At 56.7% G+C, this 57,671-nt stretch carries 48 protein-coding genes and 1 tRNA gene; 16 read left to right on the top strand and 33 right to left on the bottom strand.

What is annotated here, in order from left to right; all coding sequences use genetic code 11:
* Positions 1-382: 382 nt before the first annotated feature.
* The 6 genes from AC2FGC_RS19585 to AC2FGC_RS19560 form a co-directional block, all read right to left on the bottom strand.
* Positions 383-850, bottom strand: coding sequence for an Hsp20 family protein (locus AC2FGC_RS19585; RefSeq protein ID WP_170565179.1), 468 nt, complete (start codon positions 848-850; stop codon positions 383-385).
* Positions 851-972: 122 nt separating this feature from the next.
* A complete protein-coding gene (locus tag AC2FGC_RS19580) occupies positions 973-1,788 on the bottom strand; it encodes a trypsin-like serine peptidase (RefSeq protein WP_496726716.1) in 816 nt (271 codons plus the stop codon).
* Positions 1,785-2,579: a trypsin-like serine peptidase gene (locus tag AC2FGC_RS19575; RefSeq protein WP_496726717.1), complete on the bottom strand. Its 795-nt coding sequence runs from the start codon at positions 2,577-2,579 to the stop codon at positions 1,785-1,787. The genes AC2FGC_RS19580 and AC2FGC_RS19575 overlap by 4 nt, the downstream gene beginning before the upstream one ends.
* 118 nt (positions 2,580-2,697) lie before the next feature.
* A complete protein-coding gene (glcF, locus tag AC2FGC_RS19570; protein WP_496783219.1) occupies positions 2,698-4,014 on the bottom strand; it encodes a glycolate oxidase subunit GlcF in 1,317 nt (438 codons plus the stop codon).
* 4 nt (positions 4,015-4,018) lie between these two features.
* Positions 4,019-5,119, bottom strand: a complete 1,101-nt coding sequence (locus AC2FGC_RS19565) for an FAD-binding protein (protein ID WP_496783217.1) — start codon at positions 5,117-5,119, stop codon at positions 4,019-4,021.
* Between the two features lie 25 nt (positions 5,120-5,144).
* Positions 5,145-6,593 carry an FAD-linked oxidase C-terminal domain-containing protein gene (locus AC2FGC_RS19560; protein WP_496783215.1) on the bottom strand — a complete coding sequence of 483 codons (1,449 nt, stop codon included), beginning with the start codon at positions 6,591-6,593 and terminating at the stop codon, positions 5,145-5,147.
* Positions 6,594-6,673: 80 nt separating this feature from the next.
* On the opposite strand from AC2FGC_RS19560, the gene AC2FGC_RS19555 reads away from it, so the two are divergent.
* On the top strand, positions 6,674-7,384 hold the full coding sequence (locus AC2FGC_RS19555; RefSeq protein WP_496726721.1) for a DUF599 domain-containing protein: 711 nt from the start codon (positions 6,674-6,676) through the stop codon (positions 7,382-7,384).
* 35 nt (positions 7,385-7,419) lie between these two features.
* Entirely contained in the window at positions 7,420-7,767 is a 348-nt protein-coding gene (locus AC2FGC_RS19550; RefSeq protein WP_496726722.1) for a hypothetical protein, read from the top strand.
* Between the two features lie 3 nt (positions 7,768-7,770).
* On the opposite strand, the gene AC2FGC_RS19545 is transcribed toward AC2FGC_RS19550, so the two are convergent.
* The 4 genes from AC2FGC_RS19545 to AC2FGC_RS19530 form a co-directional block, all read right to left on the bottom strand.
* Positions 7,771-8,256: a flavodoxin family protein gene (locus AC2FGC_RS19545; protein WP_496726723.1), complete on the bottom strand. Its 486-nt coding sequence runs from the start codon at positions 8,254-8,256 to the stop codon at positions 7,771-7,773.
* 1 nt (position 8,257) lies between these two features.
* Positions 8,258-8,728 carry a 23S rRNA (pseudouridine(1915)-N(3))-methyltransferase RlmH gene (gene rlmH, locus AC2FGC_RS19540; protein WP_496726724.1) on the bottom strand — a complete coding sequence of 157 codons (471 nt, stop codon included), beginning with the start codon at positions 8,726-8,728 and terminating at the stop codon, positions 8,258-8,260.
* A gap of 44 nt (positions 8,729-8,772) precedes the next feature.
* A complete protein-coding gene (gene rsfS, locus AC2FGC_RS19535) occupies positions 8,773-9,132 on the bottom strand; it encodes a ribosome silencing factor (RefSeq protein ID WP_209599225.1) in 360 nt (119 codons plus the stop codon).
* 164 nt (positions 9,133-9,296) lie between these two features.
* On the bottom strand, positions 9,297-10,649 hold the full coding sequence (locus AC2FGC_RS19530) for a mechanosensitive ion channel family protein (RefSeq protein WP_496726725.1): 1,353 nt from the start codon (positions 10,647-10,649) through the stop codon (positions 9,297-9,299).
* A gap of 253 nt (positions 10,650-10,902) precedes the next feature.
* On the opposite strand from AC2FGC_RS19530, the gene leuC reads away from it, so the two are divergent.
* From leuC to leuB, 6 genes are all read left to right on the top strand, one after another.
* Complete coding sequence (gene leuC / locus AC2FGC_RS19525) at positions 10,903-12,306, top strand: 3-isopropylmalate dehydratase large subunit (RefSeq protein ID WP_496726726.1); 1,404 nt, start codon at positions 10,903-10,905, stop codon at positions 12,304-12,306.
* 37 nt (positions 12,307-12,343) lie between these two features.
* The gene (locus AC2FGC_RS19520; RefSeq protein WP_109311305.1) at positions 12,344-12,898 is read left to right on the top strand and encodes an HdeD family acid-resistance protein; all 555 of its coding nucleotides are present in this window, start codon (positions 12,344-12,346) and stop codon (positions 12,896-12,898) included.
* Positions 12,899-12,940: 42 nt separating this feature from the next.
* Entirely contained in the window at positions 12,941-13,546 is a 606-nt protein-coding gene (gene leuD, locus AC2FGC_RS19515; protein WP_496726727.1) for a 3-isopropylmalate dehydratase small subunit, read from the top strand.
* Positions 13,547-13,877: 331 nt separating this feature from the next.
* On the top strand, positions 13,878-14,708 hold the full coding sequence (locus AC2FGC_RS19510) for a hypothetical protein (protein WP_496726728.1): 831 nt from the start codon (positions 13,878-13,880) through the stop codon (positions 14,706-14,708).
* Complete coding sequence (locus AC2FGC_RS19505) at positions 14,705-15,736, top strand: endonuclease/exonuclease/phosphatase family protein (RefSeq protein ID WP_496783211.1); 1,032 nt, start codon at positions 14,705-14,707, stop codon at positions 15,734-15,736. The genes AC2FGC_RS19510 and AC2FGC_RS19505 overlap by 4 nt, the downstream gene beginning before the upstream one ends.
* 166 nt (positions 15,737-15,902) lie before the next feature.
* Complete coding sequence (gene leuB, locus AC2FGC_RS19500; protein WP_496726730.1) at positions 15,903-17,006, top strand: 3-isopropylmalate dehydrogenase; 1,104 nt, start codon at positions 15,903-15,905, stop codon at positions 17,004-17,006.
* A 48-nt stretch (positions 17,007-17,054) separates the two neighbouring features.
* Here the strand turns inward: leuB and AC2FGC_RS19495 are convergent, their stop codons facing one another.
* Positions 17,055-19,241 carry a transglycosylase domain-containing protein gene (locus AC2FGC_RS19495; RefSeq protein WP_496783209.1) on the bottom strand — a complete coding sequence of 729 codons (2,187 nt, stop codon included), beginning with the start codon at positions 19,239-19,241 and terminating at the stop codon, positions 17,055-17,057.
* A 259-nt stretch (positions 19,242-19,500) separates the two neighbouring features.
* On the opposite strand from AC2FGC_RS19495, the gene AC2FGC_RS19490 reads away from it, so the two are divergent.
* Together AC2FGC_RS19490 and AC2FGC_RS19485 are read left to right on the top strand one after the other, a co-directional pair.
* Positions 19,501-19,839, top strand: coding sequence for a P-II family nitrogen regulator (locus tag AC2FGC_RS19490; RefSeq protein ID WP_058273036.1), 339 nt, complete (start codon positions 19,501-19,503; stop codon positions 19,837-19,839).
* A gap of 33 nt (positions 19,840-19,872) precedes the next feature.
* Positions 19,873-21,183 (top strand): ammonium transporter, encoded by a 1,311-nt coding sequence (locus tag AC2FGC_RS19485; protein WP_496783207.1) that lies wholly within the window; start codon positions 19,873-19,875, stop codon positions 21,181-21,183.
* Between the two features lie 69 nt (positions 21,184-21,252).
* Here the strand turns inward: AC2FGC_RS19485 and AC2FGC_RS19480 are convergent, their stop codons facing one another.
* Together AC2FGC_RS19480 and sseA are read right to left on the bottom strand one after the other, a co-directional pair.
* The gene (locus AC2FGC_RS19480; RefSeq protein WP_496769563.1) at positions 21,253-22,437 is read right to left on the bottom strand and encodes an amino acid aminotransferase; all 1,185 of its coding nucleotides are present in this window, start codon (positions 22,435-22,437) and stop codon (positions 21,253-21,255) included.
* Entirely contained in the window at positions 22,437-23,291 is an 855-nt protein-coding gene (gene sseA, locus AC2FGC_RS19475) for a 3-mercaptopyruvate sulfurtransferase (RefSeq protein WP_496726734.1), read from the bottom strand. Before sseA ends, AC2FGC_RS19480 begins: the two co-directional genes overlap by 1 nt.
* Positions 23,292-23,899: 608 nt before the next feature.
* Here sseA and AC2FGC_RS19470 point away from each other — a divergent pair.
* Entirely contained in the window at positions 23,900-25,006 is a 1,107-nt protein-coding gene (locus AC2FGC_RS19470) for a peptidoglycan-binding protein LysM (RefSeq protein WP_496726735.1), read from the top strand.
* 130 nt (positions 25,007-25,136) lie between these two features.
* On the opposite strand, the gene AC2FGC_RS19465 is transcribed toward AC2FGC_RS19470, so the two are convergent.
* Positions 25,137-25,691, bottom strand: a complete 555-nt coding sequence (locus tag AC2FGC_RS19465) for a helix-turn-helix domain-containing protein (protein WP_108861682.1) — start codon at positions 25,689-25,691, stop codon at positions 25,137-25,139.
* A gap of 107 nt (positions 25,692-25,798) precedes the next feature.
* On the opposite strand from AC2FGC_RS19465, the gene ilvD reads away from it, so the two are divergent.
* On the top strand, positions 25,799-27,631 hold the full coding sequence (gene ilvD, locus AC2FGC_RS19460) for a dihydroxy-acid dehydratase (RefSeq protein WP_108861683.1): 1,833 nt from the start codon (positions 25,799-25,801) through the stop codon (positions 27,629-27,631).
* A 115-nt stretch (positions 27,632-27,746) separates the two neighbouring features.
* The gene (locus tag AC2FGC_RS19455) at positions 27,747-28,196 is read left to right on the top strand and encodes an NUDIX hydrolase (protein ID WP_496726736.1); all 450 of its coding nucleotides are present in this window, start codon (positions 27,747-27,749) and stop codon (positions 28,194-28,196) included.
* A 9-nt stretch (positions 28,197-28,205) separates the two neighbouring features.
* Here AC2FGC_RS19455 and AC2FGC_RS19450 read toward each other — a convergent pair whose 3' ends face one another.
* Positions 28,206-29,024, bottom strand: a complete 819-nt coding sequence (locus tag AC2FGC_RS19450; protein ID WP_282120959.1) for a sulfotransferase family protein — start codon at positions 29,022-29,024, stop codon at positions 28,206-28,208.
* Positions 29,025-29,168: 144 nt separating this feature from the next.
* Between AC2FGC_RS19450 and AC2FGC_RS19445 the strand changes: the two genes are divergently transcribed.
* The gene (locus tag AC2FGC_RS19445) at positions 29,169-30,746 is read left to right on the top strand and encodes a DUF5928 domain-containing protein (protein ID WP_496783205.1); all 1,578 of its coding nucleotides are present in this window, start codon (positions 29,169-29,171) and stop codon (positions 30,744-30,746) included.
* Between the two features lie 45 nt (positions 30,747-30,791).
* Here the strand turns inward: AC2FGC_RS19445 and amaB are convergent, their stop codons facing one another.
* Positions 30,792-32,303 (bottom strand): L-piperidine-6-carboxylate dehydrogenase, encoded by a 1,512-nt coding sequence (gene amaB, locus AC2FGC_RS19440; protein ID WP_496783203.1) that lies wholly within the window; start codon positions 32,301-32,303, stop codon positions 30,792-30,794.
* A gap of 3 nt (positions 32,304-32,306) precedes the next feature.
* On the bottom strand, positions 32,307-33,413 hold the full coding sequence (locus AC2FGC_RS19435; RefSeq protein WP_496783201.1) for a saccharopine dehydrogenase family protein: 1,107 nt from the start codon (positions 33,411-33,413) through the stop codon (positions 32,307-32,309).
* A 417-nt stretch (positions 33,414-33,830) separates the two neighbouring features.
* Between AC2FGC_RS19435 and AC2FGC_RS19430 the strand changes: the two genes are divergently transcribed.
* Positions 33,831-37,457 (top strand): flavoprotein, encoded by a 3,627-nt coding sequence (locus AC2FGC_RS19430; protein ID WP_496783199.1) that lies wholly within the window; start codon positions 33,831-33,833, stop codon positions 37,455-37,457.
* On the opposite strand, the gene AC2FGC_RS19425 is transcribed toward AC2FGC_RS19430, so the two are convergent.
* From AC2FGC_RS19425 to AC2FGC_RS19390, 8 genes are all read right to left on the bottom strand, one after another.
* Positions 37,454-38,617 carry a hypothetical protein gene (locus AC2FGC_RS19425; protein WP_496726742.1) on the bottom strand — a complete coding sequence of 388 codons (1,164 nt, stop codon included), beginning with the start codon at positions 38,615-38,617 and terminating at the stop codon, positions 37,454-37,456. The two genes, AC2FGC_RS19430 and AC2FGC_RS19425, sit on opposite strands and share 4 nt — an antisense overlap.
* A gap of 16 nt (positions 38,618-38,633) precedes the next feature.
* Positions 38,634-41,897: an adenylate/guanylate cyclase domain-containing protein gene (locus AC2FGC_RS19420; protein ID WP_496726743.1), complete on the bottom strand. Its 3,264-nt coding sequence runs from the start codon at positions 41,895-41,897 to the stop codon at positions 38,634-38,636.
* A 132-nt stretch (positions 41,898-42,029) separates the two neighbouring features.
* The gene (locus tag AC2FGC_RS19415; protein WP_496726744.1) at positions 42,030-43,739 is read right to left on the bottom strand and encodes an ABC transporter ATP-binding protein; all 1,710 of its coding nucleotides are present in this window, start codon (positions 43,737-43,739) and stop codon (positions 42,030-42,032) included.
* 4 nt (positions 43,740-43,743) lie between these two features.
* Complete coding sequence (locus tag AC2FGC_RS19410) at positions 43,744-44,694, bottom strand: ABC transporter permease (protein ID WP_058273051.1); 951 nt, start codon at positions 44,692-44,694, stop codon at positions 43,744-43,746.
* Positions 44,691-45,668 (bottom strand): ABC transporter permease, encoded by a 978-nt coding sequence (locus AC2FGC_RS19405; protein ID WP_496726745.1) that lies wholly within the window; start codon positions 45,666-45,668, stop codon positions 44,691-44,693. The genes AC2FGC_RS19410 and AC2FGC_RS19405 overlap by 4 nt, the downstream gene beginning before the upstream one ends.
* 173 nt (positions 45,669-45,841) lie before the next feature.
* A complete protein-coding gene (locus AC2FGC_RS19400; RefSeq protein WP_496726746.1) occupies positions 45,842-47,407 on the bottom strand; it encodes an ABC transporter substrate-binding protein in 1,566 nt (521 codons plus the stop codon).
* 126 nt (positions 47,408-47,533) lie between these two features.
* Complete coding sequence (locus tag AC2FGC_RS19395; RefSeq protein WP_496783197.1) at positions 47,534-49,114, bottom strand: ABC transporter substrate-binding protein; 1,581 nt, start codon at positions 49,112-49,114, stop codon at positions 47,534-47,536.
* A gap of 169 nt (positions 49,115-49,283) precedes the next feature.
* Positions 49,284-50,255 (bottom strand): alpha/beta hydrolase, encoded by a 972-nt coding sequence (locus AC2FGC_RS19390; RefSeq protein ID WP_496769531.1) that lies wholly within the window; start codon positions 50,253-50,255, stop codon positions 49,284-49,286.
* 412 nt (positions 50,256-50,667) lie between these two features.
* Between AC2FGC_RS19390 and AC2FGC_RS19385 the strand changes: the two genes are divergently transcribed.
* Positions 50,668-51,828 carry a nucleotide sugar dehydrogenase gene (locus AC2FGC_RS19385; RefSeq protein WP_496783193.1) on the top strand — a complete coding sequence of 387 codons (1,161 nt, stop codon included), beginning with the start codon at positions 50,668-50,670 and terminating at the stop codon, positions 51,826-51,828.
* 51 nt (positions 51,829-51,879) lie between these two features.
* Here the strand turns inward: AC2FGC_RS19385 and AC2FGC_RS19380 are convergent, their stop codons facing one another.
* The 8 genes from AC2FGC_RS19380 to AC2FGC_RS19345 all read right to left on the bottom strand — a co-directional run bounded on the left by AC2FGC_RS19380 (position 51,880) and on the right by AC2FGC_RS19345 (position 57,671).
* Positions 51,880-52,146 carry a spike base protein, RCAP_Rcc01079 family gene (locus AC2FGC_RS19380; RefSeq protein WP_496726750.1) on the bottom strand — a complete coding sequence of 89 codons (267 nt, stop codon included), beginning with the start codon at positions 52,144-52,146 and terminating at the stop codon, positions 51,880-51,882.
* A 184-nt stretch (positions 52,147-52,330) separates the two neighbouring features.
* Positions 52,331-53,779, bottom strand: coding sequence for a mannose-1-phosphate guanylyltransferase/mannose-6-phosphate isomerase (locus AC2FGC_RS19375; RefSeq protein WP_496726751.1), 1,449 nt, complete (start codon positions 53,777-53,779; stop codon positions 52,331-52,333).
* Between the two features lie 182 nt (positions 53,780-53,961).
* On the bottom strand, positions 53,962-54,693 hold the full coding sequence (locus AC2FGC_RS19370) for a metallophosphoesterase family protein (RefSeq protein ID WP_496726752.1): 732 nt from the start codon (positions 54,691-54,693) through the stop codon (positions 53,962-53,964).
* A 111-nt stretch (positions 54,694-54,804) separates the two neighbouring features.
* Positions 54,805-55,248 carry a hypothetical protein gene (locus AC2FGC_RS19365; protein ID WP_496726753.1) on the bottom strand — a complete coding sequence of 148 codons (444 nt, stop codon included), beginning with the start codon at positions 55,246-55,248 and terminating at the stop codon, positions 54,805-54,807.
* Positions 55,249-55,835: 587 nt separating this feature from the next.
* The gene (locus tag AC2FGC_RS19360) at positions 55,836-56,297 is read right to left on the bottom strand and encodes a Hint domain-containing protein (RefSeq protein ID WP_496783267.1); all 462 of its coding nucleotides are present in this window, start codon (positions 56,295-56,297) and stop codon (positions 55,836-55,838) included.
* Positions 56,298-56,668: 371 nt separating this feature from the next.
* Positions 56,669-56,791 (bottom strand): hypothetical protein, encoded by a 123-nt coding sequence (locus tag AC2FGC_RS19355; RefSeq protein ID WP_496783191.1) that lies wholly within the window; start codon positions 56,789-56,791, stop codon positions 56,669-56,671.
* Between the two features lie 53 nt (positions 56,792-56,844).
* Entirely contained in the window at positions 56,845-57,018 is a 174-nt protein-coding gene (locus AC2FGC_RS19350; protein ID WP_496783189.1) for a hypothetical protein, read from the bottom strand.
* A gap of 576 nt (positions 57,019-57,594) precedes the next feature.
* A tRNA-Met gene (locus AC2FGC_RS19345) sits at positions 57,595-57,671 on the bottom strand.

The following is a 57,671-nucleotide window of genomic DNA, read 5'->3' as shown; positions in this document are numbered from 1 at the left end:
CAAGGGAAGCTTATGAACCAAACTTCTTGGGTTTTCTTTTAATGTGTGCCGCGATTTACATCGCTGTGAGTCTGCTATCGCGATTTGAAAGTGTAGGAGTTGCTGAATCGTCAGAAACGGAAGTGGAACAACCGCGATCCACCCGTTAAACTTCGAGTAATCAAAGCTGCGACGCGGACATTTCTGAGTCCGAGAATACCCGTTACTCCAAGACGCTATACATCAATTGCAGACCTTGGGTCTGGCGCAGCGAATTCACACTTTGTCCCGCATTGCGGACCTTCTGGTACTACAAAAAAACAACGCCCCGCGTCTGGAGGAACGCGGGGCGTATGGTGCGACAATCCAGAGAGGAACGATTATCGCGGCGTTTTAGGTCGCCTTAGTTTACAGCTTTGGCGTCGACCACATCCTTTTCGATGGCATTGGCCGAAGAGATCTCGATCCGGCGCGGTTTCAAGGCCTCGGGCACTTCGCGCTTCAGGTCGATGTTCAGCATACCGTTTTCGTGGTTGGCGCCAGTGACACGCACGTGATCGGCCAGCGCAAAGCGGCGCTCGAACGCGCGGGTGGCAATGCCACGGTGCAGATAGCTGCGCTCTTTGTCTTCAGCGGCTTTCTTGCCGGCGACGATCAGGGCGTTTTCTTTTACTTCGACCGACAGGTCATTTTCCGAAAAACCGGCGACTGCAACCGAGATGCGATACGTGTCGGCATCGGTCTTTTCGATGTTGTAAGGCGGGTAGCTCGGCTGAGCCACATCATTGGTCAGCACGCGATCCATCATATCGGCGATCTGGTCGAAACCAACGGTGGCGCGGTGCAGGGGTGCAAAATCAAAACTACGCATGTGTCATATCCTCATATCAGAGCGATCTGTGTTCTGCCCTCCGTTCGGACGGGCATCTGGTTGATACGGGCCCCATTCGTGGCGACCCGATACAGTTCACATGGGTAGCATTTTGATCGAGTTCAACCCCCGCCCGAGCTGATGAATTTTGCGCCGGAATTCGACTTGTCGGACCCGACCTGCAACCGGCGGATCGTTGCCTGTGGGCGCGGGGCATCGCGCCGCAAGTCCGCCTTGAGTTCGGCAACAATTCCAGATAGTTCCATCCCGTATCCGGCCACGCGACCCCCGTAGGTTCCGATTGCTGAGACAACCGACAGGATCTGCCAGCGCGGGCCATTTCTGGCCAGCAATGCCGAACCGGACGAGCCAAAAGTGATGTCGCAGTTGAAGGTAATCAACCCTTGCTGGCGACCCAGGATACGGCAGGACCTTTCCCGCGTGATCGCCTCGGACCGGCCGCGCCCGTATGAGGCTAAGCTGACCTCGGTTCCGGCAACGCGCCCTGTGTGCAAGGCAAACGGATTGGCGATAGAATAAGGGATCGGCTGTTCCAAACGCATCAGCGCAACATCGGCGCGGACATTATTCGGTGACAGCGGGGCATTGCTGACATATTCCGGGTTCACGGCAATCTGCGTGACTTTGCGATCTGCCAGCGCCTCACCATGGCTCAAACCAGCGCGGAACGTCACCTTTCCCGGCTCGTAGGGTTTGCCGCTGGCCTTGTCCACCGCACAGTGCGCAGCAGTCAAAACCAGATCCTGCGCAATCAGCGTGCCGGTGCAAAACCCCTGATCGCCGATGTCCAGGCGTCCAACCGCCTCCCATCCGTAAAGGTCATCGCGATCCGTCAGCTTTCGCTTGGCGGTTTGGGCGTAAGTTGCGGTGGCGGAAATTGAGAGGAACAAAAGAAAATTCAGAAGTAAACGACTCATGGTTTTATGAACCTTGCTCCAATATTGCGGCGTGCCCCACCTTGAGAGGAAGACACGCCAAATCCGCGCCCGGCCGACAACTCTGCCTGCAACAGTTCGAGGGAATTCTCGACCGATGTACCAATCGCCACGCGCTGTCCGTTGAATTCGGCCTTGGCCGCGACGACCGACACGATGCGTGGCCGGTCCCCGTCAAAGGAAAAGACCGGAGCTCCTGACGACCCGAATTCGACATCACACGACAACACCAAAACGTCTGATGTGCGCGTCATGACCGAGCACACTTCTTGCAGCGAGGGGGCCTCGGCCCGGTCCTGCGCGTATGACACCACCCCAACTTCAGCCCCTCGATCCGGGCGCTCTCCGGTTTCGAATGGGATTACGCTGGTGTTGCGGATCGGCTGCCACAGTTCGATCAGCGCGATGTCATTGTACAGCCGAGAAGCCGTCGCCTCGGTGCTGAATTCATACTCGGGATGCACAACGGCCCGACGCGCAGCCCGATAAGCAGATGCGCGTCCGAGACGCCAGGCAGCCAAAAATTCAACCTCGGCCAGATCAACCCGCTGACCAGTCATTCTGTCGAACAAACAATGAGCGGCCGTCAAAACAAGCGTCGGAGAGATCAGTGTTCCAGTACAAAACCCGGCACCATCTTTGAAATCCAGGCGCCCGACCGCCATCCACGCGCGCCCGGCATCGGTGGTGTCCAGACTCTTCAACCCGGTATCCTGGGCTGCGGCGGACAACGGCATCAAAGCCAGCGCCAATGCTGTGATCCAATTTCGCAAATGGCACTCCGGCTTTGCTGTTGGCGTATTCTCCTACGCCTCCGGTGCGGCAAAAATAGGGCGATGACGCCAGCGTCCGTTTAACGTGACGAGTGGTGCGCAGTTGCATCAGCCTTATCTATTTGAGGATCGGAACCCCGGATCCACTCCGGTCGCCCAATGCCCGCGGCACAGGCCCGCCGGTCGCCCAATCCAAAAGCTCAACAGTGTGCAGCACGGGAAGGCCCGTGCCAGAGCCGATTTGCATCATGCATCCGATATTACCCGCCGCGATCATGTCCGGCTTTTTGGCTTCCAGCGTTTTGACCTTGCGGTCCTTCAGCTTGCCCGAAATCTCGGGCTGCATCAGGTTGTAAGTCCCCGCGCTGCCGCAGCACAGGTGGCTATCTGTAGGCTCTAACACGGCGAAACCAGCCTGTTTCAGCAGAGTTTTGGGATGAGCTTTGATCTTTTGACCGTGCTGCAGAGAACAAGCTGCATGATATGCAACGGTCAGGCCCTTGTCTTCGCCCTGCGGCAGCTCCAGCTGGATCAGCAGTTCGCTGATATCCATTGCAATCGACGACACCCGCGCCGCGTCTTCGATTATGGGATCGTTGCGAAACATATGGCCATAATCCTTGACCGTCGTGCCGCAGCCCGAGGTGTTGATGACAATGGCGTCCAGCCCGTTGCCGTTCATTTCTGTGGTCCAGGCCCTGATGTTGGCTTTTGCGGCCTCATGGCTTTCGCGGGTTTTGCCCATGTGATGGGTCAGCGCGCCGCAGCACCCTGCCCCTTCAGCCACGACGACCTCGCATCCCATCCTAGTCAAAAGTCGAATAGTTGCGTCGTTAATGTCAGTATTCAAAGCTTTTTGCGCACAACCCGTCATCAGCGCAACGCGCTTGCGCTGCGGTCCTTTGGCCGGAAATCTCTGCGGGTCGTCATTGCGACTGACGGGCGGGATATGTTTGGGCGCCATGTCCAGCATGGCACGCAACCGGGCGTCGGGCATCAGAAAGCGGAATGGCCGCCCCAGCTTCGCCCCGATCAAAGCCCAGCGAAACCGCATCGGATAAGGCAGGATCTGTGCCAGTACCCAACGCAGCGCACGATCCGAGAAGGGGCGTTTATAGTTCTCTTCGATGTATTCCCGCGCGTGATCGACCAGATGCATGTAGTGCACGCCAGATGGACACGTGGTCATACAGGCCAGGCATGACAGGCAGCGGTCGATATGCTTGACCGTTTTCTCATCCGGCACACGCTCGTTTTCCAGCATGTCCTTGATCAGGTAAATGCGCCCCCGTGGGCTATCCAACTCGTCCCCCAGCACCTGATATGTCGGGCACGTGGCTGTGCAAAACCCACAATGGACGCAGTTTCGCAGGATTTCATTTGATTTTTGGATCGCGGGATCTTGCAACTGCTTTTCGGTGAACATCGTCTGCATCGGCTTACCCCATCAACCCCGGATTAAACAAACCGCGGGGGTCGAATCTTTGACGAATACCCTTGGTTAGAGCCGCAATACCGGGCGCCTCCGGTTGAAAACGCGCCAGTTCGGCAAGTGTATCTTGTCCTGCCCGCACGATATTTGCGTGACCGTCAAACGCGCCTAACTGCGCCCGCAGATCAGTACCAACCGGCACCAAGGCCCAAATCAACCCGCCGCCCCAATCAAACAACGTCCGCTCTGCCCGGATGCGCGCAACGATGTCCGGCGCATCCGCTGGTTTTACTGAAATGCGCCAGACATCACCGCTTTGTTCTTGGAAACCGGCTGCATCACGCAAGTCGGCCCACAATGTGTTGGGCTGGTCAAGTTCGGCAACCTCGCCGAAACCAGACAGTAGGGATTTCAGTTGGTCCGACCGGTATGTCACCGAACCCGCAAATCCTTCGAAGCGCAGTAAGGCGCTTCCCATATCCGGGTCGTACGCCGCTCCGCTGACGTCAAACGGGGATTTTAATGCGGCGGACAGCGCCGCAATTGCGGTGGTCACATCGGGCACCTGAACGGACAGCGTAGCCGAGACTTCGGGCTTGGGTAGTACTTTCAACGACACTTCGGTCAAAACGCCCAGAGTGCCCCAGGATCCCGCCATTAGTTTGACCAGATCATAGCCGGTGACGTTCTTCATAACCCGGCCGCCATTCTTGACGACCTGCCCCATGCCATCGACATAGCGCACGCCCAAAAGGAAATCACGGCATGCCCCTGCCTGTATCCGCCGGGGCCCAGATATGTTGGCCGCCACAACACCGCCTATGGTCGGTGTGCCACTGGTGCCCAGCAATCCCCGGTGATCCATCGGCTCAAAGGCCAATTGCTGACCTTCTGCATCTAATGCGGCCTTGATCTCTGCCACCGGCGTGCCGGCTTTCGCCACCAGCGTTAGCGCACCGGGTTCGTAAAGTGTGATGCCGGTTAGTCCGCTTGTTTCAATCTCCGCATCCGGTCCCGCAACTCCGCGCGTACCGCCTCCCTTGATGCGGACCGGTTCGTCCAGCCCGGCCACCATCTCGGCCAGTTCGGCTTCTGTTTTTGGTTTCATGACAATTCTTCTTTGTTAGAGCCGATTATTCAGCGGCAATCTGCGCGATGCGTCGGGATTCAGACGTATTCAACGGAAAAACCTTGGCGGGGTTCAGCAACCACTTTGGATCGAACACATCCTTTACGGCCATCTGCGCCTCAAGGTCCGCAGGCGCGTATTGATGGTGCATCAGATCGCGCTTTTCGATCCCAACCCCGTGCTCACCTGTCAGGCAGCCACCCACATCAACGCAAAGCTTCAGGATATCGGCTCCGAACGCCTCACATTTCTCCAGATCACCCGGCTTGTTGGCATCAAACAGGATCAACGGGTGCATGTTGCCATCGCCTGCATGAAACACGTTGCCGACCGGCAGGCCGTATTCTTCGCTCATTTCACCAATCCGGCGCAGCACTTCCGGCAAGGACGATACCGGGATCGTGCCGTCCAGGCACATGTAGTCGTTCAACTGCCCCATCGCACCAAAGGCCGACTTGCGCCCCAGCCAGATTTTCGCGCTTTCCTCAGCCGATTGGCTTTCGCGCAGCTCCACCGGGTTATGGCGCTTGGCGATGTCGATGATTTTTGACAATTGATAGTCCATCTCGGCCTCGGACCCTTCGACCTCGACAATCAGCAAAGCGGTGCAGTCGGGGTAGCCTGCATGGGCGAAGTTTTCGCAGGCCTTAATGCACAGGGTATCCATGAATTCGATTGCAACCGGCAGGATGCCCGACTTGATAATGTCCGAGACGCATTGCCCGGCAACTTCGTTGTCATCAAATCCCATGAGCACGGGTCGTGCACCATCGGGTTTTCGCAATATCCGCAATGTGGCTTCGGTCACCACGCCCAACTGCCCTTCTGACCCGCAGATGACTCCCAACAGGTCCAAGCCGCCAGAGTCCAGGTGCGCGCCGCCAATCTCGACCACGCTGCCATCCATCAGCACCATCTTTACGCCCAACAGGTTGTTCGTGGTCACGCCGTATTTCAGACAATGCGCCCCGCCCGAGTTCATCGCGATGTTCCCGGCAATGGCACAGGCAAGCTGTGAGGACGGATCCGGCGCATAAAAGAAGTCGTCTTCCTCGACCGCTCCAGTCACACTCAGGTTGGTGCGGCCTGATTGAACGCGAATGAAACGGTTGTCATAATCGACCTCCAGCACCTCATTCATCCGGGCGACGCCAAGGATGACGCAATCCGCCGTTGGCAAGGCGCCACCGGCCAATGACGTACCCGAACCGCGCGGAACCACAGGAACACCTTCTTCATTACAGATGCGTAATACGTCCGAGACCTCTTGCGTAGTCGACGGCAGAACCGCCAGCATCGGAGGGCACCGATATGCCGTCAGCGCGTCACATTCATAAGCACGAGTCTCGGACGGTTCGTGAATCACCGCGTCCTCGGGCAACACTTGCAACAAACGTTGTAGAACCACGGTCTTGCGGCGCAGAATGTCAGGGTTTGGCGTTGGCATTTCCATGGCTGATCCTCTATTTGGTAAAATAATATTACCAATTTCCCCATCTGGCAAGTTCTCATGTCTGGCCCTAAGGTCGCAGCATGACTTGGATTGATCGCGCACAACTGTTTTCACCGCTGGATTATGCGGCCATTGCCGTGTTGCTGATCACTTGGCTGTGGATCGGATGGCGGATCGAAAACCCGTCACCCAACAAGCATTCCGTCACAGTGATGATGGATGACTATCGTCGAGAATGGATGCGGGAAATGGTCACCCGGCAACCCCGAATGTTTGACGCGCAGGTGGTCGCGGCAATGCGGCAGGGCAGCACATTTTTTGCCTCGACCACGATGATCGCCATCGGGGGCGGATTGGCCCTGCTGGGCAATACCGAAAGTCTTGCCGGCGTCGCCAATGATCTGGCCATCGGTAGCGCACCGGCCATGGTGTGGGAGATCAAGATCCTGATCATCATCCTGCTTCTGGCCAATGCATTCCTGAAATATGTGTGGGCGCACCGGTTGTTTGGCTATTGCGCGGTTCTGATGGCCTCGGTGCCCAATGAACCGTCGGACCCACAAGCCTATCCGCGCGCAGCACAAGCGGCCGAGATCTGCGTCACCGCGGCGCGCAGCTTTAACCGCGGTTTGCGCGTGACTTATTTTGCCCTGGCATCCGTTGCTTGGATACTTGGCCCCGTGGCGCTGATGCTGGGCACGGCGATCACATTTGGTGTCCTATACCGGCGCGAGTTTGCGTCGCATTCCCGGCTGGTCCTGCTGTCCCAACCGCGCGACACGGATTCGTGATCGCGAAGCCGACGGACACAGCCTAGGATCGCCTCATGCGGTATTTGATTCTCAGCCTTTTTCTCGCCAGCCCAGCGCTTGCCGACCCTTCTATGCTTGAAAACGTGGCGGCCAGCCAAAGCGGCGACACGTGGCGATTCGACGTGACGATCCGCCATCCCGATACCGGGTGGGATCACTATGCCGATGGCTGGCGTGTTCTGGACATGGACGGCAATGAACTGGGTATGCGCGTATTGCATCACCCGCATGAGAATGAGCAGCCCTTTACACGCTCACTATCCGGGGTGGCGATTCCAGATGGCGTGTCTCAGGTTCAGATTCAGGCGCGGTGCAGTGTCGATGGCTGGGGTGACGAGACGACGTTGGTCACACTGAACTGATCTTCAGAACACACCCAGCGCCAGACCCGCACCCAACGCAGCCCCAATATCACGGCACTCATCCAGTTGGTTTTGCGGGATGGTCTTTTCGGCCAGAATAGCCTCGGGCGTTTGCGCATGGGTGCAGATGATCAGCGGCGACTGAACCTCTTTCAAGCGCCACCCAATGGCAATCCGCGCGGTTTGGCGGGCCGCATTCTCGCCATCAGACCCGGCACAGATCATCTGGGCATAGGGCCGTCCTTCGATCTTGCCCAGAACAGGGTAGTAGCAGCGATCAAAGAACTCTTTCATTAAACCTGAAATCGCAGCCAGATTCTCGGGCGCGCAGAAGATAAACCCATCCGCGGCCAGCAAATCCTCAGGGGTCGCCTGATCTGCAGTTTTCAGAACCGTTTCCGCTTCGTCCCGCGCTCCTGCCGCGGCGGCTTGGGCCATTTGACGGGCGCCGCCGGTGCGCGAATGGTAGACGATCAAAAGCTGCGCCATGTCAGACCCGGTGATAGGGACCGCCCGACAGGATGGTCGCGGCCCGGTAAAGTTGCTCGGCCAGCATCACACGGACCAGCATATGCGGCCAGACCATCGACCCGAATGAGATGGAAAAATCAGCCTCAGCCCGCAGATCAGGGTCTATTCCGTCCGCACCGCCAATGATCAATGCCAGATCCTGCCGCCCGGCATCGCGCCAGCCACCCAGTTTTTTTGCAAAATCAGGCGAGGACATCACCCGCCCGCGTTCATCCAGTGTGCAGATCACCGCACCTTTGGGCATCGCCTTGCGCAGTAACGCGGCCTCGGCCCCCATCCCTGCGTTTTTTTTGTCCTCAACTTCGATCACCTGTGCAGGACCAAGGCCCAGGCTACGGCCGGTCCGGTCAAATCTGGTCAGATAGTCGTCAAGCAGGGACTTCTCCGGTCCGGCACGCAATCGCCCGACCGCACAAATGCTTATACGCATATTTCTCTCGCCTCCGGCCTGTTAATGCAGGCCGGGATAGCGCCTCAGTTGGCTGAGGCGCTGCCGCCCTGAGGCAGCCACATCTTTTCCAGCTGATAGAATTCACGCACTTCGGGGCGGAAGATATGGACGATCACGTCGCCCGTATCGATCAGCACCCAGTCGCCGGTATCCTTGCCTTCGACCTTCGAGGTGAAGCCGAATTCCTGCTTGATGCGATCCGTCAGCTTTTCCGCCATAGCCGAGACCTGACGTGTCGAACGCCCGGACGCAATGACCATGTGATCCGCGACAGACGACTTGCCTTGCAGGTTGATCTGCACGACATCTTCGGCCTTGTCATCGGAAAGTGAGGAAAGGATACGCTCAAGCAGCTTGTCGCTGATTGACTGAGAGTGGGCCATTACATTGGCCCCATCATCGGCGGGCAAACCCGCCTGTGTATGTAGAGACAGGACATAGTCCTCCATTGTTGCGCGCCGCCAAACCCCGGCGCAGGGGTACTAATAAGGTAACAAGGGGAATGCAACATTTCAATGAACGGGCGCTTTTGCGGCCGCACGGGTGCTCACTCTTTGGCGATCTGTTGCGAGTCTGCGCCGTCGGGCAGCAGCCGAACCTCGCGCTGGGGGAAAGGAATCGATATCCCCTCGGCCTTGAAAGCATCCCAAAGGGCGAGGTAAACATTGCCCCTGATATTGGTAAGCCCCTTGGTCGGATCGCTGATCCAGAACCGCAGCACATAGTCCACGCTGCTGTCGCCGAACCCGGTTATATGGCAGACCGGCTCATGTGAACCGCCGCTGAGAACACGTTTCACCGATTTAACTGCCTGGATCGCGGTTGCGCGCACCTGATGCGGGTCGTCGTCGTAACTGGTGCCAAAGTCCAGATCCAGACGCACATAACGGTCCGAATGCGACCAGTTCACCACCTGATTGGTGATCAAGTCTTCGTTCGGGATCAGGTATTCACGCCCATCCCGCGTGACCACCGATACATACCGCGCGCCCAGCGCGTTGATCCATCCGAATGTGTCACCCAACGAGATCACGTCGCCCGGTTTGATCGAGCGGTCCATCAGGATGATGATCCCGGAAATCAGGTTCGACACAACTTTTTGAAGACCAAAACCGATGCCCACGCCGATCGCGCCTGACAACAGCGCGATGCCAGTCAGATCAAACCCAAGCGTGCGGATGGCCGCCATAAAGACAGCTCCGTACAGCAGAACTTGAATGCCTTTGGCCAACAGAACCTGCATCGAAGGCGTGATGTCGTCGTTCCTCTGCAATCCCCGCTCGGCCGTGCGGGTCCCGATGCGGGCCAACGTCAGCAGCACGCCGATCAGCAATGCGGCCTTGAGAATTCCCAGTGCCGAGATGTGCAAATCACCGATGGAGATCGCTACGCCGTCCAGAAACTCGGCTACGTCATCGGTCAAATTCAGCGCAACCAGCGTTGCATAGACCCACATCGCCCATTTAAAGATCCGCCGCAGCGTACGGTTGCGGACAAGTCGCGCCACCAGCGCGATCGCCAGCCAAGCGGCGGCCAATGTCGCGATCACGCCGATAATGTAACTGTGCGACGGCCAGGTCACATTCTGCATGAACAGGTACAGCGTCCAGGACAACAAAACGAAATAGACCAGTGTTAGGCGCTGCATCAGCTGAACCAGAGTGCGCAGCCGCCATTTGGGCCAGCCGGTGCGGGCACGTGCCCAGGTTTCCCACCGGTTTTGCGTGACCAGCTTGAGCACATATGCCAAAGCCCACAGAGCGAGAATGATGATCAACTGGTGCCGCCGCCAACCCGGCGTGACGATCAGATCAACAAGTTTGCCGAACTGCACGGAAAACCCCGCGACCATGTTTTCATAGAGTTCCGACAGCGAGCTGGGGATCAGGTCTTGGTTCATACAGGTCTCCTGACACGCAGCTTGGACAGCAACTCGGGGTGATGCAAGCCCGAGGCCGGATTGAACCTTGATTGACGGGCACACGCGATATATCTGAGGCGCATGAGAGTCTATTTGGCCCCTGCTCCGACACTGCAAGACCGCACACGCCTGCGTGAACGGTTCTTTGGGGCCGCCCGCACGGTTCTGGCCCGCCTATAAGCGGCGTCCAGCCACTCGCCAGCTATTTCTCATTACATACGGGAGAGGACCGATGTCCCCCAAAACACTCTATGACAAGATCTGGGATGCCCATGTCGCGCACGAAGCCGATGATGGCACCTGCCTGCTTTATATCGACCGCCATCTGGTGCACGAAGTCACCAGCCCACAAGCCTTTGAAGGCCTGCGGATGGCGGGCCGTCCAGTACGCGCGCCGGAAAAGACCATCGCCGTGCCGGATCACAACGTTCCGACCACTGCGGATCGGGTGAACGGCATTGAAAACCCCGAATCGCGCATTCAGGTCGAAGCGCTGGACAAGAACGCCAAGGATTTCGGCATTCACTATTACCCGGTGAATGACGTTCGTCAGGGCATCGTGCACATCGTCGGCCCCGAACAGGGCTGGACCCTGCCCGGCATGACCGTTGTTTGTGGCGACAGCCACACCGCCACCCATGGCGCGTTTGGTGCTTTGGCCCACGGCATCGGCACGTCCGAGGTTGAACATGTTCTGGCCACGCAAACCCTGATCCAGAAGAAATCCAAGAACATGAAGGTGGAAATCACCGGCAAACTGCAGCCGGGTGTGACCGCCAAGGACATCACTCTGGCCGTGATTGGTGAGACTGGTACGGCTGGCGGCACCGGCTATGTCATCGAATATTGCGGCGAAGCGATCCGCGATCTGTCGATGGAAGGCCGAATGACCGTCTGCAACATGGCCATCGAAGGCGGTGCCCGCGCTGGCCTGATTGCGCCGGACGAGACCACCTATGAATATGTCAAAGGCCGCCCCCACGCGCCGAAAGGTGCCCAGTGGGAAGCCGCTCTGACCTGGTGGAAAACGCTGTTTACCGACGAAGACGCGCATTTTGACAAGGTCATTACCCTGCGCGGCGAAGACATCGCGCCGGTCGTCACATGGGGCACCAGCCCCGAGGACGTTCTGCCGATCACCGCAACCGTGCCGAACCCCGAAGATTTCGAAGGCGGCAAGGTCGACGCGGCCCGCCGGTCTATCGAATATATGGGTCTGGAAGCCGGTCAAAAGCTGAGCGACGTCGAGATTGACACCGTTTTCATCGGGTCCTGCACCAATGGTCGCATCGAAGACCTGCGCGCCGCTGCCGAGATCCTGAAGGGCAAAAAGGTCAAGGACGGCATGCGTGCCATGGTCGTACCCGGTTCAGGTCTGGTTCGTGCGCAGGCTGAAGAAGAAGGTCTGGCCGAGATTTTCAAAGAGGCCGGGTTCGAATGGCGGCTGGCAGGATGTTCAATGTGTCTGGCGATGAATCCGGATCAGCTGCAGCCCGGCGAACGCTGTGCCGCGACCTCGAACCGCAACTTCGAAGGCCGTCAGGGCCGGGGCGGACGCACCCATTTGCTGAGCCCGGCGATGGCTGCCGCAGCGGCAATCACAGGACGGCTGACAGACGTCCGTGAATTGATGTAAGGTCCCCTCATATCTAGATATTTGAGGGATTAAAAACATGAGTGACTGGGTCAAATGGCTCCTGCTGGGGCTTCTGTCCATAGCGTTCGGTATCTTTGTACTGGGCGCGCCAGTTGTGGCATCCGTCGCGGTGACGGTGGTAACCGGTGTGTTGCTGCTGATATCAGGCGCGCTGCAGGTTGTTGGCGGCTTTACGGTTGAAGGCACCGGCAACAAAATTCTGTCACTCATCATGGGTGCGGTGATGCTGTTTCTGGGCTGGTCCTTTCTGGACCACCCGCTGCAGGGAACCCTGACACTGGCAACCGTGATGCTGATCCTGTTCATGGCAGGCGGCATCGCGCGGGTCATTCTGTCGTTCCAGATGAAAGGAACACAGTTTTTCTGGCCCACGATGATCTCGGGCATCTTGTCGATCGTCCTTGCCGGTATCATCTGGACATATGTAGGAAGCGATCCTCAGGTGCTGTTGAGCATTTTGGGTATCTTCCTGGGCATTGAGATGCTGTTCAACGGGTTCGGCCTAGTCTTTATGGCGTTCTTCATCCGGAACGCACCCAACGACGCAACAACAGAAGCGAAACAAGCTTAAACGCGGGACACGGGCGCGGCCCTCTCCTGCAGGAGTGTAGACATGGAAAAGTTTGACAAAGTCCACGGGGTGGCCGCCCCAATGCCGCTGATCAATATCGACACCGATATGATCATTCCGAAAGTGCACCTGAAAACCATCAAACGGTCCGGCCTTGGCGTCGTGCTGTTTGATGAGATGCGTTATCATGATGACGGGGGCGAAAACGAAGAGTTCGTTCTGAACAAACCCGCCTATCGGCAGACCGAAATTCTGGTCGCGGGCGACAATTTTGGCTGTGGCTCGTCGCGCGAACACGCGCCCTGGGCGATCAAGGATTTCGGCATCAAGGTCGTGATCTCGACCAGCTTTGCCGACATCTTCTTTAACAACTGCTTCAAAAACGGCATTCTGCCCATCGTGGTCGAGGAAGAGCACCACGCGATCCTGATGGAAGATGCCCACAAAGGCGAAAACGCTCGCATGACCGTGCATCTGGAAGATCAGCAGATCACCACCTCAGATGGCGTTGTGATCGAGTTCAGTGTCGACCCACATCGCAAGCACTGCTTGCTGAATGGTTTGGACGATATCGGCCTGACGATGGAGAAAGATCATCACATCGACAAATTCGAAGATCACGCAAGCCAAGCCCGCCCCTGGGTGTGATTCCAAGAGCGAATCTGAGGATACTCAACCTATCGGGGTCGCCTAGGCGGCCCCTTTCGCGTTCTTGGGGTTGAAGTCCCGGCAATCACAACATGTAGCGGCCACCCTCCAATACACGCCTAATTTGCGGCGCGGATGATGCAAAGGTGCACCAGTTTTGCCATCATTTTGCCCAAAATCACATGTTTTCTACGCCTTGGCTTGAGCGGATTGTCGCTTATCGTCAATGTTGGCGGTAATGGTGGTCTCCGGCAAAAAATGTCGGATGCAAGATGGGACAAAGCCGTCAAAGAAATAGAAACGGTCAATCCGTTTTGAAAGGGTTTGGATAGTGATTGCGCGCACAACAGGGGCGGCGATTCGGGGAGTTTTGGTCGCACTACTGGTGCTGACACCTGCGTTGTACCTGCCAGTAACGTCTACGAATGGGACCGAGATTGTCGTCTTTCTCGCCATTCTCGCGTTTTTCCTGACATTCGCTGAATACAACTCTGCCTTTCCCAGCTTTATCGAGTTCCGCGACGCGCCGCCCGTGAACCGTTTGCGCTTTGTCGGGCTGATGTCGATGGTCACCTTCCTGACGTTGATCTGCAAAAATGCGTATACGCCGACCGGCCTGACGACGACCTTCTATTCCTTTGGCTTGGGCGTCGCAAATGTGGTCGACTTTCCCTATTCGCCAGTACGGCTGATCATCCTAATGCTGCCGACTGATGCAAGCGCACCCTTGATCGAACTTGTCCGTATTTCTGCCAGCGTCGCGTATGTCGCTGCTTTGGTGACGATCGCCAGCTTTGCCTACGCGGTGAAAGTGCGCGGCTGGCCGACCGGAAACGGCGCCTTCAATGTCTGGACCAACCTTCCGCTGTTCGACCCCACCAAAGGCGGTGATGTGGTAACGCGCCTGCAGCGCGACGGACGACTGAACATTTGCATCGGCATTCTGCTGCCGTTCCTGATCCCGGCCCTGATCAAACTGCTGACTGACTATGCCGATCCGATCTCTCTGAGCAATCCTCAGACGCTGATCTGGACGCTCAGTGCTTGGGCTTTCCTGCCCGCCAGCATGATCATGCGTGGAATGGCGACCCTGCGCATCGCCAACTTGATCGTCGAAAAACGGCGCGCTTATTCCACAGCTGAGTCTACCCAGACCGCATGATCCGCATCCTGATCTTGCTGCTGTTGCCCGTTATGGCGCAGGCAGAGACGATCCGTATTGCCACGTACAACACAGAGCTCAGCCGCGATGGCCCGGGGTTGCTGTTGCGCGATATTCGCCGCGGTGATGATCAGGTGATGGCGGTTGCTGCGGTTCTAGCGGAAACCCGCCCCGATATCATTGCTTTGCAGGGGATCGATTGGGATTTTGAGGGGCTGGCGCTGGCGGCACTGGCAAATCGGCTGCGCGAGGCCGGATTGGACTATCCCCACACATTCACAGCCCAACCAAATTCCGGCCTGGAAACGGATCTTGATCTGGACGGAGATGGTCGAACCCACGGCCCCGGCGACGCGCAGGGTTGGGGTCGGTTCACCGGACAAGGTGGGCTGGCCGTGATGTCTCGTTACCCCATCACTTCGGATCAGGTTCAGGACCTGTCCAACGTGCCATGGCTGAAACTGCCCGGCGCTGAACTGCCCCAACATGACGCAGGCCCCTACCCGTCAGAACCGGCGCAGAACGTCCAGCGGCTCTCATCCGTGGCGCATTGGATTGTGCCCATTCAAACTCCGGCGGGGCAGCTGGATTTGATGACTTTTCATGCCTCACCCCCCGTGTTTGACGGACCCGAGGATCGCAACGGCCTGCGAAACCGGGATGAAATTCGCCTTTGGTCCGCAGTCATGGACGGGGAAGTCGGGCGCAAACCCGGTCGTCTGTTTGTTATCGCGGGTGACGCCAATCTGGACCCCGTGCGGGGTGATGGACGTAAAGAGGCGATCCAAGAGTTTTTGAACGACCCCCGCCTTCAGGACCCTTCACCCGAAGACCCCTCAGGCGACTTGGCCACGGTGGTCTGGAAAACCGTTGGTCCAATGCGGGTCGATTACGTCTTGCCATCCGCCCAATGGCAAGTGTTGGATTCCGGGGTGCACTGGCCCGCCGCAGGCACTGAAGAACGCAAAACCGTCGAACGCGCAAGCCGTCACCGGCTGATCTGGGTCGACCTGACACTGCCTCGCTAATACGGCCTTTTGCGCCATGATCTGGCCCGCAAAACAGACCTGACGCAATTTTCAGACGCTAACGGAAACAAACCTGTATTTTCCTTGCCCTCTGGCGGGATCGTCTCATTGACCCGATGCCGCACAGGCGCTAGGGCCTGTGCTGTAAAACGCAAGGAGATCCTTCATGTCCAACCCCTCGCTCCTCATCCTGCCCGGAGACGGAATTGGCCCCGAAGTCATGGCCGAAGTGCGCAGAGTCATCGACTGGTTTGGTGCGAAACGCGGCCTGGAATTCGACGTGAGCGAGGATCTGGTCGGCGGTGCAGCCTACGACGCGCATGGCAAGCCCCTGTCGGACGAGACCATGGCCAAAGCGCAAGAGGTCGACGCGGTTCTTCTGGGTGCCGTTGGCGGCCCGAAATATGACGATCTGGACTTTTCACTGAAGCCCGAGCGCGGCTTGCTGCGCCTGCGCAAAGAGATGGACCTGTATTCCAACCTGCGCCCGGCACAGTGCTTTGACGCGCTGGCCGATTTCTCGTCGCTGAAGAAAGACATCGTTTCCGGTCTCGATATCATGATCGTGCGCGAGTTGACCTCGGGCGTCTATTTCGGTGAGCCGCGGGGCATTTTTGAGGAAGGCAATGAGCGTGTTGGCATCAACACCCAGCGCTATACCGAATCTGAGATCGAGCGCGCCGCGCGCTCGGCATTTGAGCTGGCAATGCGCCGGAACAAAAAGGTCTGCTCGATGGAGAAGGCCAACGTCATGGAATCGGGCATCCTATGGCGCGAGGTCGTGGATCGCGTATCCAAAGACTACCCCGAGGTCGAGCTGAGCCACATGTATGCCGACAATGGCGCGATGCAGTTGGTGCGTGCGCCCAAACAGTTCGACGTCATCCTGACAGACAACCTGTTCGGCGACATCCTGTCGGATTGCGCGGCGATGCTAACCGGCTCGCTGGGTATGCTGCCGTCGGCAAGCTTGGGTGCCCCGATGGCGAATGGTCGCCCCAAAGCGATGTACGAACCGGTCCACGGTTCGGCCCCGGATATCACCGGTCAGGGCAAGGCGAACCCAATCGCCTGTATCCTCAGCTTTGCCATGGCGCTGCGCTACAGCTTTGATCAGCTTGAAGAAGCAGATCGTCTTGAAGCCGCGATCGAGAAAGTGCTGGCCGACGGTGTTCGCACAGGCGACCTGCTGGCCGATGAAGGCGTTACGCCAGTTTCGACCACAGAAATGGGTGATGCGATTTTGGGCGCCCTTGACGACAGCCTCTGATCAGGCGCTCTTTCAATTCAAAAGGCGGTGCCCAGCGCACCGCCTTTTTTAATTTCCACCGAAAATATTGTTCAGCAGGTTGTTGATAGCCCGGTCCAACCCGGTTTGGTTCTTACGGCGCTGTTGCTGCGGTTGCGCTGTTCTGACCGGTGGGTCCGGGGCGAGCATCGGCAGCGGCGTCGGCGTCATGCCTTCGGTCACGCGCAGCATGGTTTCTTTCCAGATTTCAGCCGGCAATCCGCCTCCGGTCACACCGGATAATGGGGTGTTGTCGTCATACCCCATCCAGATGCCCGTGACGTAATCTGCCGTGAAGCCGATGAACCAGGCATCCCGCGCAGCCTGCGTCGTGCCGGTTTTACCCGCCACCTGCCAACCGGGCAGTTGTGCACGCGCACCGGTGCCTTCGGACACCACACGCTCCATCATCCACGTCAGCTGCTTGGCAGCTTTGTCGTTGATGACCCGCTCACCAATGCCCGTTGTCGTCACCATGACCGGGGTTTGATCGCCCAACAGCTTCAATTCGGTCAGACCATAGGGTTCCACCGCCGAGCCACCGTTCAGGATGCCCGCATAGGCCCCCGTCATCTCGATCAACGTGCTTTCCGACGCGCCCAGCGCCAATGCGGGGCCCTGCGCCAGATCGCTATCGATGCCAAACTCGCTGGTCACGGTACGGACATTGTCCAACCCGGCAATCTCAGCCACTTTCACCGCAGGGATGTTCAGCGAGTTCTTTAGCGCGTCCGCCAGCGTGACGCGCCCATAGAACTTGTTGGTGTAGTTCTTGGGGCACCACTGACCGGACCCCGGAATATTCACGCAGTAAGGTTCATCCACGACCGTATCCAGCGGTGAATACCCCAGTTCCAGCGCGGTGGCATAAACAAAGGGTTTGAATGATGACCCCGTTTGCCGCAGCGCTTGCGTGGCACGGTTGAAGGCACCGGACACGCGGGTCTTGCGCCCCCCAACCATGCCGCGCACAGCCCCATCCGCCGACATCACCACGATCGCGGCCTGAGCCTTGGAACCTTCGCGGACCTTCTCCTGAAAGATGAATTGCAGCGCCTCTTCGGCTGATTTCTGGATACGCTGATCCAGCGTGGTACGGATTACCACGTCTTCGGTCGTGTTGCGCGTAAAGAACTCGGGTCCACTCGCCATCACCCAATCGGCGAAATAGCCCCCCGCTCGCGCAGCAGCGGCTTCTGACAGTTGCGCGGGATTGCTGCGTGCACTGCTTGCTTGTGCCGAGGTCAGATACCCCTGTGCCTCCATCAGGCCAACCACCAGCCGCGCCCGATCCTGCGAACGTTGAAGGTTATTCGTCGGTGCATAGCGCGTCGGTGCCACCAGCAGACCAGCCAGCATAGCAGCCTGCGACGGGCTGACCTCAGCCGCCGAAATCCCGAAATAGCGTTGGCTTGCCGCCTCGAACCCGCGCGCACCCGCGCCCAGGAATGCCCGGTTCAGATAGATGGTCAGGATCTCGTCCTTGGAATACTTGACCTCCATCGCCATCGCATAGACCGCCTCTTTGGCCTTGCGCCAAAGCGAGCCTTGACGGCAATCGGACTCGTAAGCAGCTTCGGATTCCCATTCACTGGGCTCATAAGGCACACCCAGACACAACAGCTTGGCCGTCTGCTGCGTGATGGTCGACCCACCATGCCCCGACAGCGGTCCGCGCCCTTCGCTCAGGTTGATGCGCACAGCGCTTGCGACACCGCGCGGGCTGACGCCGAAATGGCGATAGAACCGCTTGTCCTCGGTCGCGACGACCGCGTTCTTCAGATGGGGCGATACGGTATCGGCCGTGATCACCCCACCAAATTGGTCCCCACGCCAGGCAAAGACCTTGCCGTCCCGATCCAACAGGGTCACCGACCCGCGCGCCCGACCGTCTAGCAAAGCATCGACGTCAGGCAGAGAGGAGTAGACAACCCCAACCGCCAAAGCCAACAGCATGGCAGCCACCGCGCCCACACGCCAGGTCACGCCCCAGATCAGTCGCCACAACCAACGGAAAAGACGTCGAAAGAAACCGCCGCCACCGCCGGACGTCTTGCGGGTTTTCTTCCGGGCGGTTTTGCGAGTCGACGTCTTGCGCGCCGTCGCCTTCTTGCCGGCGGGCTTTGTCGTCCGCTTTGTTGCAGCGGGTTTACGCCCCTTTGAAGGGTATCTTTTGTCTGCAACAAGCGATGTCTTGCGACGCCTGGACTCAGTCATGCTCAAACTCTGCCCGGTTATCATTTTGAGGCACCATACCCTGCCACCGGCGCGAAGTAGAGGTATGAAATTCCGCTAACCGGCCTCAATAGTTTGCCTGATTTTTGGGCATCAACGTTTTTTTGTGCAAAAATTGTGCACCTCACCCCCCTTTTCCCCTGCGTTCTCCCACCCTGACCGTTTCTTACTGCGGTCAGTCACGCTCTCTTTCTGCAGGTGCAAACAAACCGGTTCCGCCGGACAGGAAGAGGGGACAGACGTGAAACTGATCATTGCGACAATCAAGCCGTTCAAGCTGGAGGAGGTGCGCGAGGCACTGACCGAGGCCGGCGTGCGCGGCATGATGGTGACCGAGATCAAGGGCTTCGGCTCGCAATCGGGCCACACCGAAATCTATCGTGGCGCCGAATACGCGGTGAATTTCGTGCCCAAGATCAAGCTTGAAATCGTGGTGCCCGCCACGATGGCCGACCAAATCGTCGAGACAATCACCAAAACCGCCAAGACCGGCAAGATCGGTGACGGCAAGATTTTCGTCCTTGATGTCGAGCAGGCGCTGCGCGTGCGGACCGGGGAAACGAACGAAGAGGCGCTGTAAGCGCCGCCACTCACATACATTCGAGGAAGTCACATGAACCTGATGAAATCTCTCATCCCAGCCGCCGCGCTTATCGTGCTGCCGCAGATGGGTCTGGCGCAAGAGGCCGCCGAGGGCGAAGCTGCGCTGCACACCCAGTATATTTTTACGACCCTGCTGTTTCTTATGGCAGGCTTCCTTGTCTTCTTCATGGCTGCAGGATTTGCCATGCTCGAGGGCGGTCTGGTGCGTTCCAAGAACGTCGCCATGCAGATGATCAAGAACATCGCGCTGTTTTCTATTGCCGCGATCATGTACTGGCTGGTCGGCTTCAACACGATGTATCCGGGCGACTTTAATGGTTTCTTTGCCCTTGGCGGTCCGACCGTACTTGATGCCGTGGGTGTTGCGCCCGCAGACGCGGCGTTAGACTACGCGTCTATCGGCTCGGACTTCTTCTTCCAGCTGGTCTTTGTAGCGGCAACCGCGTCCATCGTGTCCGGCGCCGTGGCCGAGCGCATAAAGCTGTGGCCCTTCCTAATATTCGTGATCGTTCTGACTGGTATCATGTACCCGATCTCCGGTTCCTGGAAATGGGGCGGCGGCTGGCTGGATGCCATGGGCTTTTCCGACTTCGCTGGTTCGACAGTTGTGCATTCGGTCGGTGGCTGGGCCGCTCTGGCGGGCTGCCTGATCCTTGGCCCCCGCATTGGCAAGTACAAAGACGGCAAAGTTCACCCGATGCCCGGCTCGAATCTGGCGCTGGCAACCCTGGGTACGTTCATCCTGTGGCTGGGCTGGTTTGGCTTCAACGGCGGCTCGCAACTGGCGATGGGCACCGTAGGTGACGTATCCGACGTGTCCCGCATCTTTGCCAACACCAACATGGCCGCCGCATCTGGTGCTATCGCAGCCCTGATCATGACGCAGGTGTTGTACAAGAAACCTGACCTGACCATGGTGCTGAACGGCGCGCTGGCCGGTCTGGTCTCGATCACCGCAGAACCGCTTGCCCCGACCTTGTTCGGAGCGCTGTGGATCGGCGCAGTTGGCGGCATCATCGTGGTCTTCGCGGTTCCGATGCTGGACAAGTTCAAGATCGACGACGTTGTCGGTGCCATCCCGGTTCACCTGTTCGCAGGCATCTGGGGCACCATCGCCGTGATCTTCTACGGCGAAGCAAACCTGATCACACAGCTGACCGGTATCGTAGCTTATGGTGTGTTCACATTTGTTGGCGCGTTGATCCTGTGGACAATTCTGAAGGCGACGGTCGGCATCCGCGTCAGCGAAGAAGACGAGATCAACGGCCTCGACATGGCAGAACTGGGTATGGAAGCTTATCCAGAGTTTTCGAAAGGCTAAGAGCCTGCCACTCGAAAACAAAAAAAACCCGGGCGTTCGCGCCCGGGTTTTCTGATTTATTGGCTTGAATCAGACACCGACGTCAATGATCGCCTTGGCCAGAATCGGAACTGTCGTCGCGTTCAAGCCGGCAATGTTCAACCGGCTGTCACCGACCATGTAGATGCCGTGGTCCGCGCGCAGCTTTTCGACCAGTTCCGGTGCCGCCCCCAGACGCGAGAACATGCCGCGGTGCTGGGCGACAAACCCAAAGCGATCGGACCCACTTTGGGCCTGCAGCTCGTCTGCCAGTTGTTGGCGCAAGCCCAGCATGGACAGGCGCACCTCTTCCAGCTCAGCCGCCCAGTCAGCGCGCAGGGCTTCATCATTCAGGATCGTCGTCACCACCCGTGCGCCGTGATCCGGCGGGAACGAGTAGTTCTGACGGTTGAGGAATGCCAGCGTGGACTGGTTCAGAGCTGTCTGCGCCGGGTCATCACTGATGGCCATCAACAGGCCGGTCCGCTCGCGGTAGACACCGAAATTCTTCGAGCAGGACGCTGCAATCAGGCAGCGCTTGACCGACGAGGCCACCAGTCGGGTTGCCTGCGCATCCTCTTCCAGTCCGTCGCCAAAGCCCTGATAGGCGATATCGATCATTGCCACGAGGCCGCGCTCGTTAATCAGGTTCACGACCTCCTGCCACTGCACCATGTTCAGGTTGGCGCCTGTCGGGTTGTGACAGCAGCCGTGCAGCAGGACTACGTCGCCCGCATTCGCGGTTTTCAGGTCCTCGATCATTCCGTCGAAATCAACGCCACGGGTTTCGCCGTCGAAATACCGGTATTGGACCGTCTCCATCCCCAGATAGTTCAGGATCGACAGATGATTGGGCCATGTCGGGTTCGACACGAACACGCGGGCCGAGGGGTTGGCCATGCGGATCATCTCGAATGCCTGACGGCAGGCACCGGTTCCGCCGGGCGTCGCCACGGCAGCGATGTTGCCGCGTGGAACCGAGGTGCCTAGGATCAGGCCAATCATCGCATCGGCATAAGCCGGGTCGCCCGCCAATCCGGTGTAGGCCTTGCTTTCTTGCTCTTCCAGGATGCGCTTTTCGGCCGCTTTCACCGCACGCATCACCGGGGTCACGCCCTCGGCATTTTTGTAAACACCAACTCCCAGGTCGATCTTTTGATCGCGCGGGTCTTCGCGATACGCCTGCATCAGCGCCAGAATCTTGTCGGCAGGCTGCGGTTTGAGGTTTTCGAACATCAGTTCTCTCCGGTTGCGACGGGCAGGGTCGGGAAGGCACCCCATTCGGCCCAGGAGCCGTCATAAAGCGAGTGGTCTTTCTTGCCCATGCGCTCAAGCGCAAGGCTGAGGATTGCGGCGGTCACACCCGACCCGCAGGATGTGATAGCCGGTTTCGACAGGTCCACACCTGCGGACTTGAAGATGGCGCGGCATTCCTCGGGGGATTTCATCGTGCCATTCTTGTTCAGCAAAGTGCCAAAGGGCACGTTGCGCGATCCGGGAATGCGGCCCGTTCGCAGACCTTCACGCGGTTCTGTTCCGGTTCCGGCAAAACGGTCAGCAGAGCGTGCGTCGATGATCTCATGATCTCCCAGCTTGGCGGCGGCAGATACCTGCGTGACGTCACGGACCAGATGGTTCTGGACCCGGACGGTCATGTGGCGGTCGCGGATCACCGGCGGCAGATCTTCGATCTCATGCCCCTCGGCCTGCCATTTCGGCAGACCACCATCCAGAACGGCGATGTTTTCCTGCCCCATCAACCGGAACAACCACCAGACGCGGGCGGCAGACATCAAACCGGCCCCATCATAGACGACAACCTGATGGCCGTCGCCCACGCCCATCGCCCTCAGGCGGGACATGAACTTTTCGACCGGGGGCGCCATATGCGGCAGGTCCGAACGGTGGTCCGAAATATCATCGATGTCAAAGAACCGCGCGCCGGGGATATGAGCGGCGTCGTATTCGGCTTTTTCGTCGCGCCCTTGCTGCGGCAGATACCACGACCCGTCCAGCACCCGAAGATCCGGGTCCTTGAGATGGGCAGCAAGCCATTCGGTAGAAACGAGGGTTTTCGGATCGTCCTGCATAAAAGCCTCCCCTAAACGCGTTTGGTTTTTCCCTATACGCGCGCGCATGCGGGTTCAAGGCTGGATGGGATGATGACACTAACGGACGCCTCTGAACCTGCATGTGCGAATGATTGGGACTATGTTGGGCAAAACCAACTGACGCGAGCGCTCTCAGGAACCAGACCTGTGCGCGCACCCGTTTGACCACATGCATACTCTGGGTTGCAAACACCCCAAATAGTGATGCGTGTAAGACTAAAGCCCCGCTTATCGGGCTTATGTCCGTGTGTAATTTATCACTCCACCAAGGGTTGAACCCAAAAAAACGCACTTTCCGCCCCAAAAAGGTCGGTTTTCCCTACGTCAATGTACCCCGGAGTATCTGTGAAAGCGCCCGAACTCAGGCCGTGGAAACAGCCAATACAAATCGGCGCTGAAGCAAAGGAAACGGGCAATCAGGAAAAGAAAAAACGCTTTCCCCCGCAGTCTGTAAAATTTTGATCGGCGCGGAACATCTTTCCTACCATTTTGTAAGCGAAAGAAAAAACACAACGTCACTAGGGTGATAGAACAAAAAACCGGGACCCTGGTGCACGTTGAAAAAACTCACTCTACAGGAGAACGAAATGAACACCCCTGGAATTAAGTTTGGCCTCATGACCCTGGGTCTGGCTGCCTTGATCTCACCGATAAGTGCTGCGGCGCAGGTCGCGTGCGAATCGTACACAGTAGAAGCAGGCGAAACGCTGGCGACTATTTCCGAAACGGCATATGGCTCTCGGGATTACCAGATCATCTTCAACGCAAACAGAAACGTCATTGCCGGAAATCCGAACAATCTGACCCCTGGTACAATTCTGAACTTGCCATGCGCTGACGGCCGACTGACCGCCACATCGCAGTTCAACGAAGTTGTTGAGCGAGAGGAAGAAAAAGCCGCAAAAATTAAACCCAGAAACGTTTACGAGCCGCCGATTCGTCTTTTGGCCGGTAACGATTGGGCACCCTATACGGACGAAGGTCTTTCGGGTGGCGGCTTTTTGATGCGGTTGTCGACAACGGCCCTGCATCGTGCGGGCAACAAGCGCGAATACAACCAGGGTTGGGTGAACGATTTCAACTCGCATCTTTACACACTTCTGCCCGCCGGAGCGTATGACATCGCCGTTGCCTGGGTTGTGCCAGATTGCGCAAAAAACCCCGATGCCATGGGTGAAGACAGCCTTTATCGCTGTAACGGGTTCTACGCATCACAGCCATTGTATGAATCGGTCGTTGGGTATTTCACACTGCCCGACAGCAAATATGCTGGCGCAGCCTCCATCGAAGAGCTGGAAGGGGCCGTATTTTGTCGTATGGACGGGTTCTTTACCAATGACCTGGAAGAGGCCGGCCTGGTCGAACCCAAAATCACGCTTGTTCGCCCCCGCACCCCGGAAGAGTGCATCGAGGCGGTCATGAACGGAACCGCGGACGCCACCGGGATGGCTATTCAGCAAGCCAATGGGGCAATTGCGGCTTTGGGTATGGAAAACGAGGTGGTTCAGAATGAGAACTTCACCCATCTGTCCACCATTCGCCTGCTGGCCCATAAATCCAACCCATACGGGCTGCAGTATATCTCGATGCTGAACAATGGCCTGAACGAAATGCGGCAGTCGGGCGAGTGGTACGATATCGTTTCCAGCTCGCTGTCCGAGTACAGCTCTAAGCTGCAATCTGCGTCGAACTGATCGGTTCGTGCAAAAGAATCCGTACACAGCGCGACCCGCGCTGTGTGCCACCTCGACATAAAGTCATAGCTGTGTACTTGGGTCACATACTTGTTTCATGTCGCCCAACCTTTCCAGCGTGCGCGTTGCCTCAGGTGACTTCGGCTGGTTGTGCATAATGATGCATGTTCAAAAACGCAGCGCCATTCGTCCCCGCCCTGTAACCATGCGGCAGATCGGCTGCAAAGCGCAGGCCCTGCCCGGCCTGTAGCGGTACCCAGTCACCATCACGGAGAATCTCAAGCGATCCGTTCAGCACAAACACTTCTTCGGTCACCCCTGCGGCATGGGCTGCGGATTCGTGGCTTTGGTTTGGGGCAAGGTCGACGTGAAACGTTTCGGCGCCCAGCGCAGGATCGAAGGGAAAGACGATCTTGACCTCAATGCTGCCGGGAAAGGTCACCGTGTGAAACACGTCGGGCATGGCGGTATCCCGCAGGGCCGCCGTTCCGATCAACGCACTCAGCGGCAGTTGAAACCCTTTGGCGATTTTCCACAGCGTTGCGATGGTCGGGCTGGATTCGCCTCGTTCGATCTGACCCAGCATGGCTTTGCTGACACCCGTCATCTCGGCCACTTTGGACAGGCTCAACCCCGAGGCTGCCCGCACATCGCGTAGTTTTAACGTAATTTCGTCCGGTGCCATCTTGATCGTCTCTCGAATCCTCTTGTGCGTTATAGCGCACATGTGATACGTGCGCTATAACGTACGCATCCCGAATATCGCAACCGGGGCAAAAGGGAAACAGCATCATGCCAATGTACCGATCCAGAACCTCAACCCACGGCCGCAACATGGCCGGTGCCCGCGGCCTGTGGCGTGCCACCGGTATGGGCGACGACGATTTCGGCAAGCCGATCATCGCCATCGTCAACTCGTTCACCCAGTTCGTACCCGGCCACGTGCACCTGAAGGATCTGGGCCAGATGGTCGCGCGCGAGGTTGAGGCCGCTGGCGGTGTTGCGAAAGAGTTCAACACAATCGCGGTGGATGACGGTATCGCCATGGGCCATGACGGGATGCTGTATTCCCTGCCCTCGCGCGAAGTGATCGCGGATTCGGTCGAATATATGGTCAACGCCCACTGCGCTGATGCGATGGTCTGTATCTCGAACTGCGACAAGATCACTCCCGGCATGCTGATGGCCGCGATGCGCCTGAACATCCCGGCGATCTTTGTCTCGGGCGGTCCGATGGAGGCCGGCAAGATCGACATCGCCGATCTGGACGCCAAGAAGATCGACCTTGTGGATGCGATGGTCGCTGCCGCCGACGACAGATTCACCGACGAGCAGGTCCAGCACATCGAAGAAAACGCCTGCCCAACTTGTGGGTCATGTTCCGGTATGTTCACCGCAAACTCGATGAATTGTCTGGCCGAGGCGCTGGGTCTTGCTCTGCCGGGCAACGGCTCAACTTTGGCCACACACGCCGATCGTAAAGAGCTGTTTCTCGAAGCCGGGCGTCGGATCGTTGAGATCACCAAACGGCACTATGATCTGGACGAAAAAGGCTTCCTGCCCCGTGAAATCGCCACGTTCGACGCCTTTGAAAACGCGATGAGCCTGGATATCGCCATGGGCGGTTCGACCAACACGGTGTTGCACCTGCTGGCCATCGCGCATGAGGGCGAAGTGCATTTCACCATGACCGACATGGACCGCCTGAGCCGTCAGGTGCCGTGTCTGTGCAAGGTCGCGCCCAACACTGAGAATGTTCATATGGAGGACGTTCACCGCGCCGGTGGCATCTTCTCGATCCTTGGCGAGCTAAGCCGCGCCGGGCTGCTGCACGAAGATTGCAGCACCGTGCATTCGGCAACCATGGGCGAAGCGATTGCCAATTGGGACATCAAGGTCGCCAACAACCCCGCAGCGCAGGACCTGTTCAAGGCCGCGCCCGGCGGCGTACGCACGACGCAGGCGTTCAGCCAGTCGAACCGGTACAAGGAACTGGACACCGACCGCGAAGGCGGTGTGATCCGGTCCAAGGAACACGCGTTCAGTCAGGATGGCGGTCTGGCAGTCCTGTTCGGCAACATCGCGCGCGAAGGCTGTATCGTGAAAACGGCAGGCGTTGATCCCAACAGCCTGACATTCACCGGCTCTGCCTATGTCTGCGAAAGCCAGGATCAGGCCGTGAACGACATCCTAACCGGCAAGGTCAAAGAGGGCGACGTAGTGGTGATCCGCTATGAAGGCCCGCGCGGCGGTCCGGGGATGCAGGAAATGCTGTATCCGACATCCTATCTAAAATCCAAAGGTCTGGGCAAAGCCTGCGCCCTGCTGACTGATGGGCGTTTCTCGGGTGGCACCTCGGGCCTGTCGATTGGCCACGTTTCACCTGAGGCCGCTGAGGGTGGAGAAATCGGGCTGGTCAAGCAGGGCGACAAGATCGAGATCGACATCCCCAACCGGACCATTCATCTGGCCGTGTCTGACGAAGAACTGGCTGCCCGCCGCGAAGAGCAGGACGAAAAGGGATGGGTTCCGGCCGCACCGCGCAAGCGCAAGGTGTCAACCGCGCTAAAGGCCTATGCCAAGCTGGCGACAAGTGCCGCGAAAGGTGCCGTGCGCCAAGTCTGAAGAAGCGGTTTCCAAACCACCCAAACTGCAATAACTTCAAAGGTCTCGCTAGTTCGTTTAGCGAGACCTTTTTCTTTTGTATTCAACGACATCCATGGCCCAATCGGTGACAAGTATGACATTCTGGCGCCCGCATAACGGTATCCGTGTCAAAGCCATCGGCTTGCATTGGCGGTGGGACCGCCTTCTTGCTGCCGAAGTCCCAAATGACGACGGTCGCATCAAGGGTGTTCGCCCTTTGGGCGGATCGGTCGAATTCGGCGAAACATGGCGTGACGCGCTGAAACGTGAGTTCCGGGAAGAGCTCGATGTGACAGTTGAAGTCAGTGGGCAACCGCTGGTGATCGAGAACCTGTACCAGCATGAAGGGCATCAGGGACATGAGATCATCTTTGTGGCCGAGATTCAGTGCCCCGAGCTTTTGAATTGGCCCGACGCGCCCATTTCATTCACCGAAGACAATGGCCTGAATTGGACGGCAGGATGGTTCAGTCTGGATGCTCTGGATATCGGCGGTCCAGAGCTATACCCGACCGGCCTGAAAGAGCGCCTGATCGATCGCTGATCCGTTCGTCTAATCGCCCAGCTTGGCGTGAACTTCGTCCAGATCAATCTCACCGATTGGCATCTTGTTGCCCGGGTTTTCAAAATCGTATTTGAACAGCTCGAAATCGTGTTTGTAGATCTCGTAGACCAGGTGCATCGAAAGATCGTCAAAGTAGTCCTCGACCGGATGCGCACGTTTGGGCCCGTGGCCTTCGGATTCATTGAATCGCGGGATTTCGGACAAATTCACAGCGTGCGGTGTCTCTAACCGATCAAGGACACTTTGCATTCCTTCATTGAACTGCTCAGTCCAGAAAATCTGATCGTACTGCCCACCATTCACGATGAAGGTCGAGACATGGCCGGACATGGCCGACCAGTGAATGTCAGGGTCCATCGGACGGCGCCAGCGGATCGTATCACGTGCAAACAGCAAAAAACGGCGGAAACTGGCGATCTGATCGAACTCACCCTTGCCATCGTCGCCGCCAACTTCGATCCCGTAATTATAGATAAGCGTGGGCACCAGATTGCCCCGATACCGCTTGCCGTTGCGCTGAATGCCGCAGATCTTGTCGAAGAACGAGCTTAGAATTCGGGTGTAGGGATTGCGCACGCACGTAAAGGCCAAGGACTTGTGATTGCGGACATTTCCCGAGATCTGATCCTGACTTGGACCGAAGGCCCATTTGTGCATCCCGTCCTTCGCGTCATGGATATCACCGTCAAAAAACTGCCCGTGATCCGAATAAAACATGATCTGACCAATGGTCGAACAGGCGCATTTCGGCACCACACGGTAAACCATGCTTTCGCTTTCGGTCATCCATGTACCGGGAAAACCCATCTGCTGTGCCTCCTTTGCTGATCTGGTCTCAATATTGACGCGCCAGCATTTGAAACCAAAAAACCAAAAATATTCTATTTATTCAATCGCTCATCCTCAGTATCACGGTTGGAAACGGGCAGAAACGGAAAACAATAGGCCAATATGGCAAGAATTGCCTACATTTTGCTATGTCACAAAGACCCTGACGCGATCATCGCGCAGGCCGAGCAATTGACCGCCGCCGGGGATTGCATGGCGATCCACTTTGACGCGCGGGCCAGTGCGACTGCTTATGCACGCATTCGCGAGGCTTTGAAAGACAACCCCAATGTCACCTTTGCCAACAAGCGCATCAAATGCGGCTGGGGGGCGTGGTCACTGGTTCAGGCCACGCTGAATGCCCTGCAGGCCGCTGTGGATGCGTTTCCCCGCGCCACTCATTTCTACATGGTGTCGGGTGACTGCATGCCGATCAAATCGGCTGAATACATCCACGACTTTCTGAATCAACACGACGTTGATTTCGTCGAAAGCCATGATTTCCTGGAAAGCAACTGGATCAAGACCGGCATGGTCGAGGACCGGCTGATCTATCGGCACTATTTCAACGAACGCACACAGGCCAAGCTGTTTTACGGGTCGTACAATCTGCAAAAACGGTTTGGTCTGACGCGCGAGATTCCGTCAGACGTTCAGATAATGATCGGCAGCCAATGGTGGTGCCTGCGCCGCAGGACCATCGAAATGATCCTGGATTTTCTGCAAAAGCGCCCGGATGTGAAACGGTTTTTCTCGACCACCTGGATTCCGGACGAGACCTTTTTTCAGACTTTGGTGCGTCACCTGATCCCCAAAACCGAGATCGACAACCGCACGCCCACATTTCTGATGTTCTCGGATTATGGCATGCCGGTGACGTTCTACAACGATCACTATGACTTGCTGCTGTCGCAAGATTACCTGTTCGCCCGCAAGATCAGCCCCGAAGCGCATGAGCTGAAGGACAGGCTGGGCCAGATGTACGCAACCGAAGGCATGACGTTTCACATCTCGGACGAGGGGCGCAACCTGTACAGCTTTCTGACCGGGCGTGGCCGGGTGGGGCGGCGCTATGCGCAACGGTTCTGGGAGGCAGGCAATTCACTGGGCCCCGAGCGCGAAGTGTTTCTGATCGTGAGCAAGAAATGGCATGTTGCCAAACGGTTGGTGGACCAGATCGTCTCGGAAACCGACATTCCCTGCGTGGAATACCTGTTCAACGAAGAAGACACTTCTTTGCCTGATCTGGGCGGCATTGAATCGTCTCTGGCCAAGCGCACGCGGCACCGGCGCGCGGTGACGCGCATGCTGTTTGAAAGCTTTGATTCCAACAAGCTGGTCTTGTGCGTGGATCCCGCAGATCTGGATATCATTCAGGATTTCTGCTCGGTTCAGGCCCGCAGCCAAGTTCTGGAAATCGAGTGCGAGTACTCCGACGATTATCTGATCGGCCACGCCCGCCGCGTGGGGTTGGCCGGAGAAAGCAGTCCTCGGGAATCCGTGGCCCGTCTGATCCCAGCACTGCGCAGTTCACTGGTGCACGAATCCGAATTGATCCGCGAGGCAGAGTTCGACGGATACCTGCGTATCCGCGAGACCAACTCAAATATTGAGAATGAGACCGCGATTGCCGAGTTTCTGGGCGTGTCGCTGGACAAGGCGCAAGCCATCATGAGCCTTGACTATCTTTTTGCGGATTAACGCGGATCGTCCAGCGGCGCGCCGAAGCGCCGCTGGATAATTGGTTCAGATATCGAATTTGACGCCCTGTGCCAAAGGCAGCTCAGCCGAGTAGTTCACCGTATTTGTCTGACGACGCATGTAGGCTTTCCACGCGTCCGAGCCGCTTTCGCGCCCACCGCCAGTTTCCTTCTCACCACCGAAGGCTCCACCGATCTCGGCACCAGATGGGCCGATATTCACGTTGGCGATCCCGCAATCCGACCCGGCCGCCGTCAGGAACTGCTCGGCCTCGCGCATATTCAGGGTGAACACGCAAGAGGACAGGCCTTGGGGGACGTCATTCTGCAGTTCAATCGCATCATCAAAATCGTCATAGCCCATGACGTAGAGGATCGGCGCAAAGGTTTCGGTTTTCACAACCGCCGTCTGGCCTGGCATTTCGACAATGGCCGGTTCCATATAGACGCCCGCAGGCACACCCTCGGTTACGCGACGTCCACCGTGCACGGTGCCACCTTCAGTCTTGGCGGCCTCAAGCGCAGCGGTCATGGCCGTGCCCGAGGCTTCGTCTACCAACGGGCCTATCAGCGTGCCTTCGACCAGTGGGTTGCCGATGGGCAATCCCGCATAGGCTTTTTTCAGACGGCCCACCAGTTCTTCGCGGATCGAGTTATGTACGATCAGGCGGCGCAGTGTGGTACAGCGCTGACCGGCCGTACCTACGGCCGAGAACACAACCGCACGGACAGCCATTTCCAGATCGGCCGAAGGACCAACGATCATTGCATTGTTGCCGCCCAGCTCCAGAATGCACTTGCCAAAACGCTGTGCTACGATGGGTGCCACGGCGCGACCCATACGGGTGGACCCTGTGGCCGAGATAATCGGGACGTCTTCGCTTGCGACCAAGGCCTCGCCCAGCGCCGCACCGCCGATCAGGGTTTGCAGCAGGTTATCCGGCGCATCGCCAAACCGGACCAGCGCGCGTTCAAAAATCTTCTGACCAGCCATCGCGGTCAGCGGAGATTTCTCGGACGGCTTCCAGATCACCGGATCACCGCAGACCAGCGCCAGTGCCGCATTCCACGACCACACCGCAACCGGGAAGTTGAAGGCCGAGATCACCCCGACCGGACCTGCTGGATGCCACGTCTCCATCATCCGGTGACCCGGGCGTTCCGACGCAATAGTCAGACCATACAATTGGCGCGAAAGACCGACGGCAAAATCGCAGATGTCGATCATCTCCTGCACTTCGCCCAGACCTTCCGAGGTGATCTTGCCAGCCTCCCAACTGACCAGAGCACCCAGATCGTCCTTGGCGGCGCGCAGTTCCTCTCCCAACAGGCGGATCAGCTCACCCCGGCGCGGGGCCGGTACTGTCCGCCATTCTTTGAACGCCGTTTTAGAACGGGCAAAGATGGCGTCCATGTCGACAACGGGCGTCTCATGCACGTCGGCCAACACGCTGCCATCAATCGGAGACGTCACTTTGAGCGTGCCGCCGGTTAGTTCGGCCTCGGTCAGATCCAGATTGGCGAGGGTGGTTTGGGCTGTCATCACGATGTCTTTCATATCTCAGGCCGCCTTGTTCTGTTCGGTTACGTCGCCGGCGCGATAGAGCCGGCCAAATTCGGTGTTCAGGAAATCGGACAGGTTCACCTGTTCCTGCCGGACAAAGCCCTTCGCAGGCAGCGCGCCGGTCCGCATCAGATCAACCACGCCCAGAACGCCTGCGGCTGTGGTGACCTGAATGGCGCTCCAGACCTGTCCGTTGATCGTGCGGGCAAAGCTCTTGTTGATCAGGGATTTCTCGCGCAGCGCGCCGTCGATCATGCCCTTTGCGGTGCAATAGACCAGCACCACATCCTGGTCGGTGCGTGGCAGCGCGGTCTCAAAAATATCCTTCAGCAGATCGCGGCGATGTTCCAGGCCAAGGTCCTTGAGAAGCAGTTTCAGGATATCGCAATGGCCCGGATATCGGATTGAGCGGTAGGACACCGCCCGCGCCTTGCCGTCCAGTGTTTCGGGCAAAGTGCCCAAACCGCCTGAGGTGTTGAAACATTCGTACTCCACCCCGTCATGGCCAAGCAGCTCATAATCCTCCAACGGAGCGGTTTTGACCCGTTCACCATTCACAATGGCATCGCAAGGGTTGCAGTATTCGTTGATCAACCCGTCCGTGGACCAGGTCAGATTGTATTTCAATGCGTTGGTCGGATAGAGCGGCAGCGCCCCCACTCGCATATGCAGGCTGTCGATTTCATCGAACTCTGCCGCCAGCGATGCCCCTGCGATACCGACAAAGCCCGGAGCCAGGCCACATTGCGGCATGAATGCAGTTTCACTGTCCTGCGCCAGTTCGCGCACGGCATTGGTGGCCGCGACATCTTCGGTCAGGTCAAAGTAATGCGCGCCAGCGGTCTTGGCCGCCTTGGCAATCTTCGGCGTCAGAAAGAACGGGGCCGCCGAGATCACGGTATCGAACCCACCCAGACCTTCGGTTAGTTGCGCTTCGTCGCTCACATCGATTTGCCGGGTCGAAATGCCCTGCTTGTTCAATGCTGATAACGCAGCCAAATCCCGATCCGCCACCGTGACCGAGTAGTTGGCCGATGACTTCAGCAAGGTCGCGATCATCTGACCGATCTTGCCTGCTCCGATGACACAAATGTTCCAGCTCAAAACGCGCCTCCTCTTTCATTTTTAAAAGTATGAGGCCGCTTCTGTCCGAAACGCAGGGGCAATCTTGACGAAATCGCGGTCATACCTGTCATATTGACGGAGATTTTGTCAATTTGCCGTGTTACCTGTGCGACCCTCCGCACTCGGCGGTACGATGAACGACGTGATCACCCCATGGCAGCAACGCAATTGGTCCAATCAACAACGTCAGTGATTTTTATATTCAGATATTATACAGTGCGCTCAATTGGACCCTTTTGTTCGCGCATATCAATGTGTTCAATCGGTCCGCCCAGCGCGGGAAATTACGTCAGGCCGGTTTTCTATTCTGTATGACCGATGGGTGCCTGACCCAAAAACAAGCTACTGCGTTGGGTCTTTGACAATTTTCACGCCGAAGTTCAGGGGGGACAAGACGTGCCTAAAGATCCAATTGAAAGCTCTCAATCATTCAATCCATCCCAAGACGATCTGAAATTGATAGATGAGGTCCTGCCATCCAAAGATCCATCAGTCATTCATTCGAAATTAGAATTCTACGAAGTATCCGAAGAAACGGTCCTGCCCTCAGAGGGTATGTTTGTGGTCCTTGGCGGCATGGTTCAGCTAAGGCAGGACAAAGCGGTTTTGGCGACCGCAGACAGCGGGGATTATTTTTACGAAGAACATCTCGAAATCGAGGACATTCCCGTCAGTCTTCAGGCGCTGGCCACCCCGGGCACCCGATTGGCCTATCTGCCCAAACACCAATGGAAGGCAATCCCGAAAAAGATCAAAGACGCCTGTGAAGATACGCTGTTTGGCGATCTGGTCAGTGTGCATCTGAAGAACTATCAACAGCCGATCAATTGCTGCAGCGTGACCGCCGCAGCCCTTAGCATGTCGGCGCTTGGATTCAGCTACGAAGTCAATGACATCTTTCGCGAATGCGGCTTGCCGACCTCGTTTGTCGTGAACGACGGAATATCGCTGGGCGAGCTATTCGATGTCGCCTGCACATTCATCCATACCCAGGACCTGCGCGATGTCATTCAGGTGCAGGCCTATTTCATGGATGAGGCCACGACATCCGTGGATCTGTTGCTTGAGGCAATAGACGAATCCAATCGGCTGGGGGGGAAAAACGATATCCTTGTGGCGAACTTTCAAGTCGGTGTCGCACATGGCAAGGAAAATATGCCGGGCGGCCATTTTGCCATTATCGCAAAGTGCAACCCCAGCACCGGCCTTGTGCATATGATGGACGTTCACCCGGAAAAGTACGGCAAGCTATGGGTGACAACCATCGATCGGTTGTGGGCCGGGATGACGGACCGCGATGGGACCTCGATGCGATCACGGGGGATGCTGCGGTTTTCGGCACGGGACGCTGTCAAAACATACCTGCAAACCCTGAAGCAGGACTGCAATTATGTCGACAGTACGGAATACCTGGCCAAGGACCCCAAAAAGCGGCGTAACCTGTTCCGACGGGCCAGCCCGAACATGAACTCGATGGGCGTTCTTGCCGAAAGTCTGGCCATCCTTGGGGATGAACAGGTTGACGAGGATAAACTGCTGAGGGCAACGCAAACCGATCTGGCCGAGGCGCTTAGCCGCGTGTCAACAGCCCGGCAAATGCACGCGATGGCGCAACGGTACCTCAGCCAGGAACCGGACGTGCATCTGGGCAGCACTTTCCGCAGCTACGCCAATCGTTCGGACAAAAGCATCAAATCACCCGAAGACTGGTTCCGCCACCAATTGCTAAGCCTGAACGATGACAAAGGTCGTCACCTGATGATCAATATCGATTTCAACAAGGTACTGGGGTCTGAGGTCATTCGCCCCCCGAAGAATGCGTTCCGCGAAACGGCCCTGTTGGAGGAGTTCTGGTGCCTGTGTATCGCATATAAAGAGGCCACCGATATGGTGACGGTTGTGGACATGAGCCCCGCGACCTCACAAGTCTGGCAAGCGCCACGCGGACATTTGTTCCGCGGTCTTCGGGACATTACGAAACCTGCGTTGCTGGTAATCGAAGAACGTGAAGCCCCAAAAGATCCGTCCGACGTAGACCATATCACCGAAAAAAACCCGCTTGTTCTGTTCTATGCGGATGAAGACCCCTGGTCCTACATGCTGCGCAGTATTCTGGCCAATATCGGCATCACCGACATCAAGCTGGTTGATGTCGAGGGGCACGGGGCAAATGTCATGAAAATGCGCAGGCAATTGATCGCTAGAACCGGCAAGGAAACGGTTCCATATCTGTTTTTCCAGAATGTGTTTCAGGGCACGCGCAAGGACATCGTAGACAGAATTCTTAATGGTCAATTTCAAAAAGACATCAAGAAGGCCGGATTGCCGGTTCTGCTGCGCAATGAATCTCCCAGCCTGGACAAGAACATCTTTGGCTATCCCAAGGGTGGGCTGACCGATGCCCCCAGCGAAAAACGCAACGTATTGCTGTGTGCCTGCGGGTCTTCTGCCGCAGACAAGGTGCCGCAACTGGTAAAGAAAATTACCGCCGCTGGCCACAACGTGAAACTGATCCCGTCGGTTTCCGCTGAGAAGTTCTTTCGCGATATCGAGATCGAAAAGGGCGTCGAGATTGAACGGGGGTACGAGCCGGAAAAGGTCGAGGACTATATCTCGCACAACGACTATTACCGCGACGACGACGAATGGAACTTTCGATACACCAAGTTCGGCATGCCGCTGCGCGCCTCGCACCTTGCGTTGTGTGACTGGGCCGATTGCGTGATCGTGGCGCCCGTGACCTGCAATACAATGGGTAAGATCGCCAATGGGATTGCCGACAACCTTCTGACCTCGGTCTTTGTTGCCTGGCAGTACCGGAACAAACCGGCGATCCTTTGCCCGGCGTGTAACACCAACATGTGGAACAACGTCACAACCCAAAGGAATGTCGAAAAGCTGCGTGATCTGGGTGTTGATCTGGTGGGTCCCCGCAAAGGGCGTCTGTCAAATGGCATGATGGGGATCGGCATGATGGCGACCCCGGACCAGATCATGGAGGTTCTGGACGAAGCGTTCGAAGAACTGGCCGATCAGGAACACAACATCTGCAAATGGGCGCAAGAAGCCGCCGCATCGGATGAGTTCGAACAATGGAATCGTGTGTTCGAGGCGATCGACAATGGCATGGCCGGGATCGACATCGTGGATGACCACAATGGCGACACGCTGTTGCACTACGCAGCAGGCGGCGAAGGCGAGCTGAACGAAAACGGGCAGGACCTGGGCAAACCTGATCTGGAGGCTGCACAAGAGCTGATACGGCGCGGTATCAACGTGAATGCGACCAACGACCATGGGTTTACCAGCCTGCACGTGGCGGTGATGAACAACTCGGTCGAAATGGTCAAAACTCTGCTGGCAGCGGATGGCATTGATGCCAGCGCTTGCATCCATTTCCTGCAAAACGCCCATGACATCGAAGACGCCAAAATATCAAAAGACGTGCTGGCCATGCTGGATGACTGGGCCAACAGCCACACGCTGACCGAGATTGAGGAAGAGGGCGAAGACGATGTGGTTGATGACCGTGAGCGCACCTATCTCTACTTTACCTATGGTTCGTTGAAGAAAGGCTTCCCGAACCACGAAGCCCACGCCGATGTGCTGGATGATTTTGTTGGCAAGGCCGTGACGCGACAGCGAATGCCTCTGATCGTGCCGCATGAGCCGCATTGCGACAATCCGAACTGTGGCTTCCTGCACAGGATGGCCACGCTGGTCGACCAGAAAGGGCGCGGCCATCCAATATGCGGAGAAGTGTATCGGGTGACCTCATCGGGCCTGAAACAGCTAGACCAGCTCGAAGGTTACCACGGACCCGGATCACCCGAGAATGTCTATGTCCGCAAGCGGATCAATGTGCTGATCGACGGTGTGAAAAAACCCGCCTATGCCTACGTGATCGCGCAGCCCACCAAGTATCTGGACCAGTTGGATCAGGGCGTAGCCGGGGTTGTCGGGGAATACACGCTGGACATGGCGACAGGCACACAAAAACCCGGGTGGCAGCCGCCCGCCTAGTTTTGAACCTGTATCCCGGCCTCATCCTTAGGGATGTCCTTGAGGCTGAGGTTATAGGCCGTGATGATCACCATGCACGACAGGACAAAGGGCCAGAAGCAGGCCTTGGGAATCAGGTTGTCTTTATAGTGGATGAACCACAGGGACGGCACGGCCTCGGCCGCAAAGAAGTAGGTGTTTACCGACACCGCCAGCAGCAGGAAATACATCAGGAAAAAGAACGATTCCATGTAGATCACAGGCGATCCGGCAAACCCTTCGCGCAGTTGTACATGCGCCAGCAGGATCACGAAAAACAGGACCGAGCAAGTGCCGATAACACTGGACGTACTGAAATCGTGCCGTTCCACCAGATTGGGGCGTCGCGTGACCGTCATGACGGCCCCGAACAGCAGCATCGTCACAACAATCAGGGGGATCATGTGGACGATAAAAGCATTCGCAAAGTTCCGTTTGATGACGAAATTATAGTGCAGCTCAGGCAGGTTGGTCTGATATTCGTTCTTGCCGATGCCAAGGGTCGTATCCAGATCGGACAGCCGGTAGTCGAAATAGGTGTTTTCACGCTCCCACGTTCCCATGACGATCCGGTTGTCGATGCCAAAGATATCGTTCGGCCCCGTGGCCGGATAGGCCGAAAAGTCAGGGATTAGAGCCACATTTACGTCAAACTCGCCCGGCCAGAAACGGACCCAGACGGTTTTGTGGTCAAACGGATAATTGGTATAGTCAAAGGCCTGGCGCAAGGTCTGTTCAAAATACCAGCCGATCAACTCGGACCCGCCCTGATCTATCCTGTAGGCTTCTTCAATCAGGCCACTCGCTGCCTCGGCAGCTTCCGGCAGGATGAACCCCACTTCGCCTTCGGCTGGTTTGATGGCGTCATGCACACCGTCTTCATAATGCTGCCAGATATAGCCGCTGACATGCACATCACTGGCACCGGTAAAACTGAAGGATTTGATAAATATGCCAGTTTTGACCTGATAGCTTGGCAAATTTGGAAGGTCTTGCAAGTAAGCGTCGACCGACGCCTGATCTGGCAATTGCGTCGGGTCCTCGTCGAAATGGTTCAGTTCAATCCAGAGTTTGAACAGAACAAGGGCCAGACCCAGCGTAACAAAACCCGAGATCAGCCAGACTTTCTTTTCTATGCTCATTCAGCCCCTCACCTGATTAGTCCAGCGGCCCGACCAGCGATTGTTTGATGCCCAGGTTCTGAAACCGCGCCTTCAATTCATCGAAACCCTCATGTGCCGTCAAAGGAATTCCCCAACCCCCACATTCAGCCAGTGTTCGAGCCTGCAGGATCGACAGATCGACCATCGGCAAGGGCTCATCCGCTGTGAAATCGGCCAGGGCATCTGCGTACCGTGTGGCTTCGTCCCACTGCTTGCGCGCCAGCATGACGGCAGCGGCGTCGGTATAGAAATGCAGGTGGCTATGGCCAACACAGCCTTCGGCGATGATCTTCTCGCCAAGCTTTAGGTTTTCATCCTGCGCAGTTGGGTCCTCTTCGGCCATGGCCAAAGCTGACAGCGCTTTTGGTCCGACAAAATTCCGACCGTGCTCAAGGGCAATGTCGACCGCGCGGCGACCGGTTTCGCGCGCCTGTTCCAGCTGCCCGGCATAGACGTGTGTGCGGGCAAGATGTTCAAGCGCCTGCGCCTCGAGGCGTTTTGCACCAACACGGTTTGCGATCTCGGCAGACAGGGTGAAGGCGTCCAGCGCCTGATCTATTTCTCCTAAAAAGGTGTGCGCAACGCCCAAACAGGTCTGCGCAACGCATTCCGGAACAAAGGCAAAATACTTCTGTGACACCTCAATGGCTTCCTGCGCATCCAGCTTTCCTTGCGCTATTTCGCCGGTATAACTACGCGCGACGCTCAGATTGTGCAGGTTTGCGGCCAAGTCACGGACCAAACCCTTTTCCCGCGCCCGTTCGACCGCCTGCGTGTAGAACCCCGTTGCGGTCTGCATCGTGGCATTCATGAAATTGGCGTCGCCAAATCCACTGAGCGCGCCAACTTCAAGTCGTGCGGATTCAAGCTTTCTGGCCAGTGTTAGAGCCTTTTCATTACTCTCAAGCGCCTTTGTCACCTGCCCCAGCGGGAAATATACATTGCCGCGCACATAGTTGATCTGGGCAATGTCGCGGTCAGACCCGCAGCGTTCCGCAGCTGCCTCGGCAATGTCCAGACTTTCCAGTGCTTCCTGGTACAGGCTGGCCTGCCGCGCAGCCTGCGCCAGGCCGATTTGTGCGCGGCAGATTTGTTCATCCGTTTCGGCCAGTTCTGCGGCCTCTTTGAATTCACGCAGGGCATCATTGGACAGACCTTGCAGCCGGTGCGTCTCACCCCGGGCGCAGAACAGATCAAAGCGAACCCCTGCGGGTGCTGGCAGTTCCAGCCCCCGTTCGATCAACGGGCTGGCATCGTCGAACTGAAAAACCTGTATCAGCTTGTCCGCGGCTTCCAGATAAGCCTGGGCTGCATGAGTTGCACCCGCGCGATCCAGATGTTGTGCCCGCAGGGTGGCGTCGCGGTCCTCAAACCAACTCGCGGCCTGACGATGCAGGCGCGCGCGTTCGGATTTCACCAAAGTTGCATAAGATCCGTCGCGGATCAGCGCGTGGGCAAACATCAGATCGGCCTCAGCCTCGCGGATCAGGGCCGAGCGGATCAGGGTCGAGGTATCCAGATGCCCTTCACCCAGAACAAAATTCAAAACTTCGGGCGAGAACCGCTGCCCAAGCACGGATGCCGCCTGAATCGACGTCCGGCTGGTTCGGTCCAGCGAATCCAGACGGGACTGAACAATGCCCTGAATGCTGCCGGGAACGGATTCCTGTTTCAGCACATCGATATTGCGCAATAACTGTTCAAGAAACAGCGGATTGCCTCCGGCGCGTTTCACGCAGGCGTCCAACAGTTCCGGGTCGATCCCGGTGAACTCTTCGACCAGTTGTCGGGCTTGTTCGTCCCCCATCGGCGCCAGTTCCAGCTTGGATATCAGGGCACCATCCGTCGCAAGTTGCCATTCGCGGTCGATCGGATCGCCTTCCACGCGGCTGGTCATTAGCAACACGCAGGGCAGATTGCGCGTCATCGCCGCGATATGGGCGCAAGCTGTCAGGATCTCGGGTGAAGCCCAGTGGATATCCTCGATATGGATCAACAAAGGCGTTTTTTGGCTGCGGGCCGAAATCAGGTCGTCTATAACCTGACGACGCCCCCGCAGACGGGTTGCATTGTCCATCACCGCATAGACCTCGGCCAGACCGGGGTCTTGTTCAAGCTCTAGCAGGGCATTCAGGTGCGCGGCATTCGCCGCTGTTACCCAACCCTTGCTAATTGCATCCTTCGCGACAGATGCACAGGTTTCCGTATCATCCGTCGGCTCCAGCCCAAGAATACTGCGTGTCACGGATTGGATGGCTGAATGCCCCTCGCGCGCGCCGAAATCCATGACCACGCCATTGTGGATGGAATAAGACAGGCTGTCGGCCAGCTCAGCCACCTGTTCCGACAGGTGCGTTTTGCCAATACCCGGCTCGCCCAGTACGATATGGACTTCACCCTTACCGTGCCGCTGGCATCGATCGAACGTTGCCGAAAACAGGGACAGCTCTCGCTCGCGGCCCACAAAGCGATGCCTGCGCGACCGGATGTTGCGCGCCATCCGGTCCAGCCGCCACAACTCAACCGGATCACCAAGGCCTTTGATTGCCTTTTCGCCCATCGACTCACCAACAAAAAGCGGCCCTAACGCACGCTGAATGTCATGTGAAACCAAAGTTTCCCCCGGCGCCGCCATGTCAGTGATGCGCGAGGCCAGGTTCACACCATCACCGGTCACGGTGTATTCCGTATGCGCCTGACTGCCTGTTGTACTGGCAATAACCTGCCCTGATGCAATCCCGATATGGCAGGTCAGCGGAGGGTTCAGGCCAGGCAGAACCGTGTGAATTTCCAGTGCTGCCCGCGCGGCCCGTTCGGTATCATTCGTGTGCGAGATCGGCGCGCCGAACACTGCCATGACCGCATCGCCAATATGCTTGTCGATCCGGCCACCGTATTTTTCGACGACCTTGTCCACCCTGGTGAAAAACGCGTTGAGCAGCGCGTGCATGTCTTCGGCATCCAGTTCGCTGGTCAAACGAGTAAATCCGGTCAGATCGGCGAACATGACCGTTACCTGCCGTTTCGCAGGCTCCAGGGATTCCTGAGGCTGAAATGGCGGGGCAGTTTCGAACGTCTCAAGCTCGGCAATCGCGCGCAAAAGCCGCCGACGGTCGCCGACAGCAGTGACTCCGATTTCGATCAGGTCTTCACCCGTCAAATCGGGTAAAATTCCAAAATCAATTTTGTTATCCAAAAAGGCTTGCGCGTAGTCAGATAATCCAAGTGCGCTTAGCCAGTCCCTAAGGTCCTGAGACATTTCGCCCCTCTGAAGCCCCCAACTCCAAAGACAGACGTAGCACAACAAACCCGGATGAGTCTGCAAAGTTTGAATATTTTAATGTATATGCACACCCAATTGCCCGAGTGACGGGCAATTGGGTCTTTGGAATTAGGTCTCGGCCTCTAGCCCATCCGTCGACAGATCGTCGAGTTTCGGCATCAACCGCAGCAGCTCGCTTGCATATTCGGTCTGCGGGTTGGCGAAGAGTTCGTTGGTTTCCTGCAACTCAACCACCTTGCCCTGTTTCATCACGGCCACCCGGTCGCACATTTGACGTACCACCGGCAGGTCGTGGCTGATAAACAGCAGCGTCAAGCCCAGATGTTCCTGTAGGTCTTTCAGGATGTTCAGGATCTGCGCCTGAATGGACACGTCCAGGGCGCTGGTTGGTTCGTCACAGATCAAGAACCGCGGCTGTGTCGCCAAAGCACGGGCAATCGAAATACGCTGCCGTTGACCACCTGAGAATTCGTGCGGGAATTTCAGCCCGGCCTCATGGCCCAGTCCCACCTGATCCAGCAATTCGTCCACGCGGCGTTTTACATCGGACCCTTCCATCAGCTTGTGATGACGGATTGGTTCGGCCACGATATCGTCAACCCGCATCCGGGGGTTCAGCGACGAATACGGATCCTGAAAGATCATCTGAATGTTCTTGCGATACGCATCCAACGCGGCCTTGTTGGTCAGATCACTAACCACCTGCCCCTCAAAGGTGATCGTACCGCCATCAACCGGGTACAGCCCCGCGATCATCCGCGCGATGGTAGACTTGCCAGAGCCGGATTCACCCACCACCCCGAATACCTCACCCGCACGAATGTCAAAGCTGACATCGTCAACGGCAGTGAAATAAGTGCGGTCCCACGGCAGCAGGCCTTTGCGCTGCAGGAACTTCTTGGTCAGATTGCGAATCTCGAACACCGGTTTGCTGGTGTCATTGTCCACCTTGGGCCAGTGCCGGGCCATATCGTCGATGGCAAAACGGGTCTCACGCCCGCCATAGCTGATCTGCGGAAAGCGGTGCAGTTTCAACGTGGGGCGCGGGACAGCGGCGATCAGCGACTTGGTGTATTCGTGCGTGGGCTGACCCATGACTTGAGACGTCGGGCCGGTTTCCACCACCTTACCCGCATACATAACCGTCACCTTGTCCGTGGTATCCGCGATCACGCCCATGTCGTGGGTGATCAGGATAACGCCGACCTGCCGTTCTTGCGCCAGTTCCTTGATCAAGTCCAGGATCTGCGCCTGAACGGACACGTCCAGCGCCGTGGTCGGTTCATCCGCGATAATCACGTCCGGCTCGGTGCACAGCGCAAGAGCGATCACAACACGCTGCCGCATCCCGCCTGAGAACTGGTGCGGATATTGGTCCAACCGCGTGTCCGGGTCAGGAATGCCCACCCGGTCGATCAGATCACGGGCACGCTTGTTCGCCTCGGCATCCGTTCCGCCCAGATGGGCCTGGATCGTCTCGGTCAGCTGTTCGCGCACGGTGAACAGCGGGTTCAACGAGGTCAGAGGATCCTGGAAGATCATCGAGATTTTCTTGCCGCGCAGGCCGCGCATTGCGACTGCATCCAGGCCGCTGATCTGGTCACCGCTCAGCTTGATGGTGCCGCTGGCAATCCGGCCAGGCCGGTCCAGCAAACCCATGATGGCCGCTCCGATTGTGGATTTGCCCGCACCGGATTCGCCGACCAGACCGTGGATTTCGCCGGGTTCAACGGACAGGTCCACGTGGTCCACAGCGGTGAACAGTTGGCGGCGCGTCGGGAATTCGACCGTCAGGTCGTTGATCGTCAGAAGGCTCATGTAATCACCGCAGCTTGGGGTTCAGCGCGTCGCGCAGCCAGTCGCCCAGCAGGTTGACAGACAGGGCCAGCGCCAGAAGGGTGCAGGCCGGGAAGAACAGGATCCACCACTCACCCGAGAACAGGAAGCCCTGCCCGATACGGATCAGTGTTCCCAGCGACGGCTGGGTCGGCGGTGCACCCACGCCCAGAAAGCTGAGCGTCGCCTCGGCGATAATCGCCAGCGCCAGCGAAATCGTGGCAATAACCAGAACCGGGCTGAGGACATTGGGCAGTATATGCCGGAACATGATCGGAATTGGCCCGCGCCCGATCAGACGGGCGGCCTGTACGTATTCCTTGTTCTTTTCCACCAGCGCAGCGCCGCGTACGACCCGCGCAAATTGCACCCAATCAGACAGGGCAATCGCGATGATCAGAACATAAATCGCCATCTCGTTGCGGTATTCGGGGGGCGTAACGCCCTTGGCGATACCAAAGATGAGCATCGCAACCAGAATGGCCGGAAAGGTCAGCTGCACATCGGCAATCCGCATGATGAGCGTCTCGACCCAACCGCCAAAATACGCCGCAACCAGCCCAAGGATGACACCGATGATCAGCGCCAGCATCACCGCTGAAACGCCGACAAACAATGAGATGCGCATGCCATATAGAATGGTCGAGAATACGTCGCGTCCCTGATCGTCGGTCCCCAGAAAGAAAGTTTCCTGCGTAAAGGCATTCGGCGTGCCCGGCGGCGTGAAGCCGTTCATCAGGTTCAGTGACGCCGGATCGAACGGATTATAGGGTGCGATAACCGGGGCAAAAACGGCAGCCAGCAAAAGGATCAGCACCACCAGTGAGGCGATCAAGGCAACCGGAGAATGCCGGAAGGACCACGCAAAATCGCTGTCCCAGAACTTGGCAAATCGCGATTTGGTGGGGGCGGTCGGGGTTTCGATGGTATCGGTCATGTGGCCCTCGCGTCGACACGCAGGCGCGGGTCAATGGCATAATAAAGAAGGTCGACGATCAGGTTGATCGAGACGAACATAACCGAAATCAGCATCAGATAAGCGGCCATGACGGGGATATCGACAAACTGGATCGCGTTGATGAACAGCAGGCCAACGCCAGGCCACTGGAACACCGTCTCGGTGATGATGGCAAAGGCGATGATCGAGCCCAGCTGCAGGCCGGTGATCGTGATCACGGGAACCATAGTGTTCTTCAGCGCGTGGCGAAAGTTGATCACCCGGTCCGACAAACCGCGAGCGCGTGCAAACCGGACATAATCGGCGCGTAACACCTCAAGCATTTCCGACCGGACCAGACGCATGATCAGGGTCATCTGATACAGACCCAGCGTAATCGCGGGCAGGATCAGCGCTTTGAGGCCAGAGGCCGTCAGGAAACCGGTGGACCAGTTGCCAATCATAACGGTCTCGCCCCTCCCGAAGCTGGGTAAGAGGTCTAATTCAACCGAGAAAATGTAGATCAACAAGATCCCAATCAGGAAGGTCGGCAGGGACACCCCTATCAGGGAAACGGTCATGATGACATTCGCAGCAATCCCTTGTCGTCGGATGGCTGTGAACACGCCCAGCGCAATCCCCATGGTGATTGCCAGAAAGCCGGAAACAAAAGCCAGTTCCAGCGTGGCCGGCGCGCGCTCGGCTATGATGGTCGAGACAGGACGTCCCTGACGATAAGACACGCCAAAATTGCCTTGAACGGCATTTTTCAGGAACTTGTAGTACTGAACCGGAAAAGGCTGATCCAGCCCCAGTTCAGCCCGCAGCCGGTCGATATCGGCTTGCGTACGCTCCTGACCCAGCATGTTGTCGATCGGATCGCCGACAAACCGGAACATAGAAAATGCGACCAGACCCACGACCAACAGTACGATCACGGACTGAAACATCCTTCGGACGATATATGCGAACATTCACTTTCCCCATTGATCCGCTTCTCTATGCACGCGTCGACCGGATGGTCAAGGTATCGCTAACGGGAAGGTATCAAAGCGATCCTTATTTCCTGCGTCATTGGTTTTAAGCAGGGTTTAATGCGGATTGGCGGTGCCGAACCGGCCCTCGCCAATCCATATTTCAAGCGTCTTCAGTTCACCGTCACCCAGCGCAGCAAAAAGAAATTGTCGGGGCGCTGTGTCAGCTCGATATTGCTGCGTGTCCCCCAGACCAGTGGCTGCACGTACATGGGCACATAGACCTGTTCGTCCTGAATGATCTTAGCCACTTCGTCCAACATCGCCTGACGCTTCGTCTCATCCAGCTCGGACTGGATTGCAGGCAACAGCTCATCCACACGCGCGTTCGAGAACCCACCGAAATTCCAGCTGCCCAGCTTTTTCTCTTCGTTTGGTGTCGCGACAAGGAACCGGACCGGGTGTTCCGCGTCAAATGTTCCGGGGCTCCAACCCAGCAGGTACATGTCATAGTTATCCTCGCGTAGCTCGGGCCAGTAATTGCGCACAGGCATCGCCTCGAGCTCGGCGGTGATCCCGATCTGGGCCAGCATGCTGACCACAGCCTGACAGACGGCTTCGTCATTCAGATAGCGGTCATTGGGGCATTTCAGACCGAATGAGAACCCATCGGCGTAGCCTGCCTCGGCCAGCAGAGCCTTGGCACCCTCGACATCAAATGCGGGACGTTCGGCATGGGCCGCAGAATAACCGCTCATGGCCGGGCTCACCAATTGCGAGGCCGCTTCGGCATTGCCGCGCATGATGGTGGCCAGAATGGCATCGACATTCACCGCCTGCGCCACCGCCTTGCGGACGCGCGGGTCGCGGAACGGATTGGGTTTGCCCTCATCGTCGGTATATTTCAGCGTCTCAGCCTCGTGATCAAAGCCCAGCATGATCACGCGGGCCTCGATCCCCTTGATGACTTCGACATCACTGTCTTCTTGCAGGCGCGCGACGTCCTGGATTGGCACCGGGTTGATCATATCCACATCGCCCGACAACAGCGCCGCAACGGCGGTCGCAGGGTTCTGGATCGGGTTAAACTCGGCGCGGGTGATATTGTGTTCGACATCTCCCCACCAGCCCTCGTGAGGTTCCAGTACGGTTTTCAGACCCGGCTCGCGCTCGGTGACTTTGAATGCACCGGTGCCATTGGCATTGATCGTCGCATAATTGCCGGCCTCTTTGTCTGGGACGGCGGCATCATTCGCCTCGGTCCAGCCTTGATCCATGATCATCCAGTTGGCAATCGAAGACGGGAACAACGGGTTCGGCGCGGTCGTCATGATATCGACAGTATAGTCGTCGACCACGATCACCTCACTGACCGGCGCAAACCAACTGCGGGTATCCGCAGCCTCGCCCGAGGCGCGCTTATAGCTGAACAGAACGTCCTTCGCATCAAAGGTACTGCCGTCGTGGAAGGTCACGCCCTCACGCAGTTTGAAGCGCCAACCGTCGCCTTCGCCAATCGGCTCCCAGCTGACAGCCAAGGCGGGCTGAACGCTCATGTCCTTGTCGCGGCGGACCAGTCCTTCGTAGACGTTGTTAAGAAATCCCAGAACCGGAGCCGAATTGACCGCGTGCGGGTCCATGGTTTGCGGGTCCGTGGTGGAGGCCCATTTAAAATCTGCAGCTTGAACACTGGTGGCAGCCAGCATTGCAATGCCAATGGCGCTGTTCCTGAGGATCATTGTTATGTCTCCCTGTTTCTGGGGTCGAGTTTTCTTGGTTTTTGCCGCATGCGCAAGGAAATCTCAGATCGCAACAAAAAACAGGGCGCGAAAATCGCGCCCTGTCTGATCGTCAAATGTTTTGACTTATTTAATGGTGAAGTATTTGACCTTGGGTTGGTCTTCGGCATCCACTTCGATACCCACACCGTCGGCCATGCCCCAGTTCAGAACCTGGTGATGAATGGGGATGTAAAGCGCTTCGTCCTGCACCACACGCCAGATGTCGGCGATGTCGGCATTACGGGCGTCCAGGTCGGTGTTCGAGGCGAGCGACTTGATCTTCGTGTCCAGCGCGTCGTCCTGATAGCCGGTTCCGTTCCATGTGCCGATGTCGTCTTCGCGACCGTGGACAAGGAAGTTGAAGATGTATTCCGAGTCATATGTCGGAACACCCCAACCCAGCATGTAGAAATCTGTCTTGCCATCGGTGATCAGCGGGAAGTGCTGCGCCTTGGGCTTTGCGTCCAGATTCACAGTCACGCCGATCTGGCCCAGCATCCCAACGGCCGCCTGACAGATCCCTTCATCGTTGATGTATCGATCATTCGGGCAGTCCAACCGGAGCGAGAAGCCATCGGCATAACCTGCCTCTGCCATCAGTTCCTTGGCCTTTTCCAGATTAGTGGCGGATTCGCCGTCCATAGCTTCGGTCCAGCCGTTCACGAATGGCGGTGCGATCATGCCCGCAGGCTGCGATTGGCCGCGCATCACGACCTGCTTGATCGCATCACGGTTGATCGCCATCGACATCGCCTGACGCACACGCACATCGGCCAGAGGATTCTTGCCGTCTACGTTGTCTGCTTCGATATCGTCCGCACCCTGGTTCATGCCAAAGAAGATCACACGGTTCTGTGGGGCTTGCTTGACCATCAGGCCATCGGCACCATTGACGCGGTCAATGTCTTGCACCGGCATATCCTGCAGGAAGTTCACCTCACCCGACAACATCGCCGCGACACGGGTCGCAGCGTTCTGGATCGGGGTATAGACAATCTCGGTCACTTCCATGGGGAACTGGCCGATGCCCCAATAGTTGTCGTTGCGCACCATCACGGTTTTGACGTCAGGCTCGCGGCTTTGAAGGACATAAGGCCCCGTACCGTTGGCATTGGTGGTGGCATAGGTGATCTCGCCGCCTTCGAAATCCTGCACATTGACTGTGTCATTCGCCTCGGCCCAGCCCTTGTCCAGAATGAACAGGTTGGTCAGGTTCGATGGCAGGATCGGGTTCGGACCGTCTGTGACGATCTCGACGGTATAATCGTCAACCGCACGCACTTCGGTGATCGAGCCGATCAGCTCTTTCATGTCGGAATTGGGTTGCTTGGCCCGTTCAAAGCTGAACACCACGTCTTCGGCGTTGAAGTCTGCGCCGTCATGGAATTTCACACCCTCGCGCAGCTTGAAGACCCAGACATTCGGGTCATCAGCCTTGGGACCCCACTCGGTCGCCAGTGCAGGTTCAAACGCGCCTGTTACGTCGCGGATGATCAGCGGCTCGTACATCTGGTGACGTATTGTGTGTGACGGGCCTTCGTTTTGCGAGTGCGGATCCAGCGTCAGCGCGTCACCAGCACGCGCCCATCGCAGCGTTTCCGCCGATGCGGCACCCGCCATCAATGCGGTCGCACTGGCAGCGATCATCAGGTTCTTCAGGATCATTATAATCTCCCCGTTTTTTCGTTAGTACCGTTCCATGAAACGGCAGACCGGTTTTGCCGGTCTTGGTAGTGCTGATCATCCAGATCATTCTGAAGGTTGCAACACCAGATTGTGAACTATTTGGATTTCTGATCAAATTTGAAAAGCCGACATATCGCGAACGCCTGATTCAGCGCAAAATGACCGAGCGCTGATGCGGATCATCCGGGAAAACGCGCCCGGATTGGACGCATTGAAAAATATGCCGGAACACAAGGCCCGCCTCGCCACCCGGCGAAACCGGACCAAAATATTTGTGGCCGGTAGGCGTGTCATAGGCCGTATTGATATCGTCGCAATCAACCTGAAATATGTTGTGCGGGGTTCGGTCGATGTTCTCTGGCCCGGTATGACCCAACCGGCGAGACGCAACTTTGTTCTTGAGGTTCGCAGCCTTACTGGCCCGCAACGCCAGATCGTCAGAGGCGAAATAGACAACCACATTCCGCGAAGCATGGCTGACCAGCACACCGGGCTCATTTTCATGCACGGATTCATTAACGACATCTGCAGCGACCATGAAGGTATTGCGAAACAACAGGGGCACGCCCGACGCCAGATCGTACCGATCCCATTCTATCAGCGTTTGGCGCAAAACCCGATTGCCCATCGAATGCGCCAGAAGGTTGATCCGTTTCAGACAGGGGGCGATTTCGGGCTCGTTATCCTCACTGTTGCGCCATTCCAGAAATCGCTCCAGCACCCGCGCAAAGGAAAACCCGCTTTGGTCCGCGGATTTCTGGTCATCCCAGTATTTCTGAACGATCCCTTGCTTGGCGTCGCTGGGCCAGATCAGGGGTAACACCATCACTTCACTGGGTTTGGCCTGATCGCACAGACGCTGAAGCTCAGCCGTGGTTTCGAACACATCCTCCGGCAGGTTGTTGAACCCGTGAAGATACAGCAGGATCTGGCGGCAATTGTTGTCACGCACACGCCGCAGCAGCTCTTTACTGGTGATTTCGGTGTGATGCTCATCTTCGCCCTTTTCACAGTAAAACACCGAGTTTGAAGGCGCGTTATTGTCCAGATCAAAGGTAAAACGGCGTCCTTTACGGGTGCGAATACTCTGGGTCGGAAATCTGTTCGTGATAAAAAGCATGAAACCCCCTCTTTTTCAGGATGGAATCAGCCTAACAAGAGAAGAGACGCTTTGATCATCCTGAATCTCCTAAATCAAGTGTTGGCTGACCGTTATCATACCAGCTTCAACCTGAGAATGCCGAATTCCAGAAAATCATCCATATTATTATCATTACCACTAAATTGTTTTTTTTCAGTATCTTGATTGATTTCATCTCATTTGGAGTCATGGAACTGACTTGGCTTGAAGCGCCTCAGATCAGAACGAACGCCTTAGATGGCCAGCATTTGGTTCGGACCTGCATCCAACGGATCGGAACCTCGAATAATTTCGTAACGATGGGGTTTTCGGCACACACACCCGCATTTACAATCGGCAAGCAATAAAGCAGGTGAAGTACACACCGGTTTGCGAGTATGAGGGCAAAGGAATGAAGATTGCAGTTGTAGGTCTCGGATATGTGGGATTGTCCAATGCGGTGCTATTGGCTCAAAACCACGATGTCACTGCAATCGACATTTCAAAAGAGCGGGTTGAAATGGTCAATTCCGGCCAGTGCCCCATCGTTGATGCCGAACTGGAAGACTTTCTTGCAAACCGAGCCCTTTCGATCAGGGCAACCACAGAACCGGCCTTCGAAGACGCCGAGTTTGTGATCGTGGCGACCCCGACGAATTATGATGCCAAATCCAACTACTTCGACACCTCAAGCGTCGAAGCCGTTGCCCGGCAAGTGAACGCGATCAACCCCAAGGCCACGATCATCATCAAATCGACGATCCCAGTGGGGTATATTCAGGCGCTGCGCGCCGATCTGGACAGCGACAATTTCATTTTCTCACCGGAGTTCCTGCGTGAAGGGCGAGCGCTTTATGACAACCTCCACCCGTCCCGCGTGATCGTCGGCGAACGTTCGGACCGGGCGCGGGTGTTTGCCGAGCTTTTGCTGGAAGGTGCCGTGACCAAAGATGTGGACGTCCTGTTCACCGACCCGGATGAGGCCGAGGCGATCAAGCTGTTTTCCAACACCTACCTCGCCATGCGAGTGGCCTTTTTCAACGAGCTCGACAGTTACGCAATGGCTGGTGGCATGAACACCCGCCAGATCATCGAAGGCGTTTCACTGGATCCGCGCATTGGTGGCCATTACAACAATCCTTCCTTCGGGTATGGAGGCTATTGCCTGCCAAAAGACACCAAACAGCTTTTGGCCAATTACAACCATGTTCCGCAAAACCTCATTCGCGCCATCGTGGACGCAAATCGGACGCGAAAGGATTTTTTGGCCGATCAGATTCTGATGCGGGGCCCGCGCGTCGTTGGTATTCACCGGCTGGTCATGAAAGTGGGCAGCGACAATTTCCGTCAGTCCTCGATCCAAGGGATCATGAAGCGACTGAAAGCCAAGGGAGTCGAGGTCATTGTTTATGAACCGGCGCTGGAGGGGGAGGAGTTTTTCCGGTCTCGTGTCGTGCAGGATCTCGAAGCCTTTAAGTCCGAAGCCGATTTGATCGTTGCCAACCGGCACAGCCCCGAACTTGAGGATGTCGCGGGCAAGGTGTTTACCCGGGATTTGTTTGGCGCAGACTAAACGGTTGTCACTGGCTGCGCGCCTTCGAACCTTGACTTGATTGACCTGCGTTTAGGCCAATACCATCGCATGGATACCGGGCGCTGTAGTTCCGGTTGCATGTACACGCGTTGTCCCCACCGGCAGGATCGAAAAGTCCGACACCTGAACTGTACGGGTTTCGCCCCGAACGGTGGTCAGAACAATCGCTCCGCCGGATTCGACGTAGAGACCGATTGCTACATCGGCCAGATCCGAATTGTCCGAAGCGACAACGGGAACAATGTCACGCGCAGGGCCGGACAGGCTGGAGGCTCGGTTGCTGAATGGGTTGGTCATCTTGATTCATGTCTCGCTGTCTGTGTCAGTCAGCGGCACGTTAGGATTATCCATTTAACGATCCGCCAGCGCACCGCGCGTTGCGCCGTCAGCCCCCCCCACACAAAGAAAAATTGCGCGGCGGCATACTTGATCCCTGCCGCGCATTTTTGAATCAACGTCACACTGAAACTTCAGGCGCGGTTCAGCCTTTGGCCCCCTGCCCCCGCGCGTATTTGTCTTCGTAGCGCACGATATCATCCTCACCCAGATATGTGCCGGTCTGCACTTCAATCAGGACCATCGGAACCTTTCCCGGATTCTCCATCCGGTGCGTGGCCCCGAGAGGGATATAGACAGACTGGTTTTCGGTCACCAATTGCTCACGATCATCGATTGTCACACGGGCGGTACCCTCGACAACAATCCAGTGTTCGGAACGGTGGAAATGGCTTTGCAGGCTCAGCGATGCACCAGGGTGCACATGGATACGCTTCACCTGAAACCGCTCGCCAACCACCAGGCTTTCGAACCACCCCCACGGGCGGTGGTCCTTTGGGAATTCCGTCGCCTGGGGCGCGTTTTTTTCCTTAAGCGCGCTCACCGCCTTTTTGACGTCTTGCGCCCGCGATGCATCGGCAACCAAAACCGCATCATTCATCGCGACAGCGATGATATTGTCCAGTCCGATACCCACGATTTCCAGCTGCTCGCTATCCGACCGCAAAAGGGTGTTGTGGCAATCAATCGCTGTTGCGCCCCCGCTGGTCACCACGCCTTGTGCGTCAGGGCCGCTTTCACGCCATACGGCGTCCCAGCCGCCCAGGTCCGACCATGCAGCGCCGAAAGGCACGACCGACAAGTTTGTTGCTTTTTCCATTACGGCATAGTCGATCGAAATGTCTTCGGCCTGCGCCCAGCTTTCAGGGTTGAGGCGCAGGAACCCCAAGTCCGGCGTTGCTGTTTCAACCGCTTCCTTCACCGGTTTTATCAGATCGGGCGCGTGGGCCTGGAAGGCTGCGATGATATCTGCCGCACGAAACAGGAAAATGCCCGCGTTCCATTTGTAATTCCCGGCCTCCAGCATTTCGGTCGCACGGGCCAAGTCCGGCTTTTCGACGAATTTCTTCAACGGAACAGGCGCTCCGTCACCGCCCGAACCCGCGGCCAGCTCAAGATATCCATACGCCGTTTCCGCATGTGTAGGAGTAATGCCAAACGTCACCAGTTTGCCTTGTGCAACCGCCTCCAGACCACGGGCAACAGCAGCCTGAAATTCAGCAGCATCCGGTACGACGTGATCGGAAGGGGCAACCAGCAATACAGCGGCCTCATCCTTGGCATAAGCATACAGTGCCGCCGCAAGAACCGCTGGCGCTGTGTTGCGACCCTCAGGTTCGATCATGATTGTTCCAGGATCAATTCCGATTGCCTGTAGCTGTTCCGCAACAATGAACCGAAAGTCCGAGTTGGTCAGAACCACCGGCGATTCAAATTCCAATTCCGCGTTTGTTCCGGACAACCGGCGGGCAGCCGCCTGAAACAGAGTCTCTTCGCCGACCAATGGAACGAATTGCTTCGGGTAGCTCTTTCGGGACAAAGGCCAGAGGCGTGTACCGGAGCCTCCACAAAGAAGGACAGGACAGATCAACATAAAAAGCTCTATAATTTAACGCGGTTCCTAATTTTCCTATTGAAACCGTCATGACCTGACAAGGCCCGGCTTGGTTTGGTCGGAAAAAAGGATGCCCGGCGCCACGAACGCCGGTGAGGGTCCGAAACTGCGCACCTTCGAAATTTTCGAGTTTTTTCAACTTTGTATTTGCGTCAAACCCGCTAAGCGCCGGCACTGATGAATGTAGGCTCACCACCGTCCAGGCAGACCGCGCTCAATACGCCAGTGGCAAAGGCGCCGGTATCCACGGCAATCCGTCCGCGCCGGGCTGTGGGTTGATCGACAATTGTGTGTCCGTAAACAACCCAAACGCCGTCCCGTCTGTCGGTTGTCCGAAATTCTGGGTCGCCCCATATCAGGGTTTTTTCAGTTTGCTGATCGGCGGGCGTATTCGGATTTGCACCAGCATGTGTCACAAGAACGTTTCCGGAATAGTCAAAGGCCCTTAGTTCCGTGATCCATTGGACCAGTTCAGGTCCCATTTCCGCCAACAGATTGTCACGGCAGGCGACGAGCTCGGCAGCGGCCATTTCGGCGCGCACGTTCCGCACATCAAATGAAGCCAGCGTCTGCAGACCGCCATAACGCAGCCAGCGCGGGCCATGTTGTTCAGGGTCACGCAGGAAATTCAACATCATGTCTTCGTGGTTTCCCTTCAGACAGATGAAGTCCGGGCGGTTTTGGATCAGACGCAGAACGTCAGCGCTGTTTTCGCCGCGATCGACATAATCTCCGACAAGGATGACCCGATGATCCCTTGGAATCTGAGGTAACAGATTCTGCAACTGCCTTATGCAACCATGCACGTCACCAATGACACAGGTCGGCTTGTCCGGCATCGCGGCGGGAAAGACCGCGCGTCGCCCGAAACGTTGAATCAGCGATGACAGCACGTTAAGGGGGCCTCCTGAGTGGCTACTGCGACCGGCTAGCACTGAATTCAAGGGCCGGTGGTCAAGACCCAAGGCGTCTAACATTTGCGCGCTGGTCTAAGCAAGCTTCATTCAGGCGGTCCGGCAGGCAGGAATTCCCATTCTGATGATCTCGGCGCCTTTTATCCTGAAAACGCCGTTGATGCGGTTACGCCCTTTTTCCAAGAACCACGTCCTCAGTGGTTCTGGATAGTACGCGGCCATGACCTGACTGAAATAGTCAAAGTCTTCTGGAGCAAGCCGCCGACCACTTCGCGAAGGTCCATGGAATCCAAATGTCGTGTCAGGATCCACACAGGTTCCAGGAAGGCCCAGAAACATCGTGCAGGTCGAAAAGCAGACACGTCCCCGAATTTCGACCTGAATGCCGTTTTTTTGCAGGTTTTCGATCTCGATCAAACGGTCATGCAGATATCCGCCTCGGTCGCTGCCAACAACCATCAGCCCGTCAGCTACCGTGGGCGAAGGGACAGAAGTCACCGAGGTCAGTACTCCTGCAAACAGCACCGCCACCATAGCTTTGATTCCGCGGCGCGTAGGTTTGCAATTCGCTCTGGCTGGCGCTCGCTGAGGGCGAAAGAGATTCCTTTTATCCAGCATTTCGAAGCCTCCGATTCCATTTGCGGACCGGATCAGAGGTAAAACTGCGTGGTGCGTTCCCTGTGAGCGGGAAAAGTCAAAATTATGTTTTAAATCTAAAGTTTAGTTATAGTTCTATTAAACTTGTTTGATTGCCGGCTGCTCTATCACCAGAGTTGGTTCAGCTGAAAAGCGGTTCTCACCGCAAGCCAATCCAAATGACATACGACGGTGGTTCAGCTCTGATTCACAAATGCAGTGGGGACTTCGTTCGTATCGGCAAAAGCGGCGCGGCAACTCAAACCCACATTGCACTTGAAGGACATATTAGCAGAAATTTTCAATCGCGTCTAAAAGCCGGACGAGATGAAATGGGTTTTACCGCCCAAGCGGTGATCAAACGATCCTTCGTCAGCGTTCTCAAATCTCAAAAGCGACGTAAACGGGTCTGAGAAAGATGATCAGCTAAAAAGTGGCTTGTTGTTCACCTGGTGGCGTTCCACCAACTTGCGCATATGCTTGCGCTATTTGGGAATGTAGCGTGCAGAAATCGCCTCAAACTGTGGATCGCAACATTCGGGAAACAAGTCTTTAATTCCTTTCCGGGCTTCTGGAGATACAGTCCTGAGTGCCTCTAGGCCGGTAAACGAGCTTTCCGTCAGCGCCAAGTTGGACCAGATGGGCTCATGCCGATCGAAAAGTATGTGGAAATATTCGACGCTACCCGCGGTGTTGGGCAGAAAGTCGATGCCATCCAAAGGCGGCAGCTTTTTTGCCGGGATCAAAACATCCTGACACTCAAACATGCGCATAACGACAGCTGATGACACCAATATGCCGTGCTGCTGCGACACAGTTAGATCCTGGTTTGGATACCCATCACCCAAAACTCTTGTTCGGATCGGGATAGGCCGAAGAGGTGGCTGAACGTCACCATTGTTGCTGCTTCGATACGAAAGCGGGATGATTGTTTGTCCATCCTCCACAGACACGTCGCAGATTCTAAGCTTCAAATTGACCGTATCGAAAGATCCTTAAGTCAGATTCACCGCGTGCTCGACAACGCTGGCCAGGGTTTTCCAAGCCTTGAAAGCGTTGATGCATCCTTGAGTTCGTCTGGTACGGAAGAACCCACTTAAGCAAGCCCGTATGTAGCGGAATATGCGAACGTCTGTTTTGACTGATGCCGCGCAGCGGCAAAGAGAACTTGTCCAAGGTTTTGTTTGGGCCGACTGCGGAATTTTTTCCATATTGGCGCTACGCGGCAATATGGACCGCCCCCAATGTATAAGGGAGACCATTTCTTAGGAGTTAGATGCAACACTTACGCATTGGCGCTCTCCACCCCGAGATGCGCCTATTCCGTAGCCGCAGCTGGTGCAGCTTCATCACCCTCTGCATCCTCGCCACCTGACCTCATCATGAAGATAGCTAAGACAAAGACAATCACTGCAGCGATTATTAGGTAGTTCCTGTTCATCTCTATTCTCCTAGAACTGTGAGCAGCACTCACGGCGATGTGATGCCACAGGTTTAGGCAATGGCGTGCTTGTCGGGTGCCGTGTTGGAAAGCTGTTCGTAGTGTTCGACCGCGGACAAGTACTCTTCCAGCCGCTTACCCTCGTCAGTATCAGGCTCAGAATCCCACAGGTATTCAATCTCCCGGAGCGCAGCACGGTACTCAGTTAGGGTGCGAACAATGGTCATGGCATTACCTCAAAGAATAAATCAATGCTTGGACTCATACCTGAAAACGCGCGATTCTGGTAGGTGCTCAGCCAAGGGGTATGTAAAATACAGGTAATTCTCTAGCACGGAGCTCGATATTCGTAGTTCTCCGATTTCTGTCCAGACTGTGTGCCGGGACCTAAAAGAGGCACATGGAGACGTGCCGAACCAACCGGCCTGTTTCCAGATGACTTTGCCATCAATGTTGTCGGTCCAGCAAATGATACAATAGACGGACGCAATCAACTTGCCCCAATCGCTTGTTCGATAGTCTTAAGCTGGTTGGAAAAGAATGAAAGTGGAGCTTCTGGGCCCCGATAGGACGCTTACGCATAGGTGACGACGGAACACGGGAAACTGAAACCCATGAGGCGGGACAGATCAGGCAGACTCAACACAGCATCATGCTACAACGGAAAACCCGTTTCGACGCCCTGACGATGCCCTACGACGTTGCAGGCTATTCGGCTGGCGAGTTTGAGACGTTAAGCGATTGATCTGGGCGATCAATTGTAGTCTGCCCGGGCTGCGTTGAGATTATCCGACCTTAAAGTTTGGTTGCGGGAGTAGGATTTGAACCTACGACCTTCAGGTTATGAGCCTGACGAGCTACCGGGCTGCTCCATCCCGCG

The organism is Ruegeria sp. CDSC054 (assembly GCF_059610645.1).
Note: the sequence above shows the minus strand (reverse complement) of the source record. Positions and strands in the feature narration are given on the sequence as shown.

What these genes read in the sequence shown, in the direction of transcription:
- glcF (WP_496783219.1), bottom strand. Translation starts at nt 4,014, where the DNA reads ATGCAGACGATGTTCACCGAAAAGCAGTTGCAAGATCCCGCGATCCAA.
- AC2FGC_RS19580 (WP_496726716.1), bottom strand. Translation starts at nt 1,788, where the DNA reads ATGAGTCGTTTACTTCTGAATTTTCTTTTGTTCCTCTCAATTTCCGCC.
- AC2FGC_RS19455 (WP_496726736.1), top strand. Translation starts at nt 27,747, where the DNA reads ATGACATTCTGGCGCCCGCATAACGGTATCCGTGTCAAAGCCATCGGC.
- AC2FGC_RS19350 (WP_496783189.1), bottom strand. Translation starts at nt 57,018, where the DNA reads ATGACCATTGTTCGCACCCTAACTGAGTACCGTGCTGCGCTCCGGGAG.
- rsfS (WP_209599225.1), bottom strand. Translation starts at nt 9,132, where the DNA reads ATGGCCCACTCTCAGTCAATCAGCGACAAGCTGCTTGAGCGTATCCTT.
- AC2FGC_RS19530 (WP_496726725.1), bottom strand. Translation starts at nt 10,649, where the DNA reads ATGAACCAAGACCTGATCCCCAGCTCGCTGTCGGAACTCTATGAAAAC.
- leuC (WP_496726726.1), top strand. Translation starts at nt 10,903, where the DNA reads ATGTCCCCCAAAACACTCTATGACAAGATCTGGGATGCCCATGTCGCG.
- AC2FGC_RS19520 (WP_109311305.1), top strand. Translation starts at nt 12,344, where the DNA reads ATGAGTGACTGGGTCAAATGGCTCCTGCTGGGGCTTCTGTCCATAGCG.
- AC2FGC_RS19420 (WP_496726743.1), bottom strand. Translation starts at nt 41,897, where the DNA reads ATGTCTCAGGACCTTAGGGACTGGCTAAGCGCACTTGGATTATCTGAC.
- AC2FGC_RS19555 (WP_496726721.1), top strand. Translation starts at nt 6,674, where the DNA reads ATGACTTGGATTGATCGCGCACAACTGTTTTCACCGCTGGATTATGCG.
- AC2FGC_RS19415 (WP_496726744.1), bottom strand. Translation starts at nt 43,739, where the DNA reads ATGAGCCTTCTGACGATCAACGACCTGACGGTCGAATTCCCGACGCGC.
- AC2FGC_RS19410 (WP_058273051.1), bottom strand. Translation starts at nt 44,694, where the DNA reads ATGACCGATACCATCGAAACCCCGACCGCCCCCACCAAATCGCGATTT.
- sseA (WP_496726734.1), bottom strand. Translation starts at nt 23,291, where the DNA reads ATGCAGGACGATCCGAAAACCCTCGTTTCTACCGAATGGCTTGCTGCC.
- AC2FGC_RS19375 (WP_496726751.1), bottom strand. Translation starts at nt 53,779, where the DNA reads ATGTTGATCTGTCCTGTCCTTCTTTGTGGAGGCTCCGGTACACGCCTC.
- AC2FGC_RS19365 (WP_496726753.1), bottom strand. Translation starts at nt 55,248, where the DNA reads ATGGTGGCGGTGCTGTTTGCAGGAGTACTGACCTCGGTGACTTCTGTC.
- AC2FGC_RS19450 (WP_282120959.1), bottom strand. Translation starts at nt 29,024, where the DNA reads ATGGGTTTTCCCGGTACATGGATGACCGAAAGCGAAAGCATGGTTTAC.
- AC2FGC_RS19585 (WP_170565179.1), bottom strand. Translation starts at nt 850, where the DNA reads ATGCGTAGTTTTGATTTTGCACCCCTGCACCGCGCCACCGTTGGTTTC.
- AC2FGC_RS19485 (WP_496783207.1), top strand. Translation starts at nt 19,873, where the DNA reads ATGAACCTGATGAAATCTCTCATCCCAGCCGCCGCGCTTATCGTGCTG.
- AC2FGC_RS19505 (WP_496783211.1), top strand. Translation starts at nt 14,705, where the DNA reads ATGATCCGCATCCTGATCTTGCTGCTGTTGCCCGTTATGGCGCAGGCA.
- AC2FGC_RS19480 (WP_496769563.1), bottom strand. Translation starts at nt 22,437, where the DNA reads ATGTTCGAAAACCTCAAACCGCAGCCTGCCGACAAGATTCTGGCGCTG.
- amaB (WP_496783203.1), bottom strand. Translation starts at nt 32,303, where the DNA reads ATGAAAGACATCGTGATGACAGCCCAAACCACCCTCGCCAATCTGGAT.
- leuD (WP_496726727.1), top strand. Translation starts at nt 12,941, where the DNA reads ATGGAAAAGTTTGACAAAGTCCACGGGGTGGCCGCCCCAATGCCGCTG.
- AC2FGC_RS19470 (WP_496726735.1), top strand. Translation starts at nt 23,900, where the DNA reads ATGAACACCCCTGGAATTAAGTTTGGCCTCATGACCCTGGGTCTGGCT.
- AC2FGC_RS19385 (WP_496783193.1), top strand. Translation starts at nt 50,668, where the DNA reads ATGAAGATTGCAGTTGTAGGTCTCGGATATGTGGGATTGTCCAATGCG.
- leuB (WP_496726730.1), top strand. Translation starts at nt 15,903, where the DNA reads ATGTCCAACCCCTCGCTCCTCATCCTGCCCGGAGACGGAATTGGCCCC.
- AC2FGC_RS19445 (WP_496783205.1), top strand. Translation starts at nt 29,169, where the DNA reads ATGGCAAGAATTGCCTACATTTTGCTATGTCACAAAGACCCTGACGCG.
- AC2FGC_RS19545 (WP_496726723.1), bottom strand. Translation starts at nt 8,256, where the DNA reads ATGGCGCAGCTTTTGATCGTCTACCATTCGCGCACCGGCGGCGCCCGT.
- AC2FGC_RS19565 (WP_496783217.1), bottom strand. Translation starts at nt 5,119, where the DNA reads ATGAAACCAAAAACAGAAGCCGAACTGGCCGAGATGGTGGCCGGGCTG.
- AC2FGC_RS19390 (WP_496769531.1), bottom strand. Translation starts at nt 50,255, where the DNA reads ATGCTTTTTATCACGAACAGATTTCCGACCCAGAGTATTCGCACCCGT.
- AC2FGC_RS19355 (WP_496783191.1), bottom strand. Translation starts at nt 56,791, where the DNA reads ATGAACAGGAACTACCTAATAATCGCTGCAGTGATTGTCTTTGTCTTA.
- AC2FGC_RS19495 (WP_496783209.1), bottom strand. Translation starts at nt 19,241, where the DNA reads ATGACTGAGTCCAGGCGTCGCAAGACATCGCTTGTTGCAGACAAAAGA.
- AC2FGC_RS19395 (WP_496783197.1), bottom strand. Translation starts at nt 49,114, where the DNA reads ATGATCCTGAAGAACCTGATGATCGCTGCCAGTGCGACCGCATTGATG.
- AC2FGC_RS19405 (WP_496726745.1), bottom strand. Translation starts at nt 45,668, where the DNA reads ATGTTCGCATATATCGTCCGAAGGATGTTTCAGTCCGTGATCGTACTG.
- rlmH (WP_496726724.1), bottom strand. Translation starts at nt 8,728, where the DNA reads ATGCGTATAAGCATTTGTGCGGTCGGGCGATTGCGTGCCGGACCGGAG.
- AC2FGC_RS19550 (WP_496726722.1), top strand. Translation starts at nt 7,420, where the DNA reads ATGCGGTATTTGATTCTCAGCCTTTTTCTCGCCAGCCCAGCGCTTGCC.
- AC2FGC_RS19380 (WP_496726750.1), bottom strand. Translation starts at nt 52,146, where the DNA reads ATGACCAACCCATTCAGCAACCGAGCCTCCAGCCTGTCCGGCCCTGCG.
- AC2FGC_RS19560 (WP_496783215.1), bottom strand. Translation starts at nt 6,593, where the DNA reads ATGGAAATGCCAACGCCAAACCCTGACATTCTGCGCCGCAAGACCGTG.
- AC2FGC_RS19400 (WP_496726746.1), bottom strand. Translation starts at nt 47,407, where the DNA reads ATGATCCTCAGGAACAGCGCCATTGGCATTGCAATGCTGGCTGCCACC.
- AC2FGC_RS19425 (WP_496726742.1), bottom strand. Translation starts at nt 38,617, where the DNA reads ATGAGCATAGAAAAGAAAGTCTGGCTGATCTCGGGTTTTGTTACGCTG.
- AC2FGC_RS19465 (WP_108861682.1), bottom strand. Translation starts at nt 25,691, where the DNA reads ATGGCACCGGACGAAATTACGTTAAAACTACGCGATGTGCGGGCAGCC.
- ilvD (WP_108861683.1), top strand. Translation starts at nt 25,799, where the DNA reads ATGCCAATGTACCGATCCAGAACCTCAACCCACGGCCGCAACATGGCC.